This window comes from Marinomonas colpomeniae, from assembly GCF_014803385.1.
GTDB lineage: Bacteria > Pseudomonadota > Gammaproteobacteria > Pseudomonadales > Marinomonadaceae > Marinomonas > Marinomonas colpomeniae.
In genome coordinates, this window is sequence record NZ_JACYFC010000003.1 from 230,687 (window position 1) to 288,357 (window position 57,671).

A 57,671-nucleotide genomic window follows, 5' to 3' on the forward strand; every position below is an offset into this window, starting at 1 on the left:
GCCATCATAAAACCGTCTAACGCAGAAGGAAGTACAGGGTTACGGCTAGCAAAGGCATCAGCGCGACCAAGAATAGCGCAGTTCGTTACTATTAGAGGAATAAAGATCCCTAAAATCTGATAAAGCTCATATGTGTAAGCTTGCATGATCAACTCAATGCAGGTCGTAAATGAGGCGATAATCATCACAAAAGCAGGTAGACGAACAGCGTCGGCAACATAGTTTCGGATTAAAGAAACAGCGATATTAGAACCTACCAAAACTACCATGGTCGCTAAGCCTAAGCCTAATGCGTTTACTACTGTACTGGTGACGGCCAGCATTGGGCACAAGCCAAGTAATTGAACCAATGCGGGATTGTTTTTCCAAATGCCGTTATAAATGATTTCAGCGTAGTTGGCGCTTGGTGTATTTGCGTCAACTGCTTCAGTAACATCTGTATCGACTACATTTGTATTGGAACTGGTTGTCATGAAGTTATCCTAACGCGCTAACAGCGCATTTTTGTTTTGTTCAAAATAAATTAGCGTATTTTTTACAGCACGAACAACAGCGCGAGGTGTGATTGTTGCTCCAGTAAATTGATCAAAGTCGCCACCGTCTTTTTTAACGGCCCAACCTTTTAATGCTGTATTCGTTAATGACTTATTTTCAAAGCTTAAAATCCATGGGGATTTTTTAAGGTCGACTTTGTCTCCAAGCCCAGGTGTTTCTTTATGGCTAATGACACGGCTACCAGTCACAACGCCATCTTTATTAATAGCGATTAACATGTCTAAATTGCCGTTGTAGCCGCGGGGTGCGATGGTTTCAAAGATGAAGCCAGTTACTTCGCCATTTAATCGAGCTATGTGCACCTTGATTTTTTCTTCCGAACCTAACAATGGATTTGCCGTAAGCAGTGCCGTATCTGTAGTTAAATCATTGTCGTATAGGTTGTTTGGCAAAATTTCGTTAAATGCTGAAATTTGTGCTTCTAGAATATTGTCCTCAATCGTGTCTTGAGTCAGCTGATTAGTAATCGCAATAAGACCCGCTGTTAAGATAGCGAAAATACCCAAGCCAAGGCTGTTACGACGAATCGAATTAAATAACTCCATTAGTTATCCTCCCCAATAGTTAGCCCTTTTTTGGCCTTTTTATGGCCATAAGTACGAGGTTGAGTGTAGTAATCAATTAATGGCGCTGCAAAATTCATTAATAACACGGCGAAAGCAACCCCATCTGGATAGCCTCCCCAAGAACGAATAATATAAATCAAAATACCAATACCAGAGCCATAAATCAGTTTGCCTCGATTACTTGTGCAAGAAGACACTGGATCGGTAGCAATAAAGAAAGCGCCAAACATGGCAGCACCAGTTGTTAGGTGAAATAGTGGTGTCGCTGAATTACTGCTGTCCAATAGGTAGAATACACCAGACATAACTAATAGTGCGCCTAGCAAGGCTACAGGCGTGTGCCAAGTAATAATGCGTAACCAAAGTAAACCCAATCCGCCCACTAAGTAGGCCATGTTTACCCATAGCCAGCTATTCAAACTGGCGACTTGTAGTGCTTCCACTGTTTTGAAGGCCGCAGCACTATCTAATAAATCTTTATTCTTAAAGCCGTCTAATGGTGTTGCCATCGTATAGCCATCAATAGTAGGAAGTGTCTGAAAAATTGCTTGTAAACTTTGGAAGAAAGATAAGCTTTCACCAGAACTTACAATAGATTCAACGCCAACCCATTGGCTCATTGGCACAGGAAAAGACACCAAAACAATGGCATAACCTACCATGGCAGGGTTGAATGGATTGTTCCCTAAACCGCCATATAATTGCTTCGCAAAAATAATGGCAAAACTGACAGCGGTTACTGTTACCCACCAAGGTACTGAAGGCGGAAGGGCGATACCGAGTAACACAGCGGTTAACAAGGCGCTGTAGTCTTTCAAGAAGAACATCACAGAACGGCGTCGAATAGACAAAATAGCAGCTTCGCATACTAAGGCTGCAATTCCGGCAATCATTAAGTTAATCAGGGTTCCCCAACCAAACAACCACGTCTGTATAACAATGCCAGGAATGGTTGCCAAAATAACCATCTGCATCACCCAAGAAGTGCGATGACCTCCACGTTGAGTGTGCGGGGATGAAATCCTCAATAATGCCATTTAATGATTCTCTTGCTTGTCTTTTGACTGAATAAGTTGCGCTAACAAGGTTTCTGCGTCTTGTTGCTTTATACGTGTTGCGTCGATTTCTTGTTGAATACTGTCTGCTTCTTCTGGAGTGCTTTCTAGTCGTTTTGCTAGCTTGTTTATTTGTGCTTTCGCCAATGCGGAAGCGATTTTCTGTTTTTTAATTTGAGCTGCCAAATCTGCTTGAATGTCAGCGTTTTCAGTTGCTTTTTCAGTTGTTTTTGAAAGTGCCTGAGTTTCAATGTTTGCTTTTAATTGTGCCTCAGGAGATGGTTGAGATTCTAAATTTTCCAATTTTGCTTGAGCTTCTATTAATTTAGCAGGCCATTCAGAAGCGATAATTTCAGCTTCGTCTTTACCTTGCTCTTTCAATAAAAGGATATTCTTCTCAGCTTTTTTGATACCAGCTTTGGCAATGGCTAGATCTATCTTATGCTTTTTATCCGCATCTGCATTTATTGGTGCAGCAGCTTTTTCTGTGTTTTCTTTGCTTTGAGGCTGTAATTGAAGAGCATCAGGGTTGGCTAACGCTTTTTCCAAATCATCAGCACGTTGTTGGGCTTCTTTTAATTGCTGGCGAATCGCGTCAACTTCTGGCGCTTGAATCTCTTCTGCTTTTTTCAATGCTTTTTCGACTTTCTTAACTGATGCTTTCGCAATAGCTGTATCGATTTTTAACTTTTTCAATTCATCAGTTATTACTGCTTTAGGCTCTGCTGTGTGATTAGAAGGAGTCGCTTCAGAAGGTGCGGCACTTAATTTTTCAACGGCTGTTTTCGCTGCTATTAGATCTGTTTCGAAAGCGGCAATCTTATCTTTGGTTTCTTGATCGTCTGGCGTTTCTTCTAATTGCTTAGTAAGCTTTTTGATCTTCACACCAATTAACGCAACATCTACTTTTGCCTTTTTCAATTCGTTACTTATTGGTGTTTTTTGAATCGCTGTTACTGGTGCTGAAATAGAAGTGCTGGTCAGTTTTTCAACCATTGCTTTTGCTGCAATTAAGTCTATTTCAAGGGATGAAATTTTGTCTTTAATTTCCTGATTATCTGGCGTCTCGTCTAACTGCTTAGTAAGTTTTTTGATTTTCACGCCAACCAGTGCAACATCAACTTTTGCTTTTTTCAGCTCATCGCTCACAGGTGCTTTTGCTACTGCAGTTGAAGTTTCTGTAACAGCAGTAGGGGCAGTGTTTGCAACAGGAATTTTACTGAACTCTTTTTCTAATGAAGCAAGTTTTGTTTCTTGTTCAGTTACTTGTAATTGTAGTGAACTTATTTCTTCTAAATGTTCTGCTTCTTGTGCAGTGAGAAGCTCTTTCTGACGCTTCTTAAGTTTCGTCTTAGCAATTGCTATGTCGATTTTTAGTTTCTTAGCTTCATCGCTAATTGGCGCTGCCGTAGGTTGAGTCGTAACAGGTGGTGTTGCTCCTGTTGATGGTGCAGTTTTCGCTGAAGCTGTTTTTGCCGCAGACGCTTGTTGACGTGCAATGCGTTTTGCTTCTTTCTCTGCTGCTTCTGCATCTTGGCGTGCTTTACGTGCTTCAAAGCGTTGTTTTGCTAAATCAGATTTCACGTTGGCTTCACGTGTCTCACGAATGCTACTTTTGGTATGACGGTAATATTGCACCAGAGGAATGCTGCTTGGGCAAACATAAGAGCAAGCACCACATTCAATACAATCGAATAAATTGTAATGCTCAGCTTTATCGAGTTCTTGGCTTTTACTGAACCAAAGTAATTGTTGTGGTAACAAGCTCGCAGGACAAGCTTGTTCACACATGCCACAACGTATGCAGGCTTGTTCTGGTGCTGGTGTTGGTAATTCTTTTTTTGTCGCTGCTAAAATACAGTTACTGGTTTTGACAATAGGTACAGCGGCAGAATCTAAAGTGTAACCCATCATTGGGCCACCCATAATTAAGCGATGCAATTTCTTTTCTTGAGAGTCTGCATAGTCTAATAAATGCGTTACTGGCGTACCGAGTAATACTTCCACATTTTGTGGAGATTTCAGCGCATCACCTGTTAACGTAGTAATGCGAGATATCAGCGGTTTGCCTAATAAAATCGCGTCATGAACGGCGACGCAGGTGCCAACATTTTGGCATAAAATGCCAATGTCGGCAGGATATTGTCCGCTTGGAACTTCTTTTCCAGTGATCAACTGAATTAGTTGTTTTTCACCGCCAGAAGGATATTTAGTTGGCACAACGGCGACTTGAATCTGGCTGCCACGCTCATTTAATAAGGTATTAAGTGCAGCGATGGCGATTGGCTTATTATCTTCAATGCCAATTACAACGTTTTCTGCGTTAACCAGGTGTTGAAAAATTTCGATACCTTTTACTAATTCAAGGGTTTTTTCTCGAATCAGAATGTCATCGGCAGTGATGTAAGGTTCACATTCAGCCGCGTTGATAATGAAATGCGTCAACGGGCTTTTTGTTGCACCTTGTAGCTTAACCTGAGTTGGGAAGCCTGCACCGCCCATCCCGACAATACCCATTTTAGCGAGGTGCGCCAAAACATCTTCTGGTGCGTCAGTTTGCCACGTGTTTAATGGATTGAGTGTCGTCCATTCTTCTTTTCCATCGGGAGATAGGACAATACAAAGATCGCTTAATCCTGATGGGTGAGCAATAAAACGCTCTTCAATAGCGGTAATAGTTCCAGATGTTGGTGCGTGTAAGTAGCTGCTTAAAAAACCATTATTAATGGCTATGATTTCGCCTTTTAATACACGGTCGCCGACCTTAGAAATAGAACGAGAGCTTTGGCCTATGTGTTGACCCAACGGCAAAATAAGTTCGCTAGGTAAACTTGGTCGACCTAAAGGAAGCTGTAAAGATTGAGCTTTGTTCTGAGCAGGGTGAATACCACCATGAAACGAAAATACTTGAGGTGCTTGCATTAGTGAGACACCTCTGTTTGACGGTCAGTCGCAATAATATTGATTGAGCTAGCAGCGATACCTTGAGGTTTATCCCAAGACCAAGTTTTCGCTGTCACGCCTACTTCTACCATATCGATACAATCTACAGGACAAGGTTCTACACATAAATCGCACCCGGTACACTCATCAGCTATGACAGTGTGCATTTGTTTAGCGGCACCTAAAATGGCATCTACTGGGCAGGCTTGAATACATTTAGTACAACCGATGCACTCGTCTTCACGAATAACGGCCACCTTGATAGCTGTTTCTGTTCCGTGGTCACCATCTAATGGAATGGCTTCTACATCTAATAAATCAGCTAAAGCTTGAATCGTCGCTTGTCCACCCGGTGGGCAATGGTTAATGGCTTCACCATTAGCAATGGCTTCTGCATAAGGACGGCAGCCTGGATGACCACATTGGCCGCATTGTGTTTGCGGCAAAATTGCATCGATTTGTTCAACAATAGGGTCGCCTTCTACATGGAATCGCACATTGGCGTAACCCAGAATGGCACCGAAAATAAGCGCGAGTAAGAGTAAAATGCCGATAGCGAGTAATACGGTAAACATGCTCGCTCCTAAATCTGTACAAGGGCGGTAAAGCCCATGAAAGCAAGCGCCATCAATCCTGCCGTGATCATACCGATCGCAGAACCTTTGAATACCGTAGGAACATCAGCCACATTAATACGTTCACGCATGGCAGAGAAAAGAATCAGTACGAATGAAAAGCCAACAGCCGCGCCAAAACCATACAAGATAGATTCGACAAAACCGTTTTGCTTACTGATATTTTGTAATGCTACTCCTAGCACCGCACAGTTTGTGGTGATCAAGGGTAAGAAAATCCCCAAAACGCGATACAAAAGTGGACTGGTTTTACGTACCACCATCTCAGTGAACTGAACAACAACAGCGATCACTAAAATAAAAGAAATGGTTTGTAGATACTCAAGGCCAAATGGCTGGAGAATATAGGTAAACGTGAGGTAACTACACAGGCTAGATAAGGTCAATACGAAGGTAGTGGCCATCGCCATACCAATAGAAGTTTCTAGTTTTCCAGACACGCCCATAAAAGGGCAAAGTCCTAAAAACTGAACCAATACAAAATTATTAACCAGTATGGTACTAACCAATATCAATAGATATTCAGTCATCTCAAGTCCAAAAAAATTATCAAGTAAATTAACGGGTAAATGTGTTGGTGTTAGAGACACGTACGTTAACGTATCGTGGGTGTAACTATACCAATCTGCTTATAACTAACAAGACTAAAGCCTTGTTGAATGTAGTCCGATTTAGTATATACATAATAGGCTATGATTATATAAGCTAAGATTATGGATTACGGTCTATACTGTCGATTTACTTATTAAGAATCTTTCTCATTTAGAGGTTTATCATCTAAAATGTAGTCGGCTTTGATTTTATAGTTAATTTGAATCTATAGTTGGTGTGGATTTTAGCTAGGTTTGGATTTTTTATCCCAACCTAGCTAAAAAGAACATATACATTCATGGTGCGTTTTTACATCACACGTTGGCCAGGTTTTGCTCCATTGTGTGGTTCTAAAAGGTAAATTTCTTCACCGCCAGGTCCTGCTGCTAATACCATGCCTTCCGACATACCAAACTTCATTTTACGAGGTGCAAGATTAGCAACCATCACGGTTAGCTTACCTTCTAAATCTTCTGGTTTATAAGCAGATTTAATACCTGAGAAAACAACACGAGTTTCACCACCAATATCTAATGTTAGTTTTAGCAGTTTATTGGCTTTCTCTACATGTTCAGCTTTGGTGATTAAGGCAATGCGAAGGTCGACCTTCGCGAAATCATCAAAGCTAATTTCTGCTTCGATTGGCTCTTTCGTTAACTCTGTTTCTACCGTGTCTAGTTGAGAAGCAGGTTTAGCTGCTTCTTGTGCTGCTGCCTCGGCTTCCGCTTCTTCTTTACCTTCAGCAATAATGGCATCGATTTGTTTTTGATCAACACGGCCCATTAATGGCTTGAAGGTATTCACGGATTTACCGAACAACAATTCGCTGCGGTTATCCCATGTTAATTCTTTACCAAGAAAGCTTTCTGCGTCAGCCACTAGGTTTGGCATAACAGGTTTTAAGTAAGTCGCCAGAATGCTGAACAAGTTCAACGCAACAGTGCAGACTTCTTGAACCTTCGGAAGCGTTGCTTCATCTTTCGCCAAAACCCAAGGGGCTTGGTCAGCAATATAAGTATTGGCGACATCAGCAAGGCGCATAATTTCACGAATCGCTTTGCCGTATTCACGACCTTCAAAATGCTCGGCAATTACGTCGCCTGCATCAATAAAAGATTGAATCATCTCAGCTTCGCTGACGTCAGTTGCTAACTGGTTATCAAATTTCTTACCAATAAAGCTGGCCGTACGGCTGGCGATGTTAACCACTTTACCAACTACGTCAGAATTCACACGTTGTTGGAAGTCTTGGAGGTTTAAATCAATATCATCAACACTTGAGTTCAATTTCGCCGCAAAGTAGTAACGCAAGTATTGAGGGTCTAAATGGTTCAAGTAAGTGCGAGCTTTAATAAAAGTACCGCGAGACTTAGACATCTTCTTACCATCAACCGTCACATAACCATGAGCGTTCACCTTAGTTGGTGTACGGTAGCCAGCGCAATCTAACATGGCAGGCCAGAACAAAGCGTGGAAGTTGATAATGTCTTTACCGATAAAGTGGTAAAGCTCTGCATCGGAATCTTTGCCCCAGTAATCGTCGAAGTTCAAACCTTCTGTACGATCACATAGGTTTTTGAAGCTCGCCATGTAACCAATAGGGGCGTCTAGCCAAACGTAGAAGTATTTACCCGGAGCGTCTGGGATTTCAAAACCGAAGTAAGGTGCATCACGGCTGATATCCCATTCTTGTAAACCAGAGTCTAACCATTCCGCTAGCTTGTTCGCCACTTGATCTTGCAAGGTGCCGCTTCGAGTCCATTTCGCCAAGAACTCTTGGAAGTCTGGAAGCTTAAAGAAGTAATGCTCAGATTCTTTCTCGATTGGCGTCGCGTCAGAATAAACAGAACGTGGGTTAATCATTTCCATTGGCGAATACGTTGCAGAACAGACTTCACAGTTGTCGCCGTACTGGTCTTCTGTTTTACATTTTGGACAAGTACCCTTGATGAAACGATCCGCAAGAAACATTTCTTTTTCAGGGTCAAACGCTTGCTTAATAGAACGAACAGAAATTTTGCCGTTATCGCGCAATGCTTTGTAGATACTCGTGGAAAACTCACGGTTTTCTTCTGAATGAGTAGAGTGGTAATTATCGTAACCAATCAAGAAATCGTTAAAATCCGTCATGTGTTCTTGGCGAACGCCGTCGATCAGCTCTTCTGATGTAATGCCGTTTTGCGCAGCTTTAATCATAATGGCTGTACCATGGGCATCGTCAGCACAAACTGCAGTACAAAGGTGGCCACGCATTTTTTGAAAACGTACCCAGATATCCGTTTGGATGTGCTCCAGCATGTGGCCTAAGTGAATAGAACCATTAGCATAAGGAAGAGCGCTGGTGACTAATATTTTGCGTTGCGTTTGTGCCATTTTAAATAAGCCTGCAGAATGTAAAAAAGATCGAATATTCTATCAAAAAATAAGGTGGGGTGACGAGCACCCAAAAAAACCTAAATAGGGATAGCATTTAGAGTGCGTAATTATAAGACCACGACTCTAGTGTGCAAGGGCTAGACTTGCTTTTCCGTGAATTGCCCCCACACTTGGCACATAAACTGAATTTATTTTGGCTATTTTGCATCTCGGCGCTCTTTTCATTCATGCCAGTGTTCAAAATACCCACTCATTAGGAGTGCTCCATGTTAAACGACAGCCAAGAATCTCTAGCCTTATTGGCAAGATTAGAAAACCTTACTGATGAAAACTGCGATCAAGCTTATGGTGCAGTTTGGAAAATAATGGAAGATGCAAAACGTATCCATCTGACACTTAGCTTGGGTTACCCAGCCGATAAAGAGCAAGCGTCCTTAGAATCGCGCATTAAAGACATTTTGAAGGACAGTCCTTTTAGTGGACGAGAGCTAGTATTAGACATAGAGCACGATGTACAAAGCCACGCGACCCAAGGCAACATCGCAGGGCTCAAAGGTGTGAAAAACATTATTGCGGTTGCATCAGGTAAAGGCGGTGTGGGTAAATCCACCACCACGGTTAACCTTGCTTTGGCGATGGCAAAAGAGGGCGCTCGTGTTGGTATTCTAGACGCCGACATCTACGGCCCAAGCCAAGGCATGATGCTTGGCTTTGCAGACGGAACACGACCAGAAGTACGAGAAGATAAATTCTTTGTGCCTCCAAGTGCCTTTGGTGTGCAAGTGATGTCGATGGCCTTCTTAACCACCAAAGACACCCCCGTCGCATGGCGTGGGCCTATGGTGACAGGCGCTTTGATGCAAATCTTAACCCAAACCGATTGGGATAACTTAGATTACTTATTTATCGACATGCCACCGGGCACGGGTGATATTCAGCTTACTTTGGCGCAAAAAGTACCTGTAGCTGGTTCGGTTATTGTCACCACGCCGCAAGACATCGCTTTATTGGATGCTCGTCGCGGTATTGAAATGTTCAACAAGATGAAAATCCCAGTGCTTGGGGTCGTTGAAAATATGTCAACGCACATTTGTTCAAACTGTGGGCATCATGAAGCTATCTTCGGTGATAAAGGCGGCGTAAGCCTTGCCAAAGAATATAACGTTGAAGTATTAGGTAAATTACCATTGAGCCTAGCCATTCGAGAGCAAAGTGATATAGGTAGCCCCATTGTTGTGAATGCACCAGAAAGTGATGTGGCTGGTATTTATCAGTCGATTGCTCGTAAGCTTGGTGCTACTCTAGCGTCTCAACGAGACACTCAATTTGCCATGCCGACCATCGGCATGAGTGATGACTAAGGAAAAACAATGCGTTTGTGTGACCGAGATATAATCAAAGCCCTAGACGACGGTTCTATTTCTATAGAGCCTCGCCCTGATAACAGTGTAATCAGTGGTGTGTCGGTAGATTTACAATTGGGAAATTCATTTCGCGTCTTTCAAGGTCACCCAGCGCCGTATCTTGATTTAAGCAGTTCAAAAGAAGACCTAAATAAAGTCATTGAATCTGTCATGAGTGATGAGATTTTAGTAGAAGATGGCAAGCCGTTCTTCATTCATCCGGGTGAATTGGTACTTGGTGTCACGAAAGAATCGGTGACTATTCCTGATTACCTCGTTGGCTGGTTAGATGGTCGTTCGTCTTTGGCTCGTCTTGGTTTAATGGTTCACTTTACAGCACACCGAATTGACCCCGGTTGGAGTGGTGGTATCGTTTTAGAATTCCTTAACGGCGGTAAACTACCCATTGCCTTAAGCCCAGGAATGACGATAGGCGCGATTAACTTTGAAACCATGTCGGGTTCAGCGGAACGTCCTTATAATAAGCGGATTGATGCTAAATATAAGGAACAGACTTCGGCGGTGGCAAGTCGGATTTCGGGTGATAAATCGTAGGTTTTATTTTAGACAATTAAGGAAGAGGCTTAGGTCTCTTTTTTTGTGTTCCATTCGAACACTTTGTATTCCCAACCTTTCTTTTGTTTCATTCAAACACTTTGTATTCATAAGCAATTTCTAAACGTATGGTAATAGAATAGATAAACTCATTGAACAACTTTATACCTAATAAACCATCGGAATCAGAATAATATTAAGTTTAAACTACTCTTACTAGCATAAGGGCTCTATTTTATAGATTATTAGCCGTACTTCCCCAATCGCTTATGGAATGCTATACGAAGTCTAATGAAAATCGAGCGGGTAATAATATGGAAACGACGAGATACAAGAATGTTGCCAAAGCTTTGTTCTTCTAAAGAGCTAGTATTAATGACTGAACATGTAGAGCCTTCGACTTATTCTTATGGATATTCTTGACGTTGAGCTTAAAGCCTGAGGTCAGATGATAAATAGACCCCATTCATCTGAAAAGGGCGTTAAAGGTAATGAAGTCCAAGTTGTCTTTAATATCTTAAAGAAAATGAAGTACATCGTTTCGACTTATTCGCGGGTTCCTTAGCTGGGGTCTAATGTCGCTTTTACTCTTGGAATGAGTTACCTGTTTTCATCAAGGTATATCCGTAGCTCTTTGAGCGTTTCTAGGGTAGTGGCTATTTTTTGCAAATCAAAGTGCTCGGCAATGTCCGTTATATAGTCCTCTAGCTTCTCAATAGACTCGCCTCTAAAGGCTCGGCCTTTATCCGTCAACCAAACACATTTGCTGCGACCATCTTTAGGGTTAGGTAGCATTTCAATCAAGCCATGTTTCTCTAAACCACTTAAGGTGTGGGTCATAGTGGTTTTTGGCACCTGAAAAGCTTTGCTGATTTCCAGTGGGGTGCGTCCATCGTGTACCCGAATTAAATGATTCAATACCGCAAAATGAGGCTGTAAGAAACCATTAGGGAGTTTTTCCTCAAGAGAGGCTCGGCTCAATTGCTGGATGATGGCTATCTCATTAAACAGCTCAAAATATGTCGAAGGGTTATTTTTATCCATTAATTATCTTTGCCTCTAACGGCCATCTAGGAGTGCGAGAAATGCTGGGACCAAAGCCAAGTCTTGCAAACATTTGTACGGTATGCCCAGGTTGGGCTAAGAGACTGTGCGCCTTATTATAATGTTCGCTCATTTCTGGGTACTCTTGTAGCACCTGAGAAATAGGGTGCAAAGATAAGCCAAGCCCAGTGGTCTGTAAATTCAAACGCAACCAACGCCGACCTGCATCAATTTGATCAACACGTGAATTTCCAGCGGTAATAATTGTACAGTAGGCCTGAGTTGCTTTCAGCATTTTCTGATATATTTCCCTCCCTTCTTTATAACCACTTGATGTTTTATCTAACTGAGACTCACGCGTCATAATACCGGCTATTTTCAAAGACTCCATTAATGGCCCACCGAGATCAATGCCGTCTGGGTTGGCATTAATCTCTGCTTTGCCAATGCGCATTAAATCGACACTCTCCTTCCAAGTACGCTCTGTATTGGCCTCAACTAGCCATGCATCCCAGCTTAACTGTTGTAGAGTAGCGACTTGTTTAGGCTCGATAATAACATTAGCGAAACCATTCAGTTTTTGCACAAGCTCATTTGCGACTAGTTTATCGGTGAAGGGTTCCTTACAAGAGCGACGTTTCATTACATTGTAAAACAGCGGGTCAGCATTAGCCCCTTGAATAAAAGTGGCCACAGCTACTGGACCATTTTCTCCTTCTGGGAACAATTGGTAACTGACTCTCTGGTTTACATGAGTCGCCGCGATAGACAGTAGCTCCAGAAAACAGCCCATACCAATGGTCAATTGTCGCGAAAAAGGATCAGTGTGACGCAAGTCTTTTTCTTTATCGCGATAAATAGTTATTTGATTTGGGGTAGACAGATCGACTTGCCAAGGTTGTCGATTGTGTGGGTTGGGTGCCAGTAAGGCGTAAGAAAGAGCCCATTTTCGAACATCTTGATAATTACCAGCATTATCCCAAGGTGCCAATGCTTCTTCTGGAGTGCGGGTGCTCAAAAATGTTCCCATTCCTGCTGCTGCCACCACCGTGCCACCACCGAGTATCTTTAAAAAGTTTCTTCTGCTTGAGATCATTATTGTTTCTCCTAAATATAGTGCGATTTCGAATCAATATAGTACGACATGGTTCTATTTGCAACCATTATTCTTCTGTATTCGAACGAAAATCGGATAACAACGCTGAAGCGCCAAGTAGCGAAAATAAAGTCTTTGGATGGAATGTAAAACTCTCCCCCTTTAACTGCTATCATCCAGTCCATTAAAATCACACAGTGTTTCCTATTTATGCGTTTGCTAAAGTCGACCGTCCACCCAAATATCGAGTCTCTCGATGATTCTTCCTTTTTACGTCTTGCTGCCCGTGGGATTATTTTAAAAGGTGAGGAGGTTTTGATGCTGTATACGCAGCGTTACGATGATTACACCTTACCAGGCGGTGGTATTGATGACGGTGAAAATCAAGTTGAAGGGTTAATCCGTGAGTTAGCGGAAGAAACGGGGGCTCAGAACATTCGAAATGTTGAGGCATTCGGTTTGTATGAAGAGTATCGTCCTTCGTACAAGGGGGATTTCAATATCATGCAGATGAGGTCTTATTGCTACACTTGTGAGATTGATGATGAGTTAGGCGAGACCCGCTTAGAAGATTATGAAGTCAAAAACGGTATGAAGGCGGTATGGATTAATGTCCATGAAGCAATTAAGCATAATCTAGATACGATTAAGAATAGCGAGAAAAAAGGGATGTCGATTGAGCGAGAAACCTTCTTGCTATCATTGATTAGAGATGAGTTATTAGAAACATCAAAATAGCTAAAAAAATGATTTCTTTAAATTAAATAAAAGGGCATGAAATGAGAGTAATAGGGAATTTAATCTGGTTCATATTCGGTGGAGTGATGATGGGCTTGGCTTGGTGTGTTTTTGGATTGTTAGCTTTTATCAGTATTATAGGAATTCCTTGGGGAAGAGCGTGTTTTGTTATGGCGGGTTTCTCTTTCTTTCCTTTTGGTAAAGAAGCTATTTCGAGAAGTGAATTAACCTTGTCTGAAGATGTTGGTACAGGCGCTTTAGGTTTACTCGGTAATGTCCTTTGGTTTGTTTTCGCTGGTTTTTGGTTGGCTGTTGGGCATGTGATGTCGGCGATACTTTGTTTCTTAACTATTATAGGTATTCCGTTTGCGATACAGCATTTAAAACTGGCGGGTATTTCTATTTTTCCTATTGGAAAAACCATCGTTAGCAAAGAGATCGCCGCGGAAGCTCGTGCGTCAAGTGCAAAGTCTACAGTTGAAAAGCTCAGATCGAAGTAGTTATTTATCCGATAAGACACAAAGGGAATCATAATGCTAGCATTCGCTTTGTGTCCCGTTTTTAAATTAATTAAAGCAATTGATTATTGAGCGTTGGTTTGATGTTTAATATCGAGATTCGGATTGAAAAAAACAAGGTGTTAGTGATAATATTCAAACTTGGATAAATGCAATACCGTTGTCTCTAATTTTCAGGAGATATAAGCATCAGGGAAGTTAGAGTTGCGTCATTTTATGAAATAACTCAAATATAAAGTAGGGAAGAAAATGAAAAAATTAATAGGGATATTAGCTCTTACCGGCAGCATTTCAGCAATGGCTGTTGATGGTTATAAAGACATTTATATTGATAAAGACGAAGATATTGTTGTTCATGGACTGTTCTGTGGTGACGATATAAACAAGCTGTCTCGATTCAAGCCTGCTGTTATATACACCAACACGGGTGAAATCGAAAAGGGTACATACTATTTCCGTTCTCAGTATGGTGAATACTCCCTTACATTTAATACAACCGACAGTGACTTGGTCATGGTTCGTGGATTGTTACAAGGCGGAAAGACTGCTGTAAGTGATATGAAGCAAGAATATTGCATCGTAAAGTATGGTGAAGGTTTGCCACCAGCTGTTCAGCAATACGTGACTCAAACCGTTGTAAAAGCAGGCGATTCAAGTCTTGAGCAATACGAGCTTTTAAGCGGAAAACCAGCAACTGGAAAAGGCGAATATTAAGTTAGTGCTTAATTTTTGTTAATAGGATGAGAGGTTCGACCAATCACGAGTATTGGTCAGCTTCTCATACTTAACACCCTAGTGATTTTCTGCTCTACCAAATCAAAAATATCTATCCATATTTTTATAAGCGTCTTCTTTTTCTGTATTGCGATAGAGAGTGATGTTAATTACTTAGTTATTCATCACAACTCATATCGCTTTTAATATTCTCGTTCATATTTAGTATCATTTGAAATGTCTACCTTTGCTCGTTAAAGTTCTTGCTATAACAATTTTTCTATAAAAGCGTGCTGTAAAAATGGTCAATGTTCATAATGCTTTTTATACTGCTATTAGTCATCTAGAGGAATGAATATGGAAAATCTACAGGATTTTATAGAGGGCATGCCGAAGTGCGAATTGCATGTTCACGTTGAGGGAACATTAGAACCTGAGATGAAGTTCGAGCTAGCGAAGCGCAACAATATAGAGTTGCCTTATGCCAACATTGAAGCACTCAAAAATGCTTATGATTTTGATGACCTTCCTTCTTTTTTGGCTATTTATTATGAAGGGATGAATGTGTTACTAACAGAGCAAGATTTTTTTGATTTAACTTATGCTTACCTTGTAAAAGCACATTCTCAAAATGTACTTTATACCGAGATGTTTTTTGATCCACAGGCGCATACGGCTCGTGGTGTTGGTTTTGATACTGTCATTCGCGGTATTCGTCGCGCTCAAATAGCGGCGGAAACGTCGTTAGGTATTCGTTCTCAGTTAATTATGTGCTTTCTAAGAGACTGGAGTGCGGAATTCGCGATGACGACTTTGTTGCAATCTCTGCCTTATAAAGAATGGATCATCGGTGTAGGGCTGGATTCTGATGAGCGTAATAACCCTCCTATGAAGTTTAATAAGGTGTTTCAGAGAGCACGTGAAGAGGGCTATCTTCTTACCGTTCATTGTGATGTAAATCAGCAAGGTTCGATTCAGCATATTTGGCAAGCGGTGAATGATATTGGTGCGGATCGTCTTGATCATGGTGTAAATGCGATTGAAGATAAGGCGTTATGCGAAGAGATTAAAAAGCGATCATTGGCGTTAACCATGTGTCCTATTTCTAATGCGTATGTCGTTGGCGGCACAAAAGCGGATGTGTTGGATCAAATGCTGGATCTTGGCATGCGGGTGACGGTGAACTCGGATGACCCTGCTTACTTTCCTGGCTATATGAACGAAAACCTTATTCGTTTGCAGGAAGAGGTTAACCTTGGTAAAGATAAGCTGGTGCAACTTACTAGAAATGCTTTTGAAGGGGCTTGGTTGCCGCGTGCTACAAAAGACCGTTATTTGGCCGAACTTGAAGACTTTGCGGTTTAGAAAGGTATTTCATCCTATAAGTGTGTTTAGATAGATTAGAATTTTGTTTTTATTCATACAATTTTGTTGTGAGTCTGGATTGGGGTTATTGTTATGTCGTATTTTGTAGGTGCTTATGCTTCGTCTCCTAATGTTAATGGTTGGGATAAAACGCTTGAAAAAGAATATTACGATCAACTAAAAACGTTAACGAACATGAAAGGCTTGGAACATCCTTTTGTGGGTCAATTACACCCCCATGACGATGATTGGTTTCTAGAGAATATTGATCCGAATTGGAATGTGATGTTTACCTGTATTCCAGGAATTATGGACGCGATAGGCCAGAACCCCAATTTTGGTATCGCTTCTGATGATGAAAAAGGTCGATTAGAGGCATTGACCTTTATGAAGAAAGCGTGCGAAGCCGTTGCTAAGTTAAACGCGTCTTTAGGTAGACAAGCTGTTCAAGCGATTGAAATCCAAACGGCACCAAATCGTGGAGTTGCAAAGGCTTCTGCTAAATCGTTAAGCACTTCTTTGAAAGCGATGTTGTCTTGGGACTGGCAGGGGGCTCAAATTGTTATTGAGCATTGCGATGCTTTTGTTGAAGGGCAAGAGGCATCAAAAGGTTTTTTAAGTATAGAAGACGAAATTAAAGTGTTATCTGATTTAAATGTTGAGTTGAAAATGAGAGCTCAACAACCACTAGGCATTGTTATTAACTGGGGGCGTTCCGCTATTGAGGCGCGTAGTATTTCAGGCCCCATAGAACACATTCAAAAAGCGAAAGAAAGCGGTGTATTAGCGGGCATTATGTTCTCTGGTGCGTCTAGCAATGAAAGTGATTATGGCGTTTGGAACGATGCACATATGCCGCCGAGTCTTGATATGGCGGGTACTAAAGGCGAAAGCGCGTCTTTGTTGACAGAAGCAGAGATGAATCGTTGTTTGCAGCTTGCTGATGTTAAGAAGGCTTCGCTTGCTATTTTAGGCGTTAAGCTGGGGATTCGCCCACCGAGTACTTCTATACCAGATCGAGTGGCTTACAATCGTGATGCACTGGCCGTATTAGATCGCTATTTCTTGTGATTATTAGCTAAAACTCTAATGCGATATCAGGTCGACCTAGACATGCTCAGTAAAACTGGGCATGTCTTTTGCTTTGCTAACAATGTTGTCAAAGTGCTCAGAACACTCTTGTGATATACAACAAAATTGAGATGATTCTAATTTCAAATCCAACTCTAATAGGGAGATCTTAATGACCGTTAAAGTTGCTCTTATTGGGTATGGCGCCATTGCTCAAGACCTATTTTTCAAAGTGCAAGACGATCCCTATTTAACAATTAAACAGGTATTGGTCCGCCATAGGAGCTGTGAGATTGTTAAACCTTTATTGTGTTCCACAATCGAGGTTATTTCGTCGATTGATGACCTAGATGATGATATTGATTTCGTTTTGGAGTGTGCTGGTCACGAAGCGTTATGTGAATATGGTGAGGCTGTTTTGAGGCGTGGAATCGATCTTGGTGTGCTTTCTGCTGGTGCTTTGTCAGACATTAATCTTGATACAGGGTTAAGACAAGCTGCGCATCAATCTGGTTCTAAAATAATAGTTGTTCCTGGTGCAATAGGCGGAATTGACGCTATTTCATCCGTTGGGAAAACAGGTTTAACTGCTGTTCAGTATACTGGTAGAAAAGCCCCACTAAGTTGGAAAGGCACTCCAGCCGAAAATGTTTGTGATCTCGAAAACCTTAGTGAACCCTTCGAGATATATGCGGGAACAGCACGTGATGCCGCTCGGCTTTTTCCTAAAAATGCGAATGTTGTGGCAACTGTCGCGTTAGCAGGGATAGGTTTTGATGAGACGCTTGTGCGCTTGATCGCAGATCCTTTTGTTTCTCGAAATACGCACAGAATAGAAGCTCATGGTGACAATGTATCTTTTAGTTTTGAGACCTGTTCTGGAACATTACCGGATAATCCGCGTACGTCAGCTTTGACTTCACAAAGCGCCTATCGCATTTTAAAAATGCGATCCGACTCTTTCTTTTTATAGTTGCTACATCTCTATCTTTGGTAGTTTTTTGCTTGACTGAGAAAGTATTATTTCTTAATACAAACGTAGACAGAGTTTGTTGAGTCTTTGCCTTGGAATGGGTTAGGGAAGGATACTAGATGAGAGTCGACCGTTTCAAATACTGTTTTCAATAAGGCTTCAAAGCTTTCTTCTGGTGGATTCTGTGACCACATTGCGAATACGCCTTTTGGTTTCAGCTGATCCGCCATGCGAGCTAAATTCTCTGTTGTATAGAAGCCAGCATTGCTTGGATTTAGGAACTCGGTCGGGGAATGGTCGATGTCTAACAGAATCGCATCGAATTTTTTCCCTGCACTTGTTGGATCAAATCCTGTGCTTGGGTCTGTAGCAAGATCGAAAAAACTGCCAAGCACATAGCGGTTTCGTGTATCTGCATTAAGTATCTTTCCTAAAGGCACGAGTTCTTTCTGGTGCCAACTGATTACTGTGTCCAGCGCATCCACAACAAGTTGCTCTGAAATTCGCTCATCTTTTAATGCCGCAACCGCGGTATAGCCTAAACCTAACCCGCCTACTACCACACTCAAGTTATCGCCTTTCACTTGCGCTAAACCAAGGTCAGACAAAGCTTCTTCGGCTTCAACAAACATACTCGACATGAGAAATTCTTCGCCCAGTTTCACCTCATAGATTTCTCTGTCTCCAAACGCTGGTATACGTCTTTTACGAAGGGAAATTTCACCTAATGGTGAGTCTTGGCTATCGATTTCTTCGAACAATAGAGACATGCTTAGTTTGTCCTAACAGGTATGTGAGCGGTGATTATACATTGATTACAGTATCTCGCTTGTGAATTTAGGGTCGGTTGAAATACAACCAAAATCAAGGAACTCGTAATCATTTATCCTCAAAGTGAAAATAGACTGTTTTTGTGCTTCGACCTACTTATAATAGTTAGATTGGGGCATTAACATTGCCTAAAAATAAGCATTATGTATTATCCACTCAAAGATATGCTTATTCAAATGTTTTTTACTGAGATCAAAATGAAGAAAAAATTTATACTGCCATTTTTTTTACTCTTCCTTTCAGCTAAGTGCTTTTCAATACCCTTAATCCTGACGGAAGAGGAAAGGGAATTCATTAAAAATACGCCTATAGTAACAGTGGGTATGATGCCCGACTTCACTCCTTTCTCATATTACATTGAAAATGAAGTCGTTGGCTTCGAGCATGATTTACTAAATATAATTTCTCAAAAAACAGGACTTGTTTTCGAAAAAAATATTGGTAAATGGACCAATATATATAATGCTTTTAAAAACAAAGAATTGGATGTGTTAACAAGTATTTCATACAAAGAATATAGGGAGCCTTTTACCTATTTCACTAATGCTTATTACAATATTCCTATTATGATTTTTGTGAAAGATAATTTTGGTGAATATAACGGGTTAAAAAGTTTATCAGGTAAGAAGGTTGGTGTTTTAAAAGATGTTTTTTATATCAAAGAACTTGAGAAAATAGGAACCATGAATTTGGTTTTTTATGATAATTATGATGAACTAACTAAGGATTTGGTTTTTGGTAAAATTGACGCTTTAATTCAAAATTTAACCAATATAAACTACCTCATAAAAAAGAATCTTTATAATAATATAACATTGGCTAGTGAACTTTCCTTACCCAATACAAGCAGAGAAGATTTACGTTTAGGTATACAGCCAGAAAATATAATCTTGAGTTCTATCCTCGAAAAAACACTATCTTCTATATCCAAAAAAGAAATGACAGCCTTAAGTGAAAAATGGATAGGCTCAATTAAAGAGTATCCTGGTGGACATATAAACCTTACTAATGCCGAAAGAGCTTATATCAACACGAAAACAATTAAATATTGTATAAACCCAAGTGGTCTACCCTTTGAAGGGCTTAATGAAGAAGGTGAACATATTGGTATGAGTTCAGATTACTATCATCTTTTTGAACAGATGCTTTCGGCAAAATTTGAGTTGGTTGAAACAGAAAATTGGAATCAATCTATTGAATACATAAAACATAGGCAATGCGATATGCTTGCTTTAGGAATGGAGACTCCAGAAAGGAAGAAGTATTTAAATTTCACTAGTCACTATTTAGACGTTCCTTTAGTTGTTGCGACAAAAGTTAATGTTCCATTTATTAATCACATTTTAGATTTAGAAAACAAAAAGATTGGAATCATAAAAGGAGACGCTTTTGTAAAAATATTGCGTGGGAAATATCCATCTTTAGATATAATCGAAGTGGACGACATTTATGATGGACTGGATAAAGTTAAAGATGATCAGCTCTTCGCTTACATTGATACTTTAACTAGTATTGGTTATGAGTTTCAAAGTCGATATTTTGGAGAGTTAAAAATAGCAGGAAAAATTTCTGAAAATTTAGAACTGTCTATTGCGGTTCGAAATGATGATGAAGAGTTGTTGAATATTCTACAGAAATCTGTTGACAGTATTACTAGTGAACGTCACAGGAAAATATTAACAAAATGGGTTCCTATAAAATATGAAGAAAAAATAAATTATTTTTTTATATGGAAGATGATAATCTTTGTTAGCGTGTTTTTTGTTTTTATAGTGTATTGGAACAGAAAGTTAATTAAGGCAAATTCTTTATTGAAACAAGCACAGACATATATTGAGGAAAAAAATAAAGAATTAAAACAGCTTGCACTTACTGATAACCTAACAAAGTTATTCAATAGAAGAAAGCTGGAAGAGCTTATAAGAAATGAAATCGATGAAAGTCGTGGTGAAAATAAAACTTTTTGCCTTTCTATATTAGATATTGATCATTTTAAAGAAGTTAACGACAAACATGGGCATCAAAAAGGTGATAGTGTTTTAGTAGATTTTTCAAACCTTATTAAAGATAATTTAAAAACAACAGACTATATAGGACGTTATGGGGGAGAGGAGTTTATTATCATTTTTCCTGAATCGAAAATTGATGATGTCTACAAGGCAGTAGAAGAGCTTCGATTGAAAATTTCTCACTATAATTTTCATACCATAGGGAATAAAACAGCGAGCTTCGGATTAACTTTATCTCAAGAGGGAGATACTATGGAATCTTTGATTAAGAGAGCCGATAACGCTCTGTATGAAGCAAAAGAAAGCGGGCGAAATAAGGTCGTTGTTCTTTAATTCATAATGTTAAACACAAAGCCTGTATTTGATAGAGGGTAAATTATTTTGCCAAAAGTAAGTGATTCTGATGTTGCGTTAATTGAACGGCTCCATTCTTTAGTTTTTGATGATCCTAAGTCTAGGGAGATTCTGGATTCAGGTTTTAAATCTGCGTTAGCGATTTTTGAACAAACAGATTATTCACTGCCTTTTTCATCTTATAACATTCCTATTAAATATTTTCGGGATAAAATACCGGAAGATCAACAGGCGATGATTGCCTTATGTCGAGTATTTATCTTGCGGGCAGGTAGTAAGATGCCTCGTCCTGAAATTCACCGTAATAGCATTCAACGGCTTCTTTCATTTAAAGGTGAAGGTTCTATTTTTTCTGCTTCTCCCGGTGGTGTTAATATGATGTTCAATGAATATGCGATTGTGAGTCCTAATAAAGCTTCTTCACCCACTATTGAAACAAATTGGGACATAGTGCCTGAGAATACGTGGCATTTCCCTGTTGCCGGAAAAAGTGAAGACTGGTTTACCGTGACGTTTCACAGTGCGAGTGAAGCAGATATTATTGATGAATATGCGGACTAAATACGTAACAAGATTATTCTTAATAAAATTAAGGTGTTTACGAAATAAAAAAGCCATCAACGCATTAATGTGTTGATGGCTTTTTTATAGCTTAACTAGAGTTAGCTATAATTATTTAAATAGAAAAACCAAAAATTAACACGATCCCTATCAATAAATACAAGGCACGCTTTATTTTCTTAAATGGGGCAATAAGCGCCATTGAAATAAAGTAGAGTGCGAGTGCAATTTTTAATGCGCTTAAGATAGCTAAAAACGGGCTGTTGCCTAGTTGAATAAGAGAAGGGTTAGCAATCATCGCCAAGGGAATTAAATATAAGCCTACGCCTAGCATCATGGCAGTACCGGCTACTTTGAGCCAGTTCTCTTTCACCATCCCAGCAGCAATAAAGACGCTACCGCAAACCGGTGGTGTGATGGTTGATAACAGAGCGAACCAAAACACAAATAAATGAGCTTGTAGTGGTGATAAACCTAATTGTGATAAAGCGGGTCCTGCAACAGAAATACAAATTACATAAGCAGCGGTAGTAGGTACTTCCATACCAAGAATTAAACAGGCAATAGCAGTCAATAGAATGGCAGGCCAAAGCATTCCAGATGACCCTGAAATAATGAGTGATGTGATTTTCACGCCTAAACCCGTAATAGAAAGCACACCAACAACGATGGAGGCGCATAATATTATGGAGGCTATCATGGCTATTTGTTTACCAGCGTTAGTGCCAACATCTTCAATACGGTTTAAAAACTCCTGTTTATTCGATAGGCCTTTTGAATTAAAAAAGAGCAAAAGGGCCCCGCCGAGAATGGCGATACTAGCAGCAAACTGTGGCGTATAAGCAGGTCCAAACATTCCCCATAGCAGAAGTGAAAATGGCACCATGAAAAAGCTACAAGTAATTAATAAGTTTCGACGACTTGGTTGCTGGTCTTTACTGACGGCCTTTAAGTTATAACGTAGAGCGAAGGCGTCTATTCCAACCCAAACAGCCCAAAAGTATAAGATAGCAGGCAAGATCGCAGCTAACATAATGCTTTGATAAGGTATGCCCGTAAGCTCTACCATGACAAAAGCACCAGCGCCCATCAAAGGCGGCATGATTTGCCCACCGGAAGACGCGACTGCCTCGGTTGCGCCAGCTAAGGATTTTGGGTAACCAAGCTTGGTCATAGCGGGTAAAGTGATTGCACCTGTTGAGGCAACATTGGCTGAGGCTGAGCCGGAAATAGAGCCAAAAAGAGCGGAAGAAATAACAGACACCTTTGCTGCGCCACCTTTTAATCTGCCTGCAGCTGTCAGAGCTAAGTTCATAAAACCTTGACCTGCTTCTCCGGCATTGAGGACGGCGCCAAAAATAACAAAAATCGCAACTATGCTAACGGAAACGCCTGTTAACTTGCCCCAAATGCCACCTTCGGCAATAGTCAAAGTTCCTAGGAAACTGCCTATTGGTGTACCAGGATGACCAAATTCACCTGGCACATGTTGTCCAAATAAACCATAGAAAAGTGCAATGGCCGCAACCATAGGTAGGGGCCATCCAATACAGCGTCGTGCCATTTCTAAAACACAAAAAAGTAAGGTTGCGGCAATCCATAACTGATAGTTTTGGCTAATATAACCGTATTGATCTGATAGCACGTCAGCATTGTAGGCAACCCAAAAGGTTGCCGCTAAACCGAGCAGAGTAAATAAGTAACCCGTATAGCGTTGCAGAGGCGTATTGCTTAAGAAGATAAAAGCCCAAGGTAAAGCAAGTGCCATATGCAATGGACGGCTGACTAGATTAGGCACTAGACCTGAAAAAATCAGGGTTAAATGGAATATGATGCTAATGAAGCCAAAACCGGTCCAAAAATATTTACTAGGCATAGATATGGCCTGTTTAAGAAATGTGATTTGAGGAATAGAAACATAGAGTTAATGTTTTAAAAGTAGAACTCACATTTCATCAAGTAAGTTCTACTTTGTATTCAGTTACTTGTTCAGTTATTTTTTTAGTTAGCGCGACACTTATTGATGTTCAGGGCTTAATGTTACGCCTATTTCTTGGTAATACTTAGCTGCACCAGGGTGGATTTTGCCTTTAATGTTACTTAGCATTTCCGTTGATACGCCGTTCCACCATGGAGATGTGTCAGACATTAATTTCTTCTGATTCCAATAAGCTTTCGTGATGGCATAAGCTGTGTCGTCATCCATCGCCGTGCTTGTATAAGCAACAACAGGTAATGATGTTGTAGTGATTTCCGTGTCTTGTCCTGCATAGGTTCCTGCAGGGATTGTTAGTTTAGTGCGTTTTGATTGTACTATTTGCTCATCACTTAATGACAATACTTTTACGCCAGTGCCTGCAGCGGCTTCAATAACATTTGGTGCAGGGAAAGATCCAGCAGTAACAAAACCATCTATTTGGCCATTTTTCAATGCTGAAACGGCGTTAGATAGTTCTACTTTAGCAATGTCTATTTTACCTTCTAAACCAAACATCTTGATGTATTTAGCACCTTCATTGGCACCGAAAGAGCCTTTACCTAATAAGATGTTTTTGCCTTCCATTTCCCCAAAGCTATTAATGCCGCTTTTTGCTGATACAACAAAATGCATAGTTAAAGATGGGATAGGGAAAAGCGCTCGAATTTCATCAAACTTAGGGTTACTTTTGCCCTTAAACATCGCTTTACCATTCTGAGCTAAGCTCACTAAAGCTGGCGGTGTTGTAAAGACATAATTAGCGCCTCGAAAAGCCGACTCCATCACGTTTTGAACAGATCCTTGGCTTTCTTCAACGGTGACAATAATGTCACTATTTGTGTCTGTTTTTACGGCCTGTGAAATCTCTACTGCCATTTGATAATAAGATGAGCTGGTCTTAGCGGACTTATAGGTAATTTGAGTCTGTGCGAAGCTCAATTGTGTAACGGCTATGCCTAGCGCTGTACTGATCAATGCTTTATAAAGTTTCATTTAGGCTTTTCTCTTAGTTTTATTATTTGTTTTACGTGAGGGCGGCATATTATAACCAATATGTTTTGGATTAAGGAATACCAAAAAACGTTTAAGCAGAGTAGATTTGACAATTAGGAGGGTATAATAAAGTTCGAAAAGACACTTTTCGTTATCTAAGGTTCTAAAGGGTCAAAATCTCTCTTTAATGCATTTATCATTGAGTTACAGATTAGTTACTGTAGCTATCATTTTTCTTTTAAAAAGAAAAAATCAAACTAGGTTAATCAAAAAAGTGACTATATTGGAACATCAAAAAACGAACTGGTCAGTTTGTAGTAATTGCCTAGGACGAGGTAAAAAGAGTCGTCGAGTGCGTAAAAAAGTTCGTCTAGTCTATTTGAAAAAAATGGACGAGTTTGAGAAATCTGGCGGCGAAGGTGATGCTCCAATTCGTCCTCAAGGTCATCTCGAGGATTGCCCTGTTTGCAAAGGATCTGGTTTGGCAATTGCTGAACATTTACCAGTTGCTAATACGGAAGATTATCCTCATGTTGCCATTATCGGCGGAGGTATTGGTGGTGTGGCATTGGCAGTAGCCTGTTTGCATCGAGGTATCCCTTTTACACTTTACGAACGCGATAATGGCTTTGATGCTAGATCTCAAGGTTATGGGTTAACTTTGCAGCAGGCTAGCAAAGCGATTGAAGGCTTTGGTGTTTTTTCTTTAGAAAAAGGTGTGATCTCTACAAGGCATTTGGTTCATACACCAGAAGGCAAAGTGGTCGCTGAGTGGGGAATGAGAAAGTGGGTGGAATCATCTGAACACCCCACACTTGCAGACTCTCCTAAACGAACCAACGTGCATATTGCTCGTCAGTCTTTGCGCTTAGCCTTACTTGAGCAGCTAGGTGGAGAGGATACTGTGAAATGGGGCTATCAATTGGTCGATTTTAAACAGCATGAAGTCGGTCAAGGCGTTGAACTGAGTTTTATTGTTGATGGAAAAACAGCTAAGGCAAAAGCGGATCTGGTTGTTGGTGCGGATGGCATTCGCAGTGTGATACGCCAGTCTTTGATTGGTGACGATGTGACGCCTCTACGTTATCTTGGTTGTATCGTGATTTTGGGTATTTGCCCTCTAAAAGATTTAAATGGTCTTGAAAGTGACTTATTAGATTCTGCCACAGTATTTCAAACAGCTAATGGCAATGAGCGAATTTACATCATGCCTTATGATACGAATTCTGTGATGTGGCAGCTCAGTTTTCCAATGGAAGAATGTGACGCAGAAGCATTAAGTGAGCAGGGTGCCCAAGCATTAAAAGAAGAAGCGTATCGTAGAGTGCAATGGCACAGCCCTATTCCGCAGATAGTGATGGCGACAAAAGAAGGTTTAGTATCTGGTTATCCTGCTTATGATCGCACCTTGCTTGAACCTGAGTGGTTGATGGCTAATCCAAATATTACTTTGATTGGCGATGCGGCTCATCCGATGAGTCCATTTAAAGGGCAAGGCGCTAATCAAGCTTTGTTGGATGCTTTGTCATTGGCCCGAGGGATTTTTAAAGGCTGTCGTCCTCTTTCGGATAAAGAGCGTGAAGTTGGTGAAAATAGACGAAAAACATGGCAAGAAGTAGGTATCCGAGAAAGTGTTTTAAATGACTTCGAAACGGAAATGTTAGAGCGCACTGCCATTAAGGTAAAGGGCTCTGCAGATGCTGCAGAGTTTTTGCATTCAGAGGTTGTGCTTTATGAGGGTGACGAACCAAGAGGCCGTTCTCTAAAAAGAACGACATAAAGTCAATTTAATAAGGATAACCATGAATAAAGCAGCGATTGTAATTGGAGCCACTGGTTTGGTGGGGCAATCCTTGGTTAATCAACTAGCTTATGCTTCTCATATTAGTAAAATCGTTACTCTTACTCGTAGACCTACTGAGCATTCTTCTTCTAAAGTGATTAATCATGTTGTGGATTTTGATAGTTTGGAAAAATGCACTGAACTATTTGATGGAGATATTTTATTTTCATGCCTTGGGACGACACGTAAGCAAGCGGGTTCTATTGCTGCCCAGCGTGTCGTTGACCTTGATTACCAATATACAGCAGCAAAAATAGCGTCAGAAAGAGGTGTTGATCATTATTTATTGGTGTCTTCTAGCGGTGCAAATGAGCACAGTAAAAGCCCATATCTGAAGATGAAAGGGGAACTAGAAGAAAAAGTGAAGATTCTGCCTTTTAAACGCATTAGCCTTTTTCAACCTTCTTTGTTGATTGGCCAGAGAGCAGAATTTCGTTTGGCTGAAAAAGTAGGACATTGGTTAATGGCAACCCTTTGTATTCTTCCTTGTTTGCGACGTTTTCGCCCAATAACAGGAGAGCAAGTGTCCGCCAAAATGGTTTTAGAAAGCCAGCAGTCTGATCCATTAATTGCCATATTTCGTTTTGATGAATTGTTCATTGAAACTTGATGGTGATGTAAAGAAGAGTTTCATTTCGAATCGTTTTACACTCGTATTAGAGGTTTGAAATATCCACTGAGACGTTGAGTTTATTTCCATCAAGGTCACGTACATAAGCACCATAATAATCTGGATGGTAGTTTCTCGGCCCAGGTACGCCTTCGTCTGATCCACCACTTAATAACGCAGCTGCATGAAACTCATTTACCGCATTCGCATCAGGTGCATAAAACATTACTTGAGTGCCATTACCAAAGGAGGCCTTTTTCCCATTGAATGGTGTCAGAATGAATAAGGTTATTTTACCGTCAGCACCTGCGTATCCTTTTTCATGAGGGTCTGAAAAGACACACTTCATTCCAATGGTTGCTAAGACAGCATCATAAAAATTACCTGCTGCCAAAAGGTTATTAGTACCAATACACACACCTGAAAGCATCTTGTCGTCTCACGTTAATTAATTTAAATAGTCGTTATGAATGTCATTATAAGCAGATAATACAGCATACTTATTGCCCCCGACAGTCAGGGATATATTGAGGAAAGAGCTTTAATATTTTGTTTCTTAGGAAAATTTTAAACTTTATGCATGAGGCTCTTTTTTATTGATTTATATATAAAGTATAAGCCCCGCATTAATTGATTTAAGTTATCTATCATTTTAATTTATAGGCGTATCATATAGGAACAATCTCTTACTTCAAGAGAACAACCACTTAGTGAGTTGCCTGTAATTTTTAAAGAATTCAAATGTCGATTTAACTATAAACTTCTTGTTTCACTTCTATTCTTTGCCTCTATTTTTTACGCTAGTGCACAAAAAATAAACTTCACCCAGTCATGGCTCTTGTTGCAAGAAAAAAACAGTTCGACTGTTTCAGAAAAAGAAACCGTTACCTCTTCTGTTTAAGTCTTATGGCCAATTTATACGGGTGGGAAAATCACCGCGGCTCAATCCTATTCTACAGGTCGTGCTGATGAAGCGGTCGCTTAGCTTAATACGGAAACACAGGCGCGTTATAACGATTTAGCGCAATACTATTTCAGTGCTGTGTAAGGCGTTTTTGATGCATCTTCGAGTTCTTGGTCGTTGGAAATTAGCAACGACTAAAGTACATCGTTACTAATTCTAGCGACATTATCTGCTAGCTCATGAACGTTGTCTGGTTCTATTTTTTCGGATGGATTCGTAATTCCAGTGAATTTACCGCCAGGTTCAATGCTTAAATTATCACTGTAAATAGTTCCGCTTACATTACCGCAACGTAATATTTCAATATTCGTCGCATGACAAGTGCCTTCAAAATGGCCGTTAATGATTAAGTGCTCGGTGGTTATTTCTCCTAACACATTTCCAGATTCGCTAATTTTGAGGCGATTTGCTGCTTCTATTTTTCCTTCAACATAGCCATCAATCTGTAACTGATTTTCTACTTTAAGGTGCCCGTTGATTGTGCAACCTTCTGCGATGAGAGTTGTAGTTGATGACTGACTCTTGACTCTACTTTGTCCACTAAAGATTCCCATCCTATCCCTCTTATGTTTTTAAAAATTGTATCGAAATTATCCACATTCCAGTCCAGAAAATACTTTGGATCTAATGAGCGCCCAATAAACTTCACTTCATAATGAAGGTGTGGCCCAGAAGATAATCCACTGTTCCCTGAATAGGCAATTAAGTCGCCTTTTTTAACAAAATCACCTTTTTTAGCAGCAAATTTACTTAAGTGAGAATATGAGCTAGTAAATCCGTGTGTATGCATTAAGCGGAGAAAGTTTCCAGAACCTTTGTTACTAGGTCGTGTAACTTCTATCACTCCATCGGCGGGTGCATAAACAGGTGTACCTGTATTCACCGCAAAGTCTTGTCCTCGGTGCATTTTTGTTATCCCCGTTACCGGGTGTTTGCGCTTTCCATAACCTGAAGACGTTCTAGCATTTTTTACCGGTGGCCCACTTGGTATTTGAGTTAACATGGCTACGCGTATTGATGAGTGAATAGCGGCCGTATCTAAGCGAGATTCAAGTTCGTGATTATTATCGTCATCCATATCTAAAAGGCTTTCTAAATCACCTAATCTATTGGATACCTGTTGCATTCGTTCCTCTCGTTCTAATAGATCTTGTTCTAAATTAATTTTTAACGTCGTTAACGATGTAATTTCTCGACTTAGAGAGGAGGATTTGTTTTCTAATTCTAATAATTTAAGTCTTGCAAATCGCGCGTCATTGACTAAGTAATAAATGACCAAGCTTGCTACAATTATACTAAGTAAAGCCATATAGCTGATGAATTTTAAGGTATGACGTGTTTTCTTCCCAAAGCTAAAATGCTTGGTGCCATGAATCGAAGAAACTGAGAGCGTTATATTATCTTTCATCGCATTATTTTTTTGTCAACAACCTAATCCACTACTTAGATATACAATATATCATTTACCCTTGTATAGTTTTACATAATTTTACATTAGTTTTTTCGTATGCATTATAGTGCGGATTATAACTCTATCGACCTTGACGTATCCTATGCCTTGAAAGTGTTGCTAGCTCATAGCTTCAAATATTTATTATATTGTAAGCAATAATCTAGCCAGTAAATTTTGAGTGTTAATAATAAGATTAGATTTTTTGTCAAAATTTAAGGCGTTTAGCTTCTTTTTATTAATTTTCTTATTGGCATATAAAGGCTGGTATTACTCTTAGTGAAGGGATATCTATTTTGATTCTTCCTAAATCGCATTTTTAAGTATGATTATTACTATGTCTGTATCACGTAGTACGTAAGAAAACTTGTTATTATGTTATCGTAAAAGTAATAAATAATAAGTAGGGGGTGGGCTAATGAGCCAGCCTTCGAAGATTGGCATATCGCCTTATATTTGAATTGGAAAAATCAGGTCTAGATTATGCAGTTGGTACTTGTTTTTTGTACATTGATTATTGTGTTAGTTACAGTGCTTCCCTTATCTAAAAATCAGCATTGGATCGTCAGAGGGATGGACTTTCCACGTTTGCAAATTGCAATTGTCTCAGCCACTGCTTTAATTGCGCATTTTATTTTTCTCGATATTCAAATGATATCCAACTGGGTAATTATCGGTGTAACTATTGCGTGCTTGATTTGGCAGCTGTGGTGGATATTGCCTTATACATGCATATGGCCAAAAGAGGTTAGAGCGGCTCGAGATACTAGTCCTGAGAAGCAACTTAGTATTCTTACATCGAATGTATTAACTCCTAATCGTAATGCTGATAGCTTGATTAAGTTAGTTAAAAAGCACAAACCTGATGTTTTGGTAACATTAGAATCTGACCAATGGTGGGAAGATAAGCTTATTGTGTTGGAAGAAACCATGCCCTACAGTATTAAATGTCCTCTTTCTAACTTGTATGGAATGCATGTCTTTTCAAAATTACCGCTAGAAAATCAAGAAATTTCCTATCTTGTTGAAAAAGATGTTCCATCGATACACGCATCTTTGATATTAAGAACGGGAGACAAGGTTCGTGTGCACTTTATTCACCCAGCGCCACCAAGTCCTACAGAAAATGAAGAATCAGCGGAGCGGGATGCTGAGTTAATGATTGTGGCTCGAAGTGTTGTTGATAGCGATCAACCGGTCATAGTAACAGGTGACCTTAATGACGTTGCTTGGTCTACAACAACTCGCCTATTTCATAAAATTAGTGGTTTGTTAGATCCACGCGTAGGTCGTGGCATGTACAACACTTTTCATGCAAAGTACTTTTTTTTGCGTTGGCCTTTAGATCATTTATTCCATAGCCAGCATTTTACTCTGCAATCACTTCAGCGTTTACCTTCGATTGGCTCCGACCATTTTGCTCTATTAACTCGATTAGTGTTTTCTCCGGAGGAGGGCTCTGATCAAAAAGGATTAACGTCGGATGCCTTTGATTATGATAGGTCAAAAGAAATGACTGAGAAAAAAGGTGTAAGCAAAAGCGAAGTGCCATGTCCTGGTGAGTAATAGGATCAACTGATTACAACACTTAATTACCTAAGGTTATAAATCGATATCATGACGAGAAAAATATTAAGTTTAAAAGGAAAAAGACCATCAGACTCTACTGCGGTAGATGAAGTGGCTGAGGATTTATACCCTAATGATCCTAAAAAACGTTTTTTAAATGGTGTGGCGATACATCCTGCACCTTGTATTCGTTTGGAGTCTGGATCTAAGCAGTATTCGATGCGCGCAATGGATCTCGTTTCACCAATTGGAATGGGCCAGCGAGGTCTAATCGTAGCACCCCCAGGTTCCGGTAAAACAACAATGTTAAAGCATATTTGTCAGGCAGTAGGGGAAGCGTATCCGGAGATAAAGCTATATGCCTTACTCATTGATGAACGACCAGAAGAGGTGACCGACTTTAAACGCGGTGTGCCAGCTGATGTGCATGCCTCTTCTTCCGATGAAAGCTATGCAGAACATGTAAAAGTTGCGGATAACTTGTTAGATATTGCCTGTAAGGAAGCCGGAGAAGGGCACGATGTAATGATTGTTATTGATTCTCTTACAAGGCTTTCACGAGTTTACAATGCTGGACAAAAGAGTAGCGGGCGCACAATGACTGGTGGGATTGATGCTAGAGCCTTAGAAATACCTCGAAAACTATTTGGTGCGGCTAGAAATATTGAAAATGGTGGCTCCCTTACTATTTTGGCCACTATATTAGTCGATACAGGTAGTCGAATGGATCAGGTGATCTTTGAAGAGTTCAAAGGTACGGGTAATATGGAAATCGTTTTATCGAGAGAAGTTGCAAGCCATCGAATCTTCCCTGCATTGGATATTGCTAAAAGCAGTACGCGTCGTGAAGAGTTGCTTATTGATGCTAAAGACATTGAGAAAGTTAGATCACTTCGACGATCATTAACACACCTTAAACCAGTAGAAGGCACAAAGAAGCTGGTCGAGCTGTTAGAAGAATTCCCTACTAATGCAGAGTTATTGAAAGGTTTCTCGCCAGAATAAAGGTAGAGTCGAAGATTGACTAAAGAGATCGGAATGTTTGAACTCGACCTCTTTAGTCTTAGCTTTTATAACTTTAAGACACTTTTTTACCTGAATCTTTAGTAGATTCTTTGCCTTTAAATTTTATTGTATTTTTAGGCTTAGAAGCGCTTCTAGGTTTTGAGGGTCCTTTACGTTCAGGAGCTTTACTCTTACGAACGAAATTCAAAACAGAAACAGGCACTGTTTTTCTCACTGGAAATTCGTCAATTTCTTCACGCTCAATAATGTGCTTTAAACGACTTTCTATGGCGCATAGGTTTTTAAAATCACCCATAGCAACAAAAGAAATGGCTTCACCTATTGCGCCAGCACGACCTGTTCGACCAATACGATGGACGTATTCTTCAGGTTTAAAAGGTAAGTCGTAGTTAACAACACGACTAAGGTCTCCAATATCGATACCACGAGCGGCAACGCCAGTAGCAACCAAATATTTAAGTTTGCCAGATTTAAAATCGGTCAGAATCTTTTCACGCATGGCTTGGCTTCTGTCACCATGAATACAGTCAGCTTCAATGCCTCGTTTAGCTAATTGGTCAACAAGCTTGGCTGCTCCGTGTTTTTTCTCGATAAAAATAAGTGCCTGATCCCACTGCTGCTCTTTTATTAAATGACTTAGTAAAGCGGATTTAGTGTCTTTATCTACTGTGATAAGCCATTGTTTAATATTAGGGGCTGTTTTTACTCTTGGTGAAATTTTTATCTCTGTAGCAGGTTCACTTACCTTGCTATCAGAAAAATCATAAGAAAGTTGGCGAACACTGTCAGTGATTGTTGCAGAAAATAATAGGTTCTGACGATGTTGAGGCAAACGATCAAGTATTTTATAGAGTTCATCGGTGAAGCCCATATCGATCATTCTATCGGCTTCATCTAATACTAAGACTTCAAGCTCATCAAAATGAACTGCTCGTTGATGTGCTAAATCAAGCAATCTACCTGGTGTTGCTACTAATATATCAACGCCTTCGATCAAGCGTTCTTTTTGTGGCTCTGTATCAACACCACCATAGATCGCCATAGACGTTAATTTAAGGTGTTTACTGTATAAAGCAACATTGGCTTCAACCTGAACAGATAGCTCGCGTGTTGGCGTTAAAATAAGCGCCCGTATACGTTTACCTCGTAAGGTACGTTCTTTCTTTAGCTTTTCTAAAATTGGTAAAACGAAAGCCGCTGTTTTACCTGTACCTGTTTGAGATGTTGCAACAAGGTCTTTACCAGAAAGTACAATAGGAATAGCTTGTGTTTGTATTGGGGTCGGTTTTTTATAACCTAATTCTTTAATAGCTTGTATAAGAGGTTTAGATAACCCAAGTTTTGAAAATGGCATAGAAGCTCGGACTGATTGTCATAAGGAGAGTAGCGCGCAGTATAGCGTATAATATCGTTATTTGTTGTGTGAAGAGGATATTATTTATCCAATTCCTTTTTATATTATCTCTGGATGAACAGGCGTGTTATGCCCTCAGTACTTTTAATATTGGCTTCTTTTTATGGCGTAATGAGCCTAGTGACTTTTTGCCTTTATGGTATCGATAAATCTGCCGCAAAGTGCAATAAATGGCGAGTGAGAGAGTCTACTCTGCATCTTATGTCTTTATTGGGCGGCTGGCCTGGGGCAATCCTTGGGCAAAAGGTGTTCCGACATAAGACTAAGAAACGTTTTTTCCGCTCCATGTTTTGGCTCACTCTTATACTCAATTTTGTCTTATTCTACGGTATGTACTCTCTGATATTTCGGACAATATAGCTTTTAAAATCAATTAATAATTAGTGTTATTCCAAGTGTTTTTCGTCAATTTTTAACTATACTTAATTGAAGAATTATCATTTTATATTTGCATTTATTTTCAGGAATAAGATTGTATGGATGACAACAAAGTCGTTATCAATTTAGCAGATGTCATGGAGTTGATGCTAGATGCTGTTTGTGTAGTTGACAAGTTTGGTTGCTTTGTATTTGTGAGTGCGGGTTTTGAACATATTTTTGGCTACACACCACAAGAAGTGATTGGTAGAAATATGGTTGAATTTGTTTATCCAGAAGACACTCAAGGAACGCTCGGCACTGTAGATACTATATTATCAGGGCAGTTACAACGGAGGTTTGAAAATCGCTGGGTTCATAAAGACGGGAAAGTCGTTAATATTCTTTGGTCTGCTAGGTGGTCGGAGGAGCATCAAGTTAGAATAGCTGTGGCCCATGATATTACTGAACGTAAAGAGATGGAAGCCTCTTTATTGTATGCGGCGGGTCATGATGATTTGACCAAGTTACCTAATCGAACTCTATTATTAGACCGTCTACAGACTGCATTAATATTAGCAGAACGTGAAAGAACGATGTTATCCGTTTTGTTTATTGATATTGATGGATTCAAAGCGGTGAATGATGACTTTGGCCATATAATGGGAGATAAGCTACTGTTGGGCATTGCTAAACGCCTGAAATCTTGTATCAGAAAGTCTGACACTGTGGGACGTTTGGGTGGTGATGAGTTTTTGATTGTTCTTCATAATACCCATAAGACAGTGAATGCAAAAACAGTGGCTGATAAAATTAGAACTAAACTTGCCCAGCCTTTTATTATTGAAGGGGCTCAGTTAGAAGTGTCATCTAGTATAGGTATTGCGAGTTACCCAGAGAATGGCACAACGCCTTTAGAGTTAGTTCAGCTTGCAGATCAAGCCATGTACCAAGCTAAAAAAAGTGGCGGTGATGAAGTAATTTTTTACCTCCCTTTGTGATTTTTGTCTTTGGATCATTGAGCCTTTCTTACGTAGAGAGTAATATCTTCCCACGTTCTATCACTTTTCAGTTAATCAGTATGTTATCTATTTTATTTCATGGAAATACTCAGCATACACACTCTATTTGATTGGTGGTTCACGATTTACTTTCTTCAAGCTGACGTCCGCTTTAAAACTCGGTATTGAGACTGAAACTTACTTGGTTAACGTTTTTATATTAGCGGTTTGTGTGTCTGGTGTTACTTGTAAACATTTAATTATATAGGAAAAGATAATGGCGGCTTTTGGTAGCGTGTTTATGCCTAAAATGGCGTTGGCAACATTCGAAAATAATCAATGGAGTGAGGCTAGTCTTGTTTCTTCGGATAGTATTCAAATGCATCCGGGCGCGCATGTTCTACATTACTCAAGTACTTGTTTTGAAGGTTTAAAAGCATTTCGCCACGAAGACGGCAGTGTTCATGTGTTTCGTATGGATCAAAACATTAAACGTTTAGCGCAAAGTAGCCGATTGCTGTCTTTGCCTATAATTGATGAAGAACAAGTAAAGAAAATGATCATAGATTCCGTTGCTGAGTTTGCAAGCGAGGTGCCTGTGCCACCGGGTTCTATGTATGTTCGTCCAACGCACATTGGAACAGAAGCAAATGTGGGTAAAGCCGCAGGCGCGACAGCAACATCCATGATGTATATTTTATTGTCTCCAGTAGGAGATTACTTTACTGGTGGTGCTCAAGCATTACGCCTTTTGCTTGATGAAACTGGAATGCGCTGTGCACCTCACATGGGCATGATTAAAAGCGGTGGTAATTATGCCAGTGCATTAGGTCCAATTTCAAAAGCAAAAGTAGAATTACAAGCGGATCAAATTTTATTTTGTCCAAATGGCGATGTTCAAGAGACTGGTGCAGCGAACTTTTTGTTAATCGACGGCAATGAAATTATTACGAAAGGTTTAGATACGAGTTTCTTACATGGCGTGACCCGTTCTTCTATTCTTACTCTGGCGGCTGATTTAGGGATGACGGTAACGGAACGTGATCTAACTGTTGCGGAATTGTTAGAACGTGCTGCAAAACCAGAAGTAGAAGCTGTATTATCAGGCACGGCTGCCGTATTAACGTCTGTAGGTACTTTTATTCACAATGAAAAAGAATACAAAGTAGGAACAGGAGAGCCAGGACCTATAGCGGATAAACTTCGTTTAGCCTTGAATAATATCCAATGGGGTAAAGCAGAAGACAAACATAATTGGTTAACAAAAGTCTGTTAAGTATTGCTCAGTAAGCCTAGCAATTGAATAAATAAAAAAGGGTTGAAGTTTAAAGCTTCAACCCTTTTTCTAAAGTAACAGTAATATTAACTGTGTTTTAGAAGCTCAATCTTGCAGAAACTGCCATGACGTCAGAGTTTTCAAGCATTTCATAATGGCCTGCAACAGAGAAGTTCTCTGTGAAGTAATACCCTAATGAAAGTGCAATGCCATCTAGGCTATCAACATCTGTATAAGTTGTGTATGACGCTGTTACTTCTAATCGATCTGAAATCGTACTGCGTATACCAGCAGTCAAACTAAAGTCAGAATCTATATTGTCATAGTCGTTATAATGCACAAGACCAAATAAGTGAGCAGAACTGCCAATTTCCATATATCCGCCGATCCCAAGTTTTAATACATCAAAATCATTATAATCAAGCATTTCTAATGAAACGATTGGGACAACAGATGTTTCAAAAGAAGCAGATAAGGCAGAATAATCGCCATCACCACCACCATCAAACTCGACGTTACCGATTGCATATTCTACGTAATTAAATGGAGAGGCTGTGGCATTGATGGATAGAGCCATTGCAGCCGCTGCAATTCCTGTTGCGATTAGTTTTTTCATGTTCTTCTCCGTTAAACTGATGATGTTGAGTGGGTCACAATACATTAGGTTTTATATCTACAACTAAAGTTTACGGCAGGAAAACTGTAAAGTTTAGTTGTTTATAGGTTTTTTTTTAAGCTATTCTTACTTGATCGTAACTTAATGATATAAACAGGACATTAAAACTTTGTAAAAAATCAAAGGTTATATTGTTACTAATTTAAAGGTTGTTTGGGTTTGTATTTATGAAAGATGTAATGAGAAAGCTTTGTTCTCCTATCTTAGGGATGTTTGAATCTGGTGAAGGTAAGTACGATTATAGAAAATCCCATCGTACTATACTGCTAGTACTAGGGACGTTGTGCTTTATTATTGCTTCAGTGTCACTATTTTTTACATTAAAAACAGGTGAATTTGCAGGTATTATTCCTATTACTGTCTTTTTTATAACTGGTTTGGTTTGTGAAATTGTGGGCTTGCTAGGTAGTGACCAAGCGGTTGCCAGAATCTGGAAGCGGAACTAGTCGTAGTTCTTGAACTGTTATTAAGAAAGTAAAAAAGGCGACCAAGGTCGCCTTTTTTATAGCTAGGGTGATTTATTTATCATGTTTGCTTTTATGATCTCGCATATCATCAATACACTCGTCTAAACGTTCTTTTTGAAGCTCAACGAACGTATTTTTTTGCTTAGCTGTTAGGATGCTTAGCATTTCATGTTGTTCGTTAAGCTTTTCCACTTGACGCTTGATTCTTTTTTGACTCATTTCTTTGGCGATTTGAGTTGCTTTTGCAGGGTCAAATTTTTCTGCTAGTAGTAAATTATTTAACTGCTCAAGACGTTGTTCTTGCATTGCATTGCGCTGTTCTGGGTCTACATTATCTCGTTTAGCTTTATTATCTTCTCTGCTGGCTTTGCGGAGTGATTTAAATTGCTCTTTTTGTTCATCTGTTAGGTTGAGCTCTTTTAACATGCCGCGATCAAGCCCTGGACGACATTCTTGATGATCTTTTTGTCCATTCCCACCAAATGCAAAGGCACTACCTGTACTTAATACTAGAGGTAGAACAACAGACGCTAAAATAAGTTTTTTTGCCATTTTCATATTCTTTTCCTTATATGCTAGGTTGGTTATTTCAATTGTTCGTTAATGATCGTGTTGTTGATCGAACTGCACTTTCAGCGCATAGGGATAGAATAGAGATTGTTAGGTAAAGCGGCGTATCGCCAAGGTAAAGTATCGTAAAGGCACCGTCATTGTTCTGTTTTCATCGTAAAATAGAGTCAGTTACCTATTGATTGTATTTAAAACCGTATTACTTGTTAGGACGTCTATATGCCACACATATTAATAATCGATGATGATGTTGAATTGAGCGATTTACTCAAAGAAGTTCTATCTTTCGAAAACTGCACTGTTTCTACTGCATACGATGGTTTGGAAGGGTTAGATATTATGGATGACAGTGTGGACCTAGTCTTACTAGATGTCATGATGCCTAAATTAAATGGTTTTGAGACGTTAAAGCAGTTGCGTGAAAAGTGGGACGCACCTGTTTTGATGTTAACGGCTAAAGGTGATGAGATTGATCGTGTTTTAGGACTTGAGCTTGGAGCAGACGATTATTTACCAAAACCTTTTAGTGAGCGGGAGTTGCTTGCAAGAATTCGAGCTATTTTACGGAGAACCCAAATACCGAAAAATAATCAACACAATGACTTTGTAATGTATCGCGATATTAAATTGTATCCTGGGCGTTTGGAATCTTTCTGTAACGGTGAACTTCTAGATTTAACCAGTACCGAGTTTGCTCTTTTACACTACTTCTTACTTAACCCAGGCGAAGTATTAACAAAAGAAGTGCTGAGCCTTGATGTATTAGGTAAACGTTTAGCTGCGTTTGATCGAGCGGTTGATATGCATGTTTCTAATTTACGTAAAAAATTACCAGATTGGCCTAATGGAAAACCTCGGATTAAAACGTTACGCGGTCGTGGCTATTTATTGGTTGAGGGGGATTAATGCGATTACCAAGTGTTACTAGCTTATATGGTCGTATTTTTGCGATATTTTGGTTCACTATGTTTCTTGTTATTTTGGCAGTATTGGCGTTGCCAAGATTAGATCCTCGTTTAACCAAAGATATTGCTTCTCGGCATTACCACGGCATGCTGCAGGTAAGAGACAAAATTGAACAACGTTTCTCTTCGCAGCAAGCTGGCACGAAAGAGTTATCATCAAAAGCAGACCTTAATCACATATTAGATTCTTTTGACAATCGTTCGAAGCGGAGTGACGAGCCTAAATTACGACTTTACCTTACGGACCCTGACGGAAATATTCAGGCATGGTCTCGCCGTTCTGATTTTTCATTGAAGGCCTTGCGGAATTTTGTCACAACGATTGATGACCCTTTAAAGCCACAGCAAAAACTCTATGGCAAAACGATGTTGTCAGGGCCTATTCCTGTTGATTTGGCAGATAAAAAATACTTTCTTTATTTCGGTATGAAATGGAATGAACCACCAGGTTTTTTATTACAACTGTTTGATCATCCATTTCGTTTACTGTTGGCTGTAATGTTGGTTAGTACGCCTTTGTTGTTATGGCTTGCTTGGGCATTAAGTCAACCTGCTCGTCGTTTAGAACAGGCCGCTCAACGGGTAACACAAGGTGTATTTGAAACCGATCCAGAACTGGAAAAAGGTACATCGGAATTTCGGCAAGCGGGTGCTAGCTTTAATCAGATGGTTGAAGCAGTCAATATGATGATTTGTCGTCAGCAGCGTTTATTGTCAGACATTTCCCATGAACTACGCTCGCCCTTGACTAGGTTAAGAATGGCGCAAGCTTTGGCTATTCGTAAACAAGGTGAAAGTTCAGAACTTATTCGAATTGACACAGAAGCGCAAAGGCTCGAGCTAATGATTGCAAAACTGCTTGAACTGTCTCATATACAAGTCGATAGCCATTTAAATCGAGAAGCTCAGCCTCTCTCAAGTCTGTGGGAAGGCTTATTAGCCGACAGTCAATTTGAGGCTGAACAAATGGGAAAAACGCTACAAATATCTGATATACCAGACAGGTCAATGATTTGTTCGCCACAGTTATTAATGAGTGCGCTAGAAAATATCGTACGAAACTCAATTTACTATGGCAAAGATAAAATTATAGTGTCATTTGTAGAGCATAAGGAAAGCTTATCCATAAAAGTAGAAGATAATGGGGAAGGTGTTCCAGATGAAGAACTCGAGTCTATTTTTAGACCTTTTTACCGAGTGTCTACAGCACGAGATCGCCACAGTGGCGGTACTGGGCTTGGGCTGGCTATTACGGAAAGCGCTATTCGTCAGCATAATGGAACTATTCAAGCGTCTCGTAGTACATTAGGCGGATTATTAATAGAAATATCTTTACCCTTAATTAGTTAAGTTCTAAGGGCCAGAGTATTAATTGGTTTTAATAAAATGAAGACAGAAAGCGACGCCGTATAAAGGCGTCGCTTTAATGATAAGAGAGCTCTTTCACTCAAAATAAAAAAGCATTAGTAGACAAAAGAGAAAATTGAGCTCATATTGTATATCTTATAGAGTTTTCCGCATTCTGATCTTCCGAAATACTTTTCTTCTTATATCCAATTTGAATAAAAATACGGTGTGTAGCTGACGTCTATAGCTCATGTGTTTTATCTATTTTTTAGACTGAAATTTTGAAATAACAACAGAGAACTATATTTAGTTTCTCTCATATCATAGGGAAAATATGATAAATACAGCGAAAGAGTTTTTGCTACAAAGAATTTATGCTTTTACAAGTCAGGCATTTGACCCAAATTCTGATCCACAAGTGACAGGTGTATTAAAAAGTAAATTCAATATACGCTTACCACAGAGACGATCTATGAATGAGTCTTTATCTTCTACTGTAAGTGATCATGAAATCATTTCTTTGATTTTGAAATATCGCTCTATGGTATAATTAGAAAACCAGATTATTACATCTTCTTTATTTCTTCACACATACGAATATTGCATTACCAGACAGCTTGTTCCACGTGATTATTTTGTCATAGTCATGCTCAAATATATGAACGTCAAAATAGGGCATTAGTAAATTCTGTAACGCTTCGAAATTGATTGCTACCATTGGGTGTTCGTCTGTCCATTGCTGTGTTATCTCAGTAGTCGTTTTTTCAACACTTAGTTTTAATTTTTGTTTTTCTCCCTCTCCTGAGTAAAACCAAGATGAACAAAAACTAAATTCGCTGTTATCATGCAGCACTGTATGTTTTGCCATTAGTTCATTATCTATATGGTTCTTATCGACAGCGTTAAAACAGAATATACCATCTGTTTTTAGTGCTTTATGAGCACTTTTTATTGCACCATTTAAGTTTTCAATATCACCACTGTAATGGATGGAATACAAAAAACAGGTAATTAAATCGTAACTTGAGTCCGTCTCAAAGGTACACATGTTCCCGAGTTCGAATTTAGCTTCTGGGCAGTTTAGTGCTGCAATGTCTAGCATAGACTGGCTTATATCCAGCCCATTGCATTGATAACCCTCTTTAATAAAATACTCAATATGTGGCCCTGTTCCACAGGCTAAATCTAAGTATTTTAACCCGCTGTTACCAAATATTTGATGAAGTCGGTGTACTGTATCGCTCTGGGATCGATAATTTATATCCGCACACATTAGATCGTAGTAACAGGATAAATCTGTATAAAGTGCGTTGTCGGGCATCTAGTCTATTACTCACATGGAACAAGGATGGCGCATCATATAGTAATCCATAATTTTTCACAGCGCTGAAATCACATATTGAATAATAAAAAGGCTTAAAGCTGTTCAACTTTATAACCATTGGCTTTAAGCGATTTTAATACACTGTCTGGTCCTGCTAAATGCATTGCGCCAACCATAATAAAGGCGACATCAGAATTGTTAAGCATGGCTTCTATTTGTGGTACCCAAAGAGCGTTGCGCTTGGCAAGTAGAGTGTCATAAATTTCAGGATAATCTTCTTTTAATTCAGCTTGTTCAAGCGACGCGAGAGTTTTCATGTCGCCAGTACGCCAGCTGGTACGTAAACTATCCATTGTTTCAGCCATGTCTTTAATATCGGATAAAGCATATTCGACTACTTGATTATCATCTTGGGTATTTAAATCTGTAAGCATGGCGACTTGTGCTTCGGGCTTTTCTAGCCAACCTCTTGGTTTATTTTCTTGTGTCGCTTTACGTGAGTAAAATTGATCAACACCTTCGCTTGTAAACCCTAAGTGCCTAAGTTCTACCATGCTTAGAGAAATCGCAAGTGCGCTAGGCTTTAAACTCTCTACCGTTTCTATTGGGATGTGGCGACTGTCTAAATACCGCTTTAGTTCGTTATATACGTTAGGTTGGAGAACTTTGTCGATCGTTGTTCCGTCGGTATAAAGCATTTTTGCTTGAAGATTCTTTTGAAAACTAGGTTCGTTTAATACCTCCATATCTGTTTCAAAAATGACTTTATCCGATGCTTGGTAGGCGATTTCGTAAGCTTTAGGTAGCGGGTAATCTTGTTCGCTTAGTAAGTGGATAGTGCCGCCAATATAGAGTGTGTTTGTGTCTGAGCTTACCTTCCATACAGATGCTGCTTGAGCTTGAAACGTAGTTGCTGCTAATAGAGTAAAACCGATGTTTTTTAATAACTTTCTTGTTGTTGATTCTTTTTCTAGAAGGCTTTGTTTAAAAGATCTTTTTTTCAAAGTGTTCATACTGCCTCGAAATAAATTTGTGGCTTAAATAAAGATTGAATCGTTATGGTGTTTATAAATAGTGGTACTATCTTCGAAATTTTCAATCTCAGTGTCGTACCTATCTATGAAAAAAGAATATGTTTCTATCGGTTTAACTAATCCTAAAGGTGCAGAAAATGTTGGTGCTGTGATGCGAGCCGCTGGTTGTTATCAAGCAGATCAGGTTTTGTATTCAGGGCTACGTTATGATCGGGCCGCTAAAATGTCGACCGATACGCAAAATGCCAGAAGTTCTATTCCTCTGATCAACATAGAGACGTTAAGCGTTGATAATCTAGTTGATGCGGTAGATTCAAAAACCAAAATTGTATGTGTTGACTTGATTCAGGGGGCAACATCTTTACCAGACTTTGATCACCCAGAAAAAGCGTTATATATATTTGGTCCAGAAGATGGAACGATCGAGCAAAAAATAGTAGATCGAGCCGATTTTGTTGTGTTTGTTCCTACTGTTGGTTGTATGAATCTAGCGGCGTCAGTCAATGTGCTTTTGTATGATCGATTAGCAAAATCCTCTAGACTAAAAGACGGTGATGCACTTATTTGCCAGAGTAAAGATGGAAATAATAATGTAAAGGTTCGCCCTTAAAAAAATACTTTCTTAGTTTTATCTAATACTTTTCAATTAGTTAGCTTAATCCTGACTGTTATTCAGAATCATCAATGTAAAAATAACTCCTAAGCCTGATGGCAGTATAGGAAGGTGATTCTGTTTTACTTCAACACCGCTTTAAGTGGTTTCTTAATTATCTACACCTTCCTTTTTTGTCAGGGATCAATTCATTAGACATAAGGGTGTATATCAATGTCATTTTTGAAGAGACTCATTTACATTATCTTCATGATCTCTATACCTGTTTCGTATGCTGTAGAGCCAGTTAAACCTCTGAAGGCGTTAAAATTACCAAGACCACTAGAGCCTTTAAATACAGAATTAGAATTAGGTATTTTTGCTGCATCCGGAAACACAAACAGCAAAGCGGCAAAAGGAAAGGTGCTCATCAAGCAAGATTTTAGAGAATGGAAGAATGAATATTTACTCGATATGTTCTATACGCAGAACGTATACGATGGAGAGACCGAAGTCACAGCGCAAAAGCTATTCTTTTCAACACAAAGTGATTATAAATTAAGTAGTGAAAATACATCAGTATTTGTGTTTGGTTCTTATACGGATGATAGGTTGAGTGGTTATGACTATCAAAGTACTATTGCTATTGGTTATTCCGCTAGACTTTTTTCCAATGAAACCTCATTTCTAAATTATAGTGTGGGTCCAGGTTATTCTTTTACTCGAGCGAATGATGGGGAGAGAATCAGTTCTAATATTGTTCGTATTGAGGGAAAATACCGATATAACCTTAGTTTTAACTCTAAGTTCACACAAACTTTGAGTACAGAAATTGCGTTAAATAGAGGGCAAAATACTGAGTCGAAATCTGAGTCAGCTATCAGTGCTATGCTAAGGCAAAACTTAAGCATGAAGGCGGCTTATAGTGTGATTCATAATAGTGATCCACTCGATTCTAACGAGAAAACCGATACTGTCACGAGTCTAACCTTGGCGTATTCGTTCTAATTATTTTTTAACGGAATGAGGGTTTTAATGTGCGTTATCAAGGCATAAAGGTGACCTTAGTAACTGGTTTCTTAGGCGCCGGTAAAACAACATTGATCCGACAATTACTTGATCTGTCTCCAGTCAATGAACGTTGGGCAGTATTAGTTAATGAGTTTGGTGACATAGGTTTGGATAGTGCATTTTATTCAAACTCTGATGTAGCAATCAAAGAAGTACCTGGTGGGTGTGTTTGTTGTACAACATCTGCGGCCTTTCAACAGGGATTGAATCAGTTAATCAAAGAACACAATCCTGATCGTATTTTTATTGAGCCATCTGGACTTGGTCATCCAAAACAAATCATTCAGAAATTACGCGGTACTTCTTATCATGATGTACTGCTGCTAACTGGCGCGTTTTGTGTCTTGGATGCTCGTAATCTAAAAGATGAGCGCTATACCAAGCACACCATTTTTAATGATCAAATAGAATCAGCCAATGGTATTGTTTTTAGCCATGTAGATAGTTACCAGAAAGAAGATATTGAAATGCTAGAAGCTCGTTTTAGCGCCGCTTCTTTACCTGACCCTAAGCCTGCTACCTTTCTTTCAAACCCTATGCATCTTGATCTTGAAGATTTAGACATTGGCTTAATCAATATACCTGTTGAGGGCGATTTGATTCACACTCACGATACAGGCGGTTTACACGATACAAGCCATTCACATCATGCAGGCCACTCGGAGAAAGAAGGTCCGGTTCAAGGCAGCACACATCAAGAAGATGCTGTCCAAATAGAGACATCACCTTGGCATTATCAAAAGCACCAAGATGGGATGAAGGTATTAGGTTGGCGTTGGCCAATTGATGAAAATTTCAATCAAGATAAAGTAAAGTCTATGGTTCATGATGTAGCCAAATTAAATAATATTTATCGTGTCAAAGGTGTGTTTTCTATCAGCATTACAGAGGCTTTATTTGTAAATTTGTCACGTGGTGAAGTGACGTTTAATGTGTCTCCATGGGATAAAACAAGCCGTATGGAAGTTATTGGTGCTTTTACAAAATTGGATGAAGAAAACGCCGGTAAAGAAGATGAAAACAGCTGGCCGTATAAAACTTTATCTTTAGTAAATGCTTTAATTTAGGTTGTGTTGGCCGCTATTTATTAAGTGTAGCTGATGAGGGATATGAAATAGACAGGCGTGGGTGTAATACCTAAACGGTCATTATCTAGTATTGTTTTTGATACTTTAAAAGAGGTGGTTGTTATCGAATTAGGTGGTATGACCGCTTTCATGCAAGGTAAAATTGGTACAGACGGAGATATTATGCGAGTGACTAAGTTGATTCAAATATTGCCTTTGTAGGGTTTGAGTTCGACAATGGGCTGATCTAGCACTCAATTATTTTTAGTCGAACTTTTGTATTTACTTTTATTCTCCTAAATAAAAAAAACAAATGGAGCTTTTTTATAGCTATGGAAACTTCTACTCATAACAATGTAGGTGTCGATAAAGCACCAGGTAGTTATTTACCTGATTCACTTAATCCTGCAGGCTACCAATCGCTAGTTGATATATTAGATTTAGCGGTTGAAAAATATAACGAATTACCCGCTTTTACAAGTATTGGTAGAACATTGACTTACCGTGAGTTAGGCGAAAAGTCAGACCTCTTTGCAGCGTACCTTCAAAATGAAACGGATTTAGTTCCTGGTGACCGAATTGCGATTCAATTACCTAATGTCATTCAGTATCCAGTCGTACTATTTGGTGCGATGAAGGCAGGATTAATTGTTGTAAATACTAACCCTTTATATACTTCTAAAGAGCTTGAGCATCAGTTCAATGATGCGGGCGTAAAGGCATTAGTTGTGTTCGCTAATATGGCTCATAATGTCGAAAAGATCCTCGCTAAAACATCGATTAAACACGTTATTATTACTGAAATCGCAGATTTTCATACATCGATTAAACGATTGTTAGTGAACTCAGTGGTTAAGTATGTAAAAAAAATGGTACCAACTTATCATCTCCCAAATGCATTAAGTTTAAATCATGCATTGTTTAAAGGGGCCGGAAAACCAGTTGTGAAGATAAAAGCCACATCAGAGCAAATTGCTGTTCTGCAATATACTGGTGGAACAACAGGCGTCGCAAAAGGCGCTATGTTAACTCACGCTAACCTGATTTCTAACACATTCCAGTTAAGCTCTCGTTTGAGAACTATACTAGAGGAAGGTGTTGAAACTTATATAGCGCCCTTACCTCTGTACCATATTTACGCATTTTTAATACATGGCTTAACCTTGTTAGAGCTTGGCGGTCATAGTGTTTTAATTCCTAATCCAAGAGACTTATCGGGTTTTGTTAAAGAGTTAAAGAAATGGAAGTTCACTGGTTTTGTTGGACTGAATACTTTATTCGTTGGTCTATGCAACAAACCTGATTTCCGTGAATTAGATTTTTCACATCTCAAGCTGACTTGTTCTGGCGGTATGCCTTTGACGCATTCTGCCGCAGAAGAGTGGCAAGCTGTTACGGGAGGAGTGGTCGTTGAAGGTTATGGTTTAACTGAGACGTCGCCTGTTGTGTCATTTAACCCTATCGGTAAAGAGCAGATTGGAACCATTGGTATTCCTATTCCTCAAACAGAAATCAGAATACAAAATCGAGAAGGTCAAACACTACCACAAGGTGAATCAGGTATGTTATGCGTGCGTGGACCGCAGGTAATGAAGGGTTATTGGAATCAAGAGCTAGCTACTCAAGAGGTCATGACAGAAGATGGCTTTTTAATCACGGGTGATATTGCGGTGCAACATGCAGACGGTTATTTACAAATTGTCGACCGCGCTAAAGACATGATAATTGTGTCTGGTTTCAATGTTTACCCAACAGAAGTTGAGGGTTGTCTGTCATCTCATCCTGATATTTTAGAGTCTGCTGCGATTGGTGTTGCGGACGATAAAGCGGGAGAGGCTGTAAAAGTCTTTGTGGTTCTAAAAGCAGAAACTGAAGTGCTCGATATCCAAGCGCTACGAGCATATTGCAAAGAGCATTTAGCGGCTTATAAAGTACCTAAATATGTTGAGGTCAGAACGGAATTACCAAAAAATAATGTTGGTAAAGTATTGCGTAGAGCTTTTCGAGAAGAAGAGCAGGTCTCGTAAAAATGAGTATTCGTTATTCTAAATAAAGCATTTCCTTATTTTTTAGTTTGTTTTAAATGTAATTCATTAGCGTTTGAGCATATTATTTAAAGGTACTATTCTAGGGTAGATAGTATTGAAAAAATCACTTATGCCATTGTGATTACTTGACCATTACAATGGCAACCTTATCTCTAGGAGACGATACCTTGAAAATAGCGGTACTGGACGATTATCAAAACTGTGTGAAAGACCTTGAGTGTTTTAGTCTTCTACAAGATCACGATGTTCATGTTTTCAATGAAACCTTTTTGACAGTAGATGATTTAGTTCGCAATCTGATTGATTTTGATGTGTGTATTCTGATTCGTGAACGCACCGTGATTACCGAAGCCTTATTGTCTCGCTTGCCTAATTTAAAATTGATTAGCCAAACAGGAAAAATCAGCAACCATATTGATGCTAAACTTTGTCATCAATATGGTGTTGCCGTATCTGAAGGCGTTGGTTCGCCTGTCGCGCCGTCTGAACTTTGCTGGGGACTGATCATGTCAGCAAGTCGACACATTCCCGCTTATGTTTCTCATTTCACACAAAATCAATGGCAACAATCTGGTTCGTTAGGCTTAGGGCGAGTATTAAATGGTTCCGTGCTTGGTATTTGGGGATACGGCAAAATCGGTCAACGTATTGCTCAATACGCGAAAGCTTTTGGTATGGAAGTGATTGTATGGGGAAGAGACGCTTCTAGAGCATTGGCGCAGGAACATGGTTTTTCAGCCGCGGCCTCTAAAGCAGAATTCTTTCAAATCGCTGATGTGGTTTCGTTACATTTAAGACTTAATGAGGCCACCAAAGCCTGTGTGACCGAAGACGATCTAGAGCAAATGAAAGACGGCGCTTTGTTTGTTAATACCAGCCGTGCTGAGTTAGTTGAGAAAGGCGCTTTGTATCGTGTGATGTCTGCGAATCCAAATAAACAAGCTGCGGTTGATGTGTTCGAAACAGAACCGGCTAATCACGATAATGAGCCATTGTTGTCTTTACCAAATGTACTCTGTACGCCACACATAGGTTACGTTGAACAAGGCAGTTATGAGCTTTATTTTAAAATTGCCTTTGATAATGTTGTTGCATTTGCCAATGGCGAACCACAAAACCTTGTATTTGATGTTTAAAGGCGCTTTTTAATGTCTTCTGTTTCTAATGACCAAATCCATTTGTCTGTTTTGTTTTCGCCTCTTGATGATGAAACCGGTAAAACAGGCTCTTCTATTTTTAAGGACGTGCTTTATTCATTAGAAAATTACAACGGTTTATTTATTACAGACAGAATCGATGCATTGAACTTTCGTCATCGTATGAGTGAAGTCGGTTATTTTAGCTCTTGGCATGTTGCGGGTGATCCAACTCTTATTATTGTTCGCTCTGGTACCTTGAGAATCGGATTGCGTAACGGCGAATATCGGGATTTTACAGCGGGAGATATGTTTATCGCCCAAGATTACTTACAAGCAGATGAAGTCTTTGATGATCAGGTTCATGGTCACACCGCTGCGCTAGTGGGTGACCAAGCACTGCTTGCTGTACACATTAAGTTATCTGCAAGACAGGATTAGATCGTACTAATCCAAGGCTTACTGATGACTTGAGCAGGTTGTCGTTGCATGATGATTTCACCATGACGTACTGACAATAAAACCTCTCCTTGTTTGCGTAATACACTGTAGTCGTCGAACCCTTCTAATAAAATGAAGTTCGCTGGGTTTCCAATTTTGATTCCGTAATTTTCCAAACACATGGTCTTCGCGCTGTTGTCTGTGATCATATCTAACGCACTTTCGTAGTCCTTGTAACCCATCATTTGGCAGATGTGCATGGCAAAATCTAAGGTGCGTAGTAGTTTACCATTGCCCAGTGAATACCAAGGATCGAAGATGGAATCTTGTCCTAAGCAAACGTTGATGTTGGCTTCACGCAACTCTTTCACCCGAGTAACACCACGGCGTTTTGGATAAGTATCGAATCGACCTTGTAGATGAATACTTTCTGTTGGACAAGAAATGAAGTTAATGCCTGAGTTTTTCAACAAACGAAACAATTTCGAGCAATAGGCATTGTCATAGGAATGCATCGCTGTTGTATGGCTGGCAGTGACTTTGTCACCCATGTCATGGAACAAGGCTTCGCAAGCCAAAAACTCAAGAAAACGTGAATTCGGATCATCGATTTCATCACAATGTACATCCACTAGACGATCATACTTTTTTGCCAGTTCTATTATCAGTTTGACCGACTTTTCACCCAGTTCTCGCGTGTATTCAAAATGAGGAATCCCGCCTACAACGTCAGCTCCTATTTCTAGGGCTTCTTCCATGAGTTTTAAACCACTCGGATACGACAACATACCGTCTTGTGGGAAGGCAACGACTTGTAAATCTATCTTATCTTTCAATTCATCTCGTAGTGCACATAAGGTCCGAACACCAATCAAAGTTGGGTCTGTCGTATCTGCATGAGTACGAATTGCCTGAACACCATTTTGTACCAAGAGCTCAATGGTAGACAGAGCGCGCTTACGAATGTCGGCTTCGTTCAGCATAGGTTTGCGCTGACTCCAACGTTCAATTCCCTCAAAAAGCGTACCGCTTTGATTCCATTCAGGTTCGCCAGCAGTGAGTGCTGCATCAAGATGAATATGAGGCTCGACAAAAGGTGCACAGACAAGGTTACCGTCAGCGTTGATGTCATCGTTTAACGATGTATCGGCTAAGGTGCCATCTTGTTTTTCGATTTTGGTAAAGTGACCGTTTTCAATGTGTAAGGTAAATAGTTCAGGTTTTTGGCGTAAACGAGCATTAATAATTTGCATAGGAAACCTCAATCGTTGTGACTATCAAGACTGATCAGTCTGTTCTTCAATATCGTGATGATGGAATAATATTTGTTCAATCAATAGGGCATTCTGTAAGTTGAGTCGTAAAAAAGGGTCTTGTAATGAATACCCTAAGCGCTGTTCGATCTTGCTAAAGCGATAACTTAAGGTATTTCTGTGAATACCCATCGCATCGGCTGTGTGTTGTTGGTGACCAAAATGGTTGAAGTAATGGTTTAGCGTTGCTTTCATTTCAAGAGTGCTGCTATCTCGTGCAAAGCATAGTTCTCCTAAATGTTGTTTACAGAAGTCTGCTAATAAACCGCGATTAGGAATAGCCGCAAACAAACGCGCGATCCCTAACTGTTCACAGAAAAAAATACGTTGGTGTTGATGTTTTATGGCGAAATGTAAGGCTTGTCGTGCTTGTTCTGTGGCATCAGCAAGCTTGTCTAATCCTGTTTTACGTTCACTGACGCCAATACAAAGTACGGTTTGTGGAAAATACTTCTGAAGTAGCATGAGTACTTGCTCTAATTCTTCATATAATTCAGTTGTATCGACATCGGTTGTTGGCCAAATGGCTAAAAGATCTTTCTCATGGTTGAGTACTGGCCAAGTGATACCTCGACGCTTGAGAATGTTGCTTAAATGTTCTTCTAATGCTTGATGTAAATGAAGGAACTGTTGTGTTGAATCTTCTGTATTGAGGTCTGTTTGAGTCATTCGAATGGCTAAAACAGAAAATGGATTTGAGTCATTGATACCTAAATCATTTGCTCTTAAGTGAATTAATTCAGGAGCATGGTCGAAACCATTAATCAGTTTTGTTAAAAAAAGTCGAACGGATTTTCCCAATAAATTGGCCTGAACAATGGCGTTGCTGATGATTTCAGTCACCAATACCATTTTCAAACTGTAAGGCTGCTCTAACAGTGGAATTTGATGCTTATTGGCGAGTTCTAACACACTATTGGGGATTTGCTGTATGAACTCTGGACCAGTCAAAATGACCAGTCCAGCGACATTGCTGTTTACAGCTTCTTCGATAAGTTGGCCGAGGTTCTTTTCGTTACGACGATGATTTATGCCCGTGACGAAAACCAATTCTCCACCACTGACCCAAGGTTGAATCGAATCATTTTCTGCCACATAAGGCCAACGAACAATACGTTGGCCTCCTGTCAAACCGGCTCGAAAGGTAATGCTTTCTAGGCCGGGTAAACGTGGTATATCAGCACAGCAAATACTCATTAATTATTTAAGACCGTTTTTGTTTCACTCTGAAGTAATGACGTTAAAACACCGTATACAAGAATAGCAACAAAAACACCGACAATAGGTGGGACAACAGGTGAAAAATACGCCGCTGAAGAGGCAATTGCATAAGAACCTAGACCAACCCAATTGAAGTCAGGTAGCTTTGCATTGTTTAGTAATGGGTATTTGCCTTTATGACGCAACCAAAAATCGGCCATGATGACACCACCAATAGGAGGAATAAAAGTACCAAGTAAAATAAGAAATGGAATCAAGAAATTGTACATTCCAAATACGGCCATCACAGTGCCGATGGCGGCACCAATAACCGTTACTGTACGACGCTTATCCGTACGAATAAGGTTACAACCCGCCACCGCAAAGTTATAAATCGTATTGTCTTGAGTTGTCCAAATATTAAGGAACAACATAAGAACCGCTAACACTAAGAAGCCTTGTGCAAGCATCACGTCAACGATATCTGCTTGTTGATAAATTAACGTACCCAATGCGCCCGTTAACACCATTAAACCATTACCGATGAAGAACGCCGCCATAGTCGCCCAAACAGCTACTTTTCCACTGTTTGCAAATCGACTCCAGTTGGTTGCCTGTGTTGCTCCACTCACGAAAGTACCGATGACAATAGTAATCGCGGCGGTAAAACTTAAACTCTGAGTTGGTTCTATTCCCATTAATGCTGAAACACCACCAACATCAACAAGACCTGTGTAAAGACTGATAAGAATAAAAATCAACATGGCAGGTACAGCAACTCGGGACAGTAAATCCATGCCTTTAAGACCGATCATTGCGGTAATACAAAACGCCATACCGAATAAAATCATTAAAGGTGTTTGCCATGTTTCTGGGATATTGGTGATTTTGACTAAGACAATTGCGAGCGTCGCAGTACCCCAAGCATACCAACCAATTTGTGTGAAACCGAGAATCAAATCGGATAACTTACTGCCAATTTCACCAAAGCAAAAACGACCCATTAAGACACTATTCAAACCACTTTTATAAGCAATGTATGCAAGAAAAGCAGCATAAGTACCAAGCAGTAAATTACCAACAAAAATAACCAAGAGTAATTCTGAAAAAGAAAAAGCTGTTCCTAATGTTCCGCCAGCCCACATGGTGGCCGTGAAAAAAGTAAAACCAAGCAAAATAGCCGCCATTGGTAATAAACCCCGGCGTTTGTTTTGCGGTACCTCAACTAACGGATAATCTGATTGCGTCATATTCCTCTCCTATAATGAATAAGCCAACATAGCTTTCTTAATTTATAAGCAACTAACGAACCAATTTAGTGTCATAGGTTGCTAATAAGATTATTTATGGCGAGATAACGAAACATTGCAAGAAATGCTTAGGCACTTTACACAACGCCTTATTTCTATTCATTGATGTTGCGTTATTCTGTCCAGGTACACGCACTAATAAACAGCAATAAAGAGTAAGGGATTACCAAAACTATCATGGTGTTAGTTTTTATTTATTGGTTAGTTGGTTTGTTAAATATTATAACTATTACCAGTCAAATGAAACATATTACTAAAGTAAGTAGGAGAGTCCCTTATGTCTAGCGAAAGCAAATGCCCTTTTAATCACGGCGCTACTGAAGCACCTCAATCAGCAGCACGTGGCACAGCAAACAAAGATTGGTGGCCAAACCAATTGAATGTAAACCTTTTACATCAGCACTCTAAAAAATCTAACCCAATGGGTGAAGATTTTGATTATGCCGAAGAATTTAAAAAATTAGATCTTGAGGCGGTTCGCCAAGACTTATTTGCATTGATGACAGATTCACAAGATTGGTGGCCAGCGGATTACGGACATTATGGTCCATTCTTTATTCGTATGGCTTGGCACAGTGCAGGTACCTACCGTACTGCCGATGGCCGTGGCGGAGCAACATCCGGCTCACAACGTTTTGCACCACTGAACAGCTGGCCTGATAACGTTAACCTTGATAAAGCACGCCGTTTACTTTGGCCTATCAAGCAAAAATATGGACGTCAAATCTCTTGGGCAGATTTAATGATTCTTGCTGGTAACTGCGCATTAGAATCCATGGGGCTGAAAATATTCGGTTTTGGTGGTGGTCGTGTTGATGTATGGCAGCCAGAAGATGACATCTACTGGGGGACAGAAAAAACTTGGTTAGATGATGATCGTTATACAGGTGAACGTGATTTAGAAAACCCTTTAGCTGCGGTTCAAATGGGTCTTATTTATGTCAACCCTGAAGGGCCAGATGGCGAGCCAAGTGCCTTGGCTTCCGCTCGTGATATCCGTGATACTTTCGCTCGCATGGCGATGAATGACGAAGAAACCGTTGCCTTGATTGCTGGTGGTCACACATTTGGTAAAGCTCACGGCGCAGGTGATGCTGCACAAGTTGGTGCAGACCCAGAAGCCGCAGGTATTACAGAGCAAGGTTTCGGTTGGAGTAATACTCAGGGGACAGGAAACGGTGCTGATACTATTTCTAGCGGTCTAGAGGGTGCTTGGACCAGTACACCAACAAAATGGGATAACGGCTATTTTGATATTCTATTTGGCTACGATTGGGATATTGTAAAAAGCCCAGCCGGTGCCATTCAATGGGTACCTACAGACGCTTCTGCAGCCAATGTTCCTGATGCGCACGATAGTAGTAAGAAGCATTTGCCGATCATGTTTACCAGCGACCTTGCATTACGCATGGACCCTGAATACGGCAAGATTTCTCGTCGTTTTCATAAAAATCCAGAAGAGTTTGCGGATGCTTTTGCTCGTGCATGGTTCAAATTGACTCACCGTGACATGGGGCCGATTGCTTCTTATCTTGGGCCTTTAGTACCGAAAGAAGAACTTGTATGGCAAGACCCAGTGCCTGCAGTGAGTCATGAACTAGTTGATGAGGCAGATGTTGCTAACCTTAAAGCGAAAATAGTTGCTTCTGGTTTGTCTGTTTCAGATTTAGTGTCAACCGCTTGGGCATCGGCTTCTACTTTCCGTGGTTCAGACAAACGTGGTGGCGCGAATGGTGCTCGTATCCGTCTTGCTCCGCAAAAAGATTGGGAAGTGAACCAGCCAGCAAAACTGGTTACGATATTGAAAACACTTGAAGCCGTTCAAGCTGAGTTTAATCGTAAGAATTCTGTAAAGCAGATTTCTCTTGCTGATTTGATTGTCATTGCCGGTGCGACAGGTGTTGAAAAAGCAGCGAAAGCCGCAGGAAAAAATATCACAGTGCCTTTCACTCCAGGCCGTACAGATGCTTCTCAAGAGCAAACAGATGTAGAGTCTTTCTCTGTTCTTGAACCAATTGCGGATGGTTTCCGTAATTACCAGAAAGGTAAGTACACAGTATCAACGGAAGAAATATTGTTAGATAAAGCGCAGTTGTTGACCCTATCAGCACCAGAAATGACAGTGTTGATGGGTGGTTTACGAGTGTTAGGTGCAAATATCGAGCAATCTGCTCATGGTGTATTCACTCAAACCCCCGAAACATTGACGAATGACTTTTTTGTTAACCTATTAGATATGGCGACTAAATGGACGGCTGTATCAGGAGATGATGAGTTTGAAGGGAAAGATCGGAAAACTGGCGAAGTAAAATGGACTGCAACTCGTGCAGATTTAATCTTTGGTTCGAACTCTCAACTTCGCGCTATTGCTGAAGTGTATGCTTGCAACGATGCACAAGATCGTTTTGTGACGGACTTTGTTGCAGCGTGGACGAAAGTAATGGAGTTGGATCGTTTCGATCTAGCTTAATCTCCTAGTGTTACCAACGCCAAACCCTGTAATTTGAAAAGATTACGGGGTTTTTTATTGTTTAAATTTTGGTATTTATGGTCAAAGGTCAGGCATAAAAAAAGCCCCGTCGAACAGACCTGTAGTCAGTTTGATAGGGCTCTTTATAACAATCTAACTATTAGGTTTTAAACTTGTTCGTTACACGTTGAATGAGTTTGGATTGCTCTTCAAGTCGAGAGAACTGAACACTGGTTTCTTTAGAGCTCTTACCAATGGAATCCGCAAGATCTGCGATACCACTAATATTCTGAGCCATGTCATTTACAACGGTAGACTGCTGGCTGGCTGCGTTTGAAACATCGATGTTCATACTAGTAAGTTGTTTAATAGACTCAGAGCTTGAATTGATTATGTCTGTAATCGCATCCATTGATTCGATAACAGCGGTTCTTTTCTCTGTCGTATTACTCATGTCCTGAATGGTTTTTTCAGCACTGAGTTGTAGTTTGTCCAGAATCGTTTGAATTTGAACTGTACTTTCTTGGCTGCGTTGGGCCAGATTTCGTACTTCATCGGCAACCACCGCAAAACCTCGGCCTAGCTCACCTGCACGTGCCGCCTCTATCGCTGCGTTCAGTGCAAGTAGGTTAGTCTGCTCGGAAATACCTTGGATAACACTTAGAACAGAGTTTATCTCTTCGACATTTCCACCTAATTCCTGGATAGACTCTTCAACACTGGCTAGCACACCATTCAACGCATTAAGCTCTTCGCCAGATAGTTGAACTTGCTTAAGCACATTTTGAACTTCAGCGTCGGTGTTTTCAGCGGAAGTACGAGTGCGTTCAGCATTGTCTGCAATTTCCATTGCCGTTGTAGACATTTCTTCTATTGCTGTTGCTGTATTGGCGGTTTCTTGAACTTGCCTATCAGATGCTAGTGCAAGGTCTTTATGTTGCTGTCTGGATACTGTTGCGACTTCATTTAGCTGGTCGCAGGCACTTTTTAAACTGTTTATATCGCCAGCCATTGACGCTAAAAAGCGATTAAAGTGACTGGATATATCGTCCAAAATGTCTAATGAACTTCCTGGTAGGGTTGCGGTTAGATCACCTTCGCCATCGGCCAAATCTTCAACAGCATCACGTAGTGAGGTAAGTGCAGTAAGCATGAGACGAACAGAAAGGAATACGACGATAGCGACAAAAATGGCTAATCCGAATATAACCAATAAGTTTTGAATTAAGCTAGATTGTTGTGATTTTTTAAGTGAGTTATCTATGTTGTTTAACATGTTCTCTGTGCCATCAATAAAGAAACCAGTCGCTATAGCAACATTCCATTTATCAATCCAAAGAGAATAGCTGTATTTGGCTGAAGGCTCGGTTTCACCTTTTTTAGGAAAATAGTAGGTTGTGAAGCCTTCGCCAGATTTAGCCGCGGTCAATATGTTTTGAACAATTAAGTTACCCACTTTGTCTTTTGAGTTAATGAAGTTTTTTCCAACACCTGCACCAGACCCACTCATTAAGCGATTACCTTCGCCGTCATAAGCAAATAAGTAGCCAACATCGTTGTCGAACCGGTAGTTATAAAGCAGTGCTAAAGCATCTTCTAAACCTTCCTTTCCAGGCATATCAATGTAAGGCTTGATGATGCTTAAAGAGGAATCAATAACGGTAACGAGGCGTCTTTTTTCAACTTCAATAATAGATGTTTCTGAAATTTTAGACACTTGCTGGTTAATTGTATCGAGTGTTTTTATCTGCATAAAAATACCCACAACGGCCACTAAAATGAAGGGGGCGAAGGCAAACATGTATATTTGAGCTTTTAGTGATCGAAACATAAGTAACACTCCAGGGTAAAAAGGGACATTCCTAATGATTTGTTGTTTTTATATATCCAAACCATACTTTATGAATATAGATAATTATAGTATTTCGTAAAAATAAGGAAACAATGGTTACAAAACTTGACAAGCTTTGACCCTAAATAAACTAAATTTATAGAAAGTAAGTAAAAATGAACGCATCCGAAAGTAAATTCATCGCTCAGAACTACCCCGGATAAAGTGATAAGTTTTATAGTTTTATCAGATAGGCATACTTTCATGACGTTCGTCATAATCAGAAAATAAGGAGAATTCAATATGAGATGGTGGTATTCCGCAACGCTAACAACAAAAATTGTGTATTCAATGCTACTCGGTTTAGCTGTTGGC

At 39.8% G+C, this 57,671-nt stretch carries 54 protein-coding genes (2 of these 54 running past the window's edge); 30 read left to right on the forward strand and 24 right to left on the reverse strand.

What is annotated here, in order from left to right:
• The 7 genes from IF202_RS10425 to metG all read right to left on the reverse strand — a co-directional run.
• Positions 1–473, reverse strand: the 5' portion of a protein-coding gene (locus IF202_RS10425; RefSeq protein WP_235963461.1) for an electron transport complex subunit E. The gene continues 307 nt to the left of window position 1, outside the view; only the first 473 of its 780 coding nucleotides appear in the window; it begins with the start codon at positions 471–473; its stop codon lies off the left edge, out of view.
• 9 nt (positions 474–482) lie between these two features.
• Positions 483–1,100, reverse strand: coding sequence for an electron transport complex subunit RsxG (gene rsxG, locus IF202_RS10430; protein WP_191594840.1), 618 nt, complete (start codon positions 1,098–1,100; stop codon positions 483–485).
• Positions 1,100–2,158 (reverse strand): electron transport complex subunit RsxD, encoded by a 1,059-nt coding sequence (gene rsxD, locus IF202_RS10435; protein ID WP_191594841.1) that lies wholly within the window; start codon positions 2,156–2,158, stop codon positions 1,100–1,102. The genes rsxG and rsxD overlap by 1 nt, the downstream gene beginning before the upstream one ends.
• Entirely contained in the window at positions 2,159–5,098 is a 2,940-nt protein-coding gene (gene rsxC, locus IF202_RS10440; RefSeq protein WP_191594842.1) for an electron transport complex subunit RsxC, read from the reverse strand.
• A complete protein-coding gene (gene rsxB / locus IF202_RS10445) occupies positions 5,098–5,694 on the reverse strand; it encodes an electron transport complex subunit RsxB (RefSeq protein ID WP_191594843.1) in 597 nt (198 codons plus the stop codon). Before rsxB ends, rsxC begins: the two co-directional genes overlap by 1 nt.
• 8 nt (positions 5,695–5,702) lie before the next feature.
• On the reverse strand, positions 5,703–6,284 hold the full coding sequence (gene rsxA / locus IF202_RS10450) for an electron transport complex subunit RsxA (protein WP_191594844.1): 582 nt from the start codon (positions 6,282–6,284) through the stop codon (positions 5,703–5,705).
• A 370-nt stretch (positions 6,285–6,654) separates the two neighbouring features.
• Positions 6,655–8,718 (reverse strand): methionine--tRNA ligase, encoded by a 2,064-nt coding sequence (metG, locus tag IF202_RS10455; RefSeq protein WP_191594845.1) that lies wholly within the window; start codon positions 8,716–8,718, stop codon positions 6,655–6,657.
• Positions 8,719–8,987: 269 nt separating this feature from the next.
• On the opposite strand from metG, the gene apbC reads away from it, so the two are divergent.
• The gene (gene apbC / locus IF202_RS10460; RefSeq protein WP_191594846.1) at positions 8,988–10,082 is read left to right on the forward strand and encodes an iron-sulfur cluster carrier protein ApbC; all 1,095 of its coding nucleotides are present in this window, start codon (positions 8,988–8,990) and stop codon (positions 10,080–10,082) included.
• A 9-nt stretch (positions 10,083–10,091) separates the two neighbouring features.
• A complete protein-coding gene (dcd, locus tag IF202_RS10465; RefSeq protein WP_191594847.1) occupies positions 10,092–10,679 on the forward strand; it encodes a dCTP deaminase in 588 nt (195 codons plus the stop codon).
• Between the two features lie 600 nt (positions 10,680–11,279).
• On the opposite strand, the gene IF202_RS10470 is transcribed toward dcd, so the two are convergent.
• Positions 11,280–11,723: a MarR family winged helix-turn-helix transcriptional regulator gene (locus IF202_RS10470; RefSeq protein ID WP_191594848.1), complete on the reverse strand. Its 444-nt coding sequence runs from the start codon at positions 11,721–11,723 to the stop codon at positions 11,280–11,282.
• Positions 11,716–12,819: an Acg family FMN-binding oxidoreductase gene (locus IF202_RS10475; RefSeq protein ID WP_191594849.1), complete on the reverse strand. Its 1,104-nt coding sequence runs from the start codon at positions 12,817–12,819 to the stop codon at positions 11,716–11,718. Before IF202_RS10475 ends, IF202_RS10470 begins: the two co-directional genes overlap by 8 nt.
• A 210-nt stretch (positions 12,820–13,029) precedes the next feature.
• Here IF202_RS10475 and IF202_RS10480 point away from each other — a divergent pair, with 210 nt between their 5' ends.
• From IF202_RS10480 to IF202_RS10505, 6 genes are all read left to right on the forward strand, one after another.
• The gene (locus tag IF202_RS10480) at positions 13,030–13,557 is read left to right on the forward strand and encodes an NUDIX hydrolase (RefSeq protein WP_191594850.1); all 528 of its coding nucleotides are present in this window, start codon (positions 13,030–13,032) and stop codon (positions 13,555–13,557) included.
• 41 nt (positions 13,558–13,598) lie between these two features.
• Entirely contained in the window at positions 13,599–14,057 is a 459-nt protein-coding gene (locus tag IF202_RS10485) for a YccF domain-containing protein (RefSeq protein ID WP_191594851.1), read from the forward strand.
• A gap of 267 nt (positions 14,058–14,324) precedes the next feature.
• The gene (locus IF202_RS10490) at positions 14,325–14,789 is read left to right on the forward strand and encodes a hypothetical protein (RefSeq protein ID WP_191594852.1); all 465 of its coding nucleotides are present in this window, start codon (positions 14,325–14,327) and stop codon (positions 14,787–14,789) included.
• Between the two features lie 357 nt (positions 14,790–15,146).
• A complete protein-coding gene (locus IF202_RS10495; RefSeq protein ID WP_191594853.1) occupies positions 15,147–16,154 on the forward strand; it encodes an adenosine deaminase in 1,008 nt (335 codons plus the stop codon).
• 93 nt (positions 16,155–16,247) lie between these two features.
• Positions 16,248–17,225: a DUF4862 family protein gene (locus IF202_RS10500; RefSeq protein WP_191594854.1), complete on the forward strand. Its 978-nt coding sequence runs from the start codon at positions 16,248–16,250 to the stop codon at positions 17,223–17,225.
• Between the two features lie 172 nt (positions 17,226–17,397).
• Positions 17,398–18,198 carry an aspartate dehydrogenase gene (locus IF202_RS10505; protein ID WP_191594855.1) on the forward strand — a complete coding sequence of 267 codons (801 nt, stop codon included), beginning with the start codon at positions 17,398–17,400 and terminating at the stop codon, positions 18,196–18,198.
• Between the two features lie 47 nt (positions 18,199–18,245).
• Here IF202_RS10505 and IF202_RS10510 read toward each other — a convergent pair whose 3' ends face one another.
• Positions 18,246–18,968: a spermidine synthase family protein gene (locus IF202_RS10510; protein ID WP_191594856.1), complete on the reverse strand. Its 723-nt coding sequence runs from the start codon at positions 18,966–18,968 to the stop codon at positions 18,246–18,248.
• A gap of 258 nt (positions 18,969–19,226) precedes the next feature.
• Between IF202_RS10510 and IF202_RS10515 the strand changes: the two genes are divergently transcribed.
• Complete coding sequence (locus IF202_RS10515; RefSeq protein ID WP_191594857.1) at positions 19,227–21,371, forward strand: transporter substrate-binding domain-containing diguanylate cyclase; 2,145 nt, start codon at positions 19,227–19,229, stop codon at positions 21,369–21,371.
• 48 nt (positions 21,372–21,419) lie between these two features.
• The gene (locus IF202_RS10520) at positions 21,420–21,953 is read left to right on the forward strand and encodes a hypothetical protein (RefSeq protein ID WP_191594858.1); all 534 of its coding nucleotides are present in this window, start codon (positions 21,420–21,422) and stop codon (positions 21,951–21,953) included.
• A gap of 115 nt (positions 21,954–22,068) precedes the next feature.
• On the opposite strand, the gene IF202_RS10525 is transcribed toward IF202_RS10520, so the two are convergent.
• Entirely contained in the window at positions 22,069–23,829 is a 1,761-nt protein-coding gene (locus IF202_RS10525; RefSeq protein ID WP_191594859.1) for a TRAP transporter permease, read from the reverse strand.
• 141 nt (positions 23,830–23,970) lie between these two features.
• On the reverse strand, positions 23,971–24,924 hold the full coding sequence (locus tag IF202_RS10530; RefSeq protein ID WP_191594860.1) for a TAXI family TRAP transporter solute-binding subunit: 954 nt from the start codon (positions 24,922–24,924) through the stop codon (positions 23,971–23,973).
• A 352-nt stretch (positions 24,925–25,276) separates the two neighbouring features.
• Between IF202_RS10530 and IF202_RS10535 the strand changes: the two genes are divergently transcribed.
• A complete protein-coding gene (locus IF202_RS10535) occupies positions 25,277–26,704 on the forward strand; it encodes an FAD-dependent oxidoreductase (protein ID WP_328797217.1) in 1,428 nt (475 codons plus the stop codon).
• A gap of 22 nt (positions 26,705–26,726) precedes the next feature.
• Positions 26,727–27,377: an NAD(P)H-binding protein gene (locus tag IF202_RS10540; RefSeq protein ID WP_191594862.1), complete on the forward strand. Its 651-nt coding sequence runs from the start codon at positions 26,727–26,729 to the stop codon at positions 27,375–27,377.
• A gap of 46 nt (positions 27,378–27,423) precedes the next feature.
• Here the strand turns inward: IF202_RS10540 and IF202_RS10545 are convergent, their stop codons facing one another.
• The 3 genes from IF202_RS10545 to IF202_RS10555 form a co-directional block, all read right to left on the reverse strand.
• Positions 27,424–27,807 (reverse strand): VOC family protein, encoded by a 384-nt coding sequence (locus IF202_RS10545; RefSeq protein ID WP_191594863.1) that lies wholly within the window; start codon positions 27,805–27,807, stop codon positions 27,424–27,426.
• Between the two features lie 668 nt (positions 27,808–28,475).
• Positions 28,476–28,895 (reverse strand): bactofilin family protein, encoded by a 420-nt coding sequence (locus tag IF202_RS10550; protein ID WP_191594864.1) that lies wholly within the window; start codon positions 28,893–28,895, stop codon positions 28,476–28,478.
• On the reverse strand, positions 28,799–29,749 hold the full coding sequence (locus tag IF202_RS10555) for a M23 family metallopeptidase (protein ID WP_191594865.1): 951 nt from the start codon (positions 29,747–29,749) through the stop codon (positions 28,799–28,801). Before IF202_RS10555 ends, IF202_RS10550 begins: the two co-directional genes overlap by 97 nt.
• Before the next feature lie 525 nt (positions 29,750–30,274).
• Here IF202_RS10555 and IF202_RS10560 point away from each other — a divergent pair.
• Both IF202_RS10560 and rho read left to right on the forward strand, forming a co-directional pair.
• Positions 30,275–31,357 carry an endonuclease/exonuclease/phosphatase family protein gene (locus IF202_RS10560; RefSeq protein ID WP_191594866.1) on the forward strand — a complete coding sequence of 361 codons (1,083 nt, stop codon included), beginning with the start codon at positions 30,275–30,277 and terminating at the stop codon, positions 31,355–31,357.
• 51 nt (positions 31,358–31,408) lie between these two features.
• Positions 31,409–32,365: a transcription termination factor Rho gene (gene rho / locus IF202_RS10565; protein WP_191594867.1), complete on the forward strand. Its 957-nt coding sequence runs from the start codon at positions 31,409–31,411 to the stop codon at positions 32,363–32,365.
• 73 nt (positions 32,366–32,438) lie between these two features.
• Here the strand turns inward: rho and IF202_RS10570 are convergent, their stop codons facing one another.
• The gene (locus IF202_RS10570) at positions 32,439–33,740 is read right to left on the reverse strand and encodes a DEAD/DEAH box helicase (protein WP_191594868.1); all 1,302 of its coding nucleotides are present in this window, start codon (positions 33,738–33,740) and stop codon (positions 32,439–32,441) included.
• Positions 33,741–33,869: 129 nt separating this feature from the next.
• Between IF202_RS10570 and IF202_RS10575 the strand changes: the two genes are divergently transcribed.
• The 3 genes from IF202_RS10575 to IF202_RS10585 all read left to right on the forward strand — a co-directional run bounded on the left by IF202_RS10575 (position 33,870) and on the right by IF202_RS10585 (position 36,434).
• Positions 33,870–34,160 (forward strand): DUF1294 domain-containing protein, encoded by a 291-nt coding sequence (locus IF202_RS10575; protein WP_206705461.1) that lies wholly within the window; start codon positions 33,870–33,872, stop codon positions 34,158–34,160.
• Between the two features lie 116 nt (positions 34,161–34,276).
• Positions 34,277–35,158 carry a sensor domain-containing protein gene (locus tag IF202_RS10580; protein ID WP_191594870.1) on the forward strand — a complete coding sequence of 294 codons (882 nt, stop codon included), beginning with the start codon at positions 34,277–34,279 and terminating at the stop codon, positions 35,156–35,158.
• A gap of 277 nt (positions 35,159–35,435) precedes the next feature.
• On the forward strand, positions 35,436–36,434 hold the full coding sequence (locus tag IF202_RS10585; protein ID WP_191594871.1) for a branched-chain amino acid aminotransferase: 999 nt from the start codon (positions 35,436–35,438) through the stop codon (positions 36,432–36,434).
• A gap of 97 nt (positions 36,435–36,531) precedes the next feature.
• On the opposite strand, the gene IF202_RS10590 is transcribed toward IF202_RS10585, so the two are convergent.
• A complete protein-coding gene (locus tag IF202_RS10590) occupies positions 36,532–37,050 on the reverse strand; it encodes a hypothetical protein (protein ID WP_191594872.1) in 519 nt (172 codons plus the stop codon).
• A gap of 227 nt (positions 37,051–37,277) precedes the next feature.
• Here IF202_RS10590 and IF202_RS10595 point away from each other — a divergent pair, with 227 nt between their 5' ends.
• On the forward strand, positions 37,278–37,556 hold the full coding sequence (locus IF202_RS10595) for a hypothetical protein (RefSeq protein ID WP_191594873.1): 279 nt from the start codon (positions 37,278–37,280) through the stop codon (positions 37,554–37,556).
• 72 nt (positions 37,557–37,628) lie between these two features.
• Here the strand turns inward: IF202_RS10595 and IF202_RS10600 are convergent, their stop codons facing one another.
• Positions 37,629–38,135, reverse strand: a complete 507-nt coding sequence (locus IF202_RS10600; RefSeq protein WP_191594874.1) for a CpxP family protein — start codon at positions 38,133–38,135, stop codon at positions 37,629–37,631.
• A 231-nt stretch (positions 38,136–38,366) separates the two neighbouring features.
• On the opposite strand from IF202_RS10600, the gene IF202_RS10605 reads away from it, so the two are divergent.
• From IF202_RS10605 to IF202_RS10615, 3 genes are all read left to right on the forward strand, one after another.
• A complete protein-coding gene (locus IF202_RS10605; protein ID WP_191594875.1) occupies positions 38,367–39,053 on the forward strand; it encodes a response regulator in 687 nt (228 codons plus the stop codon).
• On the forward strand, positions 39,053–40,462 hold the full coding sequence (gene cpxA, locus IF202_RS10610) for an envelope stress sensor histidine kinase CpxA (protein ID WP_191594876.1): 1,410 nt from the start codon (positions 39,053–39,055) through the stop codon (positions 40,460–40,462). Before IF202_RS10605 ends, cpxA begins: the two co-directional genes overlap by 1 nt.
• Before the next feature lie 331 nt (positions 40,463–40,793).
• Positions 40,794–41,009, forward strand: a complete 216-nt coding sequence (locus IF202_RS10615; protein WP_191594877.1) for a hypothetical protein — start codon at positions 40,794–40,796, stop codon at positions 41,007–41,009.
• A gap of 27 nt (positions 41,010–41,036) precedes the next feature.
• Here IF202_RS10615 and IF202_RS10620 read toward each other — a convergent pair whose 3' ends face one another.
• Entirely contained in the window at positions 41,037–41,780 is a 744-nt protein-coding gene (locus IF202_RS10620) for a class I SAM-dependent DNA methyltransferase (protein WP_191594878.1), read from the reverse strand.
• Between the two features lie 95 nt (positions 41,781–41,875).
• Positions 41,876–42,796, reverse strand: coding sequence for a TraB/GumN family protein (locus tag IF202_RS10625; RefSeq protein ID WP_191594879.1), 921 nt, complete (start codon positions 42,794–42,796; stop codon positions 41,876–41,878).
• Positions 42,797–42,902: 106 nt separating this feature from the next.
• On the opposite strand from IF202_RS10625, the gene IF202_RS10630 reads away from it, so the two are divergent.
• The 7 genes from IF202_RS10630 (at position 42,903) to IF202_RS10660 (ending at position 49,172) form a co-directional block, all read left to right on the forward strand.
• Positions 42,903–43,427 carry an RNA methyltransferase gene (locus IF202_RS10630; protein WP_191594880.1) on the forward strand — a complete coding sequence of 175 codons (525 nt, stop codon included), beginning with the start codon at positions 42,903–42,905 and terminating at the stop codon, positions 43,425–43,427.
• Between the two features lie 216 nt (positions 43,428–43,643).
• Positions 43,644–44,417, forward strand: coding sequence for a DUF481 domain-containing protein (locus tag IF202_RS10635; RefSeq protein WP_191594881.1), 774 nt, complete (start codon positions 43,644–43,646; stop codon positions 44,415–44,417).
• Between the two features lie 50 nt (positions 44,418–44,467).
• Positions 44,468–45,547 (forward strand): CobW family GTP-binding protein, encoded by a 1,080-nt coding sequence (locus tag IF202_RS17715; RefSeq protein ID WP_191594882.1) that lies wholly within the window; start codon positions 44,468–44,470, stop codon positions 45,545–45,547.
• A 57-nt stretch (positions 45,548–45,604) separates the two neighbouring features.
• A complete protein-coding gene (locus IF202_RS17720; protein WP_328797218.1) occupies positions 45,605–45,769 on the forward strand; it encodes an SCP2 sterol-binding domain-containing protein in 165 nt (54 codons plus the stop codon).
• Between the two features lie 110 nt (positions 45,770–45,879).
• Positions 45,880–47,574, forward strand: coding sequence for an AMP-binding protein (locus IF202_RS10650; protein ID WP_191594883.1), 1,695 nt, complete (start codon positions 45,880–45,882; stop codon positions 47,572–47,574).
• Positions 47,575–47,762: 188 nt separating this feature from the next.
• Complete coding sequence (locus IF202_RS10655) at positions 47,763–48,731, forward strand: D-2-hydroxyacid dehydrogenase family protein (protein WP_191595163.1); 969 nt, start codon at positions 47,763–47,765, stop codon at positions 48,729–48,731.
• Between the two features lie 12 nt (positions 48,732–48,743).
• Positions 48,744–49,172 (forward strand): cupin domain-containing protein, encoded by a 429-nt coding sequence (locus tag IF202_RS10660; protein ID WP_206705462.1) that lies wholly within the window; start codon positions 48,744–48,746, stop codon positions 49,170–49,172.
• On the opposite strand, the gene codA is transcribed toward IF202_RS10660, so the two are convergent.
• The 3 genes from codA to codB are packed head-to-tail and all read right to left on the reverse strand — an operon-like array spanning position 49,169 to position 52,935.
• Entirely contained in the window at positions 49,169–50,425 is a 1,257-nt protein-coding gene (codA, locus tag IF202_RS10665; RefSeq protein ID WP_191594884.1) for a cytosine deaminase, read from the reverse strand. The genes IF202_RS10660 and codA overlap by 4 nt on opposite strands.
• A 24-nt stretch (positions 50,426–50,449) precedes the next feature.
• On the reverse strand, positions 50,450–51,682 hold the full coding sequence (locus IF202_RS10670; RefSeq protein WP_191594885.1) for a PucR family transcriptional regulator: 1,233 nt from the start codon (positions 51,680–51,682) through the stop codon (positions 50,450–50,452).
• On the reverse strand, positions 51,682–52,935 hold the full coding sequence (gene codB / locus IF202_RS10675) for a cytosine permease (RefSeq protein WP_191594886.1): 1,254 nt from the start codon (positions 52,933–52,935) through the stop codon (positions 51,682–51,684). The genes IF202_RS10670 and codB overlap by 1 nt, the downstream gene beginning before the upstream one ends.
• A 337-nt stretch (positions 52,936–53,272) precedes the next feature.
• Between codB and katG the strand changes: the two genes are divergently transcribed.
• Positions 53,273–55,465, forward strand: coding sequence for a catalase/peroxidase HPI (katG, locus tag IF202_RS10680; protein WP_191594887.1), 2,193 nt, complete (start codon positions 53,273–53,275; stop codon positions 55,463–55,465).
• A 160-nt stretch (positions 55,466–55,625) separates the two neighbouring features.
• Here katG and IF202_RS10685 read toward each other — a convergent pair whose 3' ends face one another.
• The gene (locus IF202_RS10685; RefSeq protein WP_191594888.1) at positions 55,626–57,296 is read right to left on the reverse strand and encodes a methyl-accepting chemotaxis protein; all 1,671 of its coding nucleotides are present in this window, start codon (positions 57,294–57,296) and stop codon (positions 55,626–55,628) included.
• A gap of 303 nt (positions 57,297–57,599) precedes the next feature.
• Here IF202_RS10685 and IF202_RS10690 point away from each other — a divergent pair, with 303 nt between their 5' ends.
• On the forward strand, positions 57,600–57,671 hold the start of the coding sequence (locus IF202_RS10690; RefSeq protein ID WP_191594889.1) for a dicarboxylate/amino acid:cation symporter. The gene runs 1,242 nt beyond the window's last position; the window shows 72 of its 1,314 coding nt (coding positions 1–72); it begins with the start codon at positions 57,600–57,602; its stop codon lies beyond the right edge, outside the window.

What these genes read in the sequence shown, in the direction of transcription:
- rsxG (WP_191594840.1), bottom strand. Translation starts at nt 1,100, where the DNA reads ATGGAGTTATTTAATTCGATTCGTCGTAACAGCCTTGGCTTGGGTATT.
- rsxD (WP_191594841.1), bottom strand. Translation starts at nt 2,158, where the DNA reads ATGGCATTATTGAGGATTTCATCCCCGCACACTCAACGTGGAGGTCAT.
- rsxC (WP_191594842.1), bottom strand. Translation starts at nt 5,098, where the DNA reads ATGCAAGCACCTCAAGTATTTTCGTTTCATGGTGGTATTCACCCTGCT.
- rsxB (WP_191594843.1), bottom strand. Translation starts at nt 5,694, where the DNA reads ATGTTTACCGTATTACTCGCTATCGGCATTTTACTCTTACTCGCGCTT.
- rsxA (WP_191594844.1), bottom strand. Translation starts at nt 6,284, where the DNA reads ATGACTGAATATCTATTGATATTGGTTAGTACCATACTGGTTAATAAT.
- metG (WP_191594845.1), bottom strand. Translation starts at nt 8,718, where the DNA reads ATGGCACAAACGCAACGCAAAATATTAGTCACCAGCGCTCTTCCTTAT.
- apbC (WP_191594846.1), top strand. Translation starts at nt 8,988, where the DNA reads ATGTTAAACGACAGCCAAGAATCTCTAGCCTTATTGGCAAGATTAGAA.
- dcd (WP_191594847.1), top strand. Translation starts at nt 10,092, where the DNA reads ATGCGTTTGTGTGACCGAGATATAATCAAAGCCCTAGACGACGGTTCT.
- IF202_RS10470 (WP_191594848.1), bottom strand. Translation starts at nt 11,723, where the DNA reads ATGGATAAAAATAACCCTTCGACATATTTTGAGCTGTTTAATGAGATA.
- IF202_RS10475 (WP_191594849.1), bottom strand. Translation starts at nt 12,819, where the DNA reads ATGATCTCAAGCAGAAGAAACTTTTTAAAGATACTCGGTGGTGGCACG.
- IF202_RS10480 (WP_191594850.1), top strand. Translation starts at nt 13,030, where the DNA reads ATGCGTTTGCTAAAGTCGACCGTCCACCCAAATATCGAGTCTCTCGAT.
- IF202_RS10485 (WP_191594851.1), top strand. Translation starts at nt 13,599, where the DNA reads ATGAGAGTAATAGGGAATTTAATCTGGTTCATATTCGGTGGAGTGATG.
- IF202_RS10490 (WP_191594852.1), top strand. Translation starts at nt 14,325, where the DNA reads ATGAAAAAATTAATAGGGATATTAGCTCTTACCGGCAGCATTTCAGCA.
- IF202_RS10495 (WP_191594853.1), top strand. Translation starts at nt 15,147, where the DNA reads ATGGAAAATCTACAGGATTTTATAGAGGGCATGCCGAAGTGCGAATTG.
- IF202_RS10500 (WP_191594854.1), top strand. Translation starts at nt 16,248, where the DNA reads ATGTCGTATTTTGTAGGTGCTTATGCTTCGTCTCCTAATGTTAATGGT.
- IF202_RS10505 (WP_191594855.1), top strand. Translation starts at nt 17,398, where the DNA reads ATGACCGTTAAAGTTGCTCTTATTGGGTATGGCGCCATTGCTCAAGAC.
- IF202_RS10510 (WP_191594856.1), bottom strand. Translation starts at nt 18,968, where the DNA reads ATGTCTCTATTGTTCGAAGAAATCGATAGCCAAGACTCACCATTAGGT.
- IF202_RS10515 (WP_191594857.1), top strand. Translation starts at nt 19,227, where the DNA reads ATGAAGAAAAAATTTATACTGCCATTTTTTTTACTCTTCCTTTCAGCT.
- IF202_RS10525 (WP_191594859.1), bottom strand. Translation starts at nt 23,829, where the DNA reads ATGCCTAGTAAATATTTTTGGACCGGTTTTGGCTTCATTAGCATCATA.
- IF202_RS10530 (WP_191594860.1), bottom strand. Translation starts at nt 24,924, where the DNA reads ATGAAACTTTATAAAGCATTGATCAGTACAGCGCTAGGCATAGCCGTT.
- IF202_RS10540 (WP_191594862.1), top strand. Translation starts at nt 26,727, where the DNA reads ATGAATAAAGCAGCGATTGTAATTGGAGCCACTGGTTTGGTGGGGCAA.
- IF202_RS10545 (WP_191594863.1), bottom strand. Translation starts at nt 27,807, where the DNA reads ATGCTTTCAGGTGTGTGTATTGGTACTAATAACCTTTTGGCAGCAGGT.
- IF202_RS10550 (WP_191594864.1), bottom strand. Translation starts at nt 28,895, where the DNA reads ATGGGAATCTTTAGTGGACAAAGTAGAGTCAAGAGTCAGTCATCAACT.
- IF202_RS10555 (WP_191594865.1), bottom strand. Translation starts at nt 29,749, where the DNA reads ATGAAAGATAATATAACGCTCTCAGTTTCTTCGATTCATGGCACCAAG.
- IF202_RS10560 (WP_191594866.1), top strand. Translation starts at nt 30,275, where the DNA reads ATGCAGTTGGTACTTGTTTTTTGTACATTGATTATTGTGTTAGTTACA.
- rho (WP_191594867.1), top strand. Translation starts at nt 31,409, where the DNA reads ATGACGAGAAAAATATTAAGTTTAAAAGGAAAAAGACCATCAGACTCT.
- IF202_RS10570 (WP_191594868.1), bottom strand. Translation starts at nt 33,740, where the DNA reads ATGCCATTTTCAAAACTTGGGTTATCTAAACCTCTTATACAAGCTATT.
- IF202_RS10575 (WP_206705461.1), top strand. Translation starts at nt 33,870, where the DNA reads ATGCCCTCAGTACTTTTAATATTGGCTTCTTTTTATGGCGTAATGAGC.
- IF202_RS10580 (WP_191594870.1), top strand. Translation starts at nt 34,277, where the DNA reads ATGGATGACAACAAAGTCGTTATCAATTTAGCAGATGTCATGGAGTTG.
- IF202_RS10585 (WP_191594871.1), top strand. Translation starts at nt 35,436, where the DNA reads ATGGCGGCTTTTGGTAGCGTGTTTATGCCTAAAATGGCGTTGGCAACA.
- IF202_RS10590 (WP_191594872.1), bottom strand. Translation starts at nt 37,050, where the DNA reads ATGAAAAAACTAATCGCAACAGGAATTGCAGCGGCTGCAATGGCTCTA.
- IF202_RS10595 (WP_191594873.1), top strand. Translation starts at nt 37,278, where the DNA reads ATGAAAGATGTAATGAGAAAGCTTTGTTCTCCTATCTTAGGGATGTTT.
- IF202_RS10600 (WP_191594874.1), bottom strand. Translation starts at nt 38,135, where the DNA reads ATGAAAATGGCAAAAAAACTTATTTTAGCGTCTGTTGTTCTACCTCTA.
- IF202_RS10605 (WP_191594875.1), top strand. Translation starts at nt 38,367, where the DNA reads ATGCCACACATATTAATAATCGATGATGATGTTGAATTGAGCGATTTA.
- cpxA (WP_191594876.1), top strand. Translation starts at nt 39,053, where the DNA reads ATGCGATTACCAAGTGTTACTAGCTTATATGGTCGTATTTTTGCGATA.
- IF202_RS10615 (WP_191594877.1), top strand. Translation starts at nt 40,794, where the DNA reads ATGATAAATACAGCGAAAGAGTTTTTGCTACAAAGAATTTATGCTTTT.
- IF202_RS10620 (WP_191594878.1), bottom strand. Translation starts at nt 41,780, where the DNA reads ATGCCCGACAACGCACTTTATACAGATTTATCCTGTTACTACGATCTA.
- IF202_RS10625 (WP_191594879.1), bottom strand. Translation starts at nt 42,796, where the DNA reads ATGAACACTTTGAAAAAAAGATCTTTTAAACAAAGCCTTCTAGAAAAA.
- IF202_RS10630 (WP_191594880.1), top strand. Translation starts at nt 42,903, where the DNA reads ATGAAAAAAGAATATGTTTCTATCGGTTTAACTAATCCTAAAGGTGCA.
- IF202_RS10635 (WP_191594881.1), top strand. Translation starts at nt 43,644, where the DNA reads ATGTCATTTTTGAAGAGACTCATTTACATTATCTTCATGATCTCTATA.
- IF202_RS10650 (WP_191594883.1), top strand. Translation starts at nt 45,880, where the DNA reads ATGGAAACTTCTACTCATAACAATGTAGGTGTCGATAAAGCACCAGGT.
- IF202_RS10660 (WP_206705462.1), top strand. Translation starts at nt 48,744, where the DNA reads ATGTCTTCTGTTTCTAATGACCAAATCCATTTGTCTGTTTTGTTTTCG.
- codA (WP_191594884.1), bottom strand. Translation starts at nt 50,425, where the DNA reads ATGCAAATTATTAATGCTCGTTTACGCCAAAAACCTGAACTATTTACC.
- IF202_RS10670 (WP_191594885.1), bottom strand. Translation starts at nt 51,682, where the DNA reads ATGAGTATTTGCTGTGCTGATATACCACGTTTACCCGGCCTAGAAAGC.
- codB (WP_191594886.1), bottom strand. Translation starts at nt 52,935, where the DNA reads ATGACGCAATCAGATTATCCGTTAGTTGAGGTACCGCAAAACAAACGC.
- katG (WP_191594887.1), top strand. Translation starts at nt 53,273, where the DNA reads ATGTCTAGCGAAAGCAAATGCCCTTTTAATCACGGCGCTACTGAAGCA.
- IF202_RS10685 (WP_191594888.1), bottom strand. Translation starts at nt 57,296, where the DNA reads ATGTTTCGATCACTAAAAGCTCAAATATACATGTTTGCCTTCGCCCCC.